Origin of the sequence: Paenibacillus sp. FSL P2-0136, assembly GCF_037975325.1 — a bacterium.
GTDB classification, from domain to species: domain Bacteria; phylum Bacillota; class Bacilli; order Paenibacillales; family Paenibacillaceae; genus Paenibacillus_AQ; species Paenibacillus_AQ silagei.
In genome coordinates, this window is record NZ_CP150244.1 from 1 (window position 1) to 57,671 (window position 57,671).

A 57,671-nucleotide genomic window follows, 5' to 3' on the forward strand; every position below is an offset into this window, starting at 1 on the left:
TTGATAGATAATAACAAAGCCGGGCAGAATATATTGAACTTAAGGAAGGGGCTATCCCTGACCCAAACAGAACTGTCCAGCTTAGTTGGCGTAAGCCATCAGGCGGTTTCTAAGTGGGAACAGGGAGACTGCCTGCCTGATATCGGGGTGTTGCTGAAGCTTGGACAGGTCTTCGGGAAGTCGGTGGAAGAGCTTCTGTTAGGGGATAGTGTTAGCGGCGATTCAGCTTCTGAGAAAAATATAAGCCCTCCCATCGAGCTGCCAGATGAGGTCTGGACGCAAGCCTTGAATCATATCCAAGGCCGCATCTCACCACCCAGCTTCAACACCTGGTTCAAGGGCACGAAGGGGAAACAGCTGGGGGAGACTTACTGCGTCTACAGTCCGAGCCGTTTTGCTTCAGAATGGTTATATCACCGTTATTCCATTTTGATTGTACCGATTCTCGAAGATATTACAGGCACATCCAGCCTTAAGGTCGAGTTCTGCTCTATGGGAGCATGGGACACCAACCGTAAGGGTTAGGTTTCTATCCGGTAGGTTTTGCCGAGCTGATGACCCAGACCAAAATAATGGCGGAAATTGAAGAGGAGTGGACTCCATTTCAGAGGATCGAAATGATTGTCATCCATAATAATTAGGTGCAAGGAATGAAGCTACCACTCCATAAAATTCTCTTCAATCAGCGCAGCAAACGATTCTGCGATCACCTCGTAATCCCCGTTATCATGGTCGATGAGCAGCACGCGGCCCTTGGGGTCAAGCAGGATTGGGTTGCCCGAGCCGTCCATGGAAAAGACTACACTTCGTGCAAGCAGCCCGCTCATAGGGGTATCCTTGTAATCCTCGCGGAAGGACAACGTTAACTCGATCACACTCTCCCGTCCGATGGAGGAACCGTTGCTGAAGGCGTGTACGGATAGTCCGGCATAAGCGCCGCCAAAGCTTCGGATGAATTGAACATAATCCTGATCCAGCGACAGACCCAGTTGCTTCTCTGCCTCAGCGATTTGTTCCTCTGTTGCCGGTGTACCGAGCAGATTCTGATTCCCCTCTTTGGTTAAAAAAAGCTGCAAACGTTCCATTAGCGCATCATTCATAGCTATTCCTCCACTTCTAAGAGTATCTATTAATCATAACAAGAGCGGGACTTAGGTCAATAGTGCTCTTTGAATGATCTGAATGTGTTGCTGCGAAGGCATATGAGCCGGATATAAAAAAAGCTGTCCCATACGCAGTAAGTCTGCGAAAGGGGCAGCTTTTTAAATACTTTCAACCCTATTTAGTTATCGCTGCGCCCATTCACTCAGCCAAACGAAGTTTCGACACTCTGCGCGACAATCTCCCTGAGCTCGGCCTTCTGTGCGTTGAACTGCTGCGGGGTGATGCTGCCGCTGGCGAGTCTGGCTTCGAGCTGCTGGGTCAGCTGCTTGACCTGCAGGTTGATGACCTGGGTCACGTTGCCGCCATGCTCTTCTGCGATGTTACGCAGGGACTTGCCTTCATATAAGGCGTCGTACAGCTCTTCGTCAGAGGTCGGGTTCAGGTTCAGGGCATCCAGCAGCTCATCGGTATCGGCCACATCAGAGGTGGACCATTTGGCGACAGGAAGGGTATGTAAAGCCGGCTTACCCCAAGCCGTTCCTCCGAACGACATAGCTACGATCATTGTTCCTACAATCATTACACGCTTAATATTCATATGTTTTATATTCATGTGTATAATCCTCTTTTCGTGGTTGGTTATATCGGTCAAGGTTCATCATTTACGGCGGCTAGTGAACTTCAGCTAAGTACAGTTTACCCAATAATACTGAAATGAAGCTTAAGTCTTCTTAAAGATAACCTAAACTTTGCTTGGCTCTGCCGGTTCCTTGCTCCGGCTTCTTCATCTGCGTTATTCTTGAAGGGCAGTAACAGATCAGAACAAGCGTGAGCGGAAGGATGAACCGTCTATGAAAAAAATACTGGTCGTCGATGACGAACCGGCCATTGTAAGTGCGATTGCCTACGCGCTGCGGCGTGAAGGCTATGAGGTCGATACTGCCGGTGACGGGGAGGAAGCGCTGAGCAAGGCGAATACCTTCCGTCCGAATGTGCTGGTGCTGGATGTAATGATGCCGAAGCTGAGCGGTTATGATGTCTGCCGCAAGCTGGAGGACAGGGATGATATTGGAATCATCCTGCTGACTGTCAAGAATGATATTGTTGATAAAATTGTCGGTCTGGAGCTGGGTGCAGACGATTATATGACCAAGCCCTTCGAGATCCGCGAGCTGCTGGCCCGGGTGAAGGCGCTGCTGCGCCGGCTGGAGAAGAATACGGCTGAGGTTCGCAGTGAGCTGATCGAATACGGCCTCTTGCAGGTTCACCCGGACCGGCGCAGCGCCGAGCTTGGCGGGGAGCCGCTGGAGCTGACCCCGAAGGAATTCGATCTGCTGCATCTGCTGCTCTCGCACCCGCAGCGGGTGTATATGCGCGAGGAGCTGCTGGAGCAGGTCTGGGACATGGACTATGCCGGGGGAACGCGCACCGTGGATATTCATATCCAGCGGCTGCGCAAAAAGCTGGGCGAGCCCTACCAGAATATCCTGCAAACCGTCTACGGTGTAGGCTATAAGGCAGTGCCTGCGGGGAGCTACTCATGAGAATCAGCATCAAGCTGAAGTTCAGCCTGTTCCTGGCGGCGCTGCTGATTCTGGCCGTCGGCGTGCTGAGCTACTTCGTCCTGCGCGGCGTGGAGCGCAATGAGCTGAGCCAGACGGAGCACAATCTGGCCCAGCACGTCAACACGGTCAATCTGCGCGTAAAGCAGACATACTATACCGGTGCGCGCCTTACGCCGCAGGTCTTCATGCAGCAGCGCGGCAAGGCGCTGGCTGCCGAGCTGGCCGGATTCACCGGCCTGGAGGTGACCCTGTACGACAGCCAGGGCCAGCAGGCGGGCACCTCGGCGCAAGGCGGGCCTGGGCCTGGGCCGGGTCCGGGCAAGCCGGATCTCAGCACAGCGCTGAAATACGCGCTGAATAACAAGGTCGCCTACCAGAGTGAAGGCGACAAGCTGTTCTACCTGGCCCCGCTGCAGGGGCCGGAGGGCCAGATGGGCGTGGTGCAGCTGCAATACTCCCTGGAGGGAGCCCGCAGCTTCCAGCAGACGCTGCTGAATCTGTTCCTGACGACAGGCGGCGTGGTTCTGGTGTTCAGTTTCATCCTCGGGTATCTGTATTTCAACCGTGCGGCTGCCTCCATCGGGCGGCTGAAGAAGGCGGCGGAGGATATCCGCGGTGCCAACTATATCACGGCTCCGCCGGTGCGGCGTAAGGATGAGCTGGGGGAGCTGGCCGAGGGCATCTACTTCATGAGCCGGGAGATCGAGCACAGCATTGCCGCCAAGGATGAAGAACGGCGTAAGCTGGAGCTGGCGGTGGAGAAGCTTCAGGCGCTGGAGCAGCAGCAGAAGCAGTACATCGGGAACATCAGCCATGAATTCAAGACGCCGCTGACCTCGATTAAGGCGTATGTTGATCTGCTGAATATGTATGACGATGACCCCAAGCTGCTGCATGATGCCAAGCTGAGTATCGCCAAGGAAACAGAGCGGCTGTACGAGATGGTGGAGAAGGTGCTGCAATTAACGGCGCTGGAGAAGTATGATTTTGAATCCCAGGCAGAGCTGCTGGAGGTTGAGAGTACGCTGCGCGATATCTGCGGACGGATGAAAGGCAAGGCGGAGCGCTACGGCCTCACAGTCACGCTTGACGCCCAGCCCGCGCATATCTGGATCGATAGAGAAAGCTTCATGCATATCTTCATCAATCTGCTGGACAATGCGATCAAATATAATGTCCCGCAGGGGAGTGTTCATCTGTACAGTGAGGTCAGGGATCAGCGGGTATGGATCACCGTGCAGGATTCCGGCATCGGCATTCCGGAGGCGTCGCGGGAGAAGATCTTCGAAGCGTTCTATACGGTCAATCGTGACCGTTCCAGAGCCTCGGGCGGCACAGGGCTTGGTCTCTCGCTGGTCCGTAATCTGGTGGAGAAGCAGGGAGGAACCATTGCCTTGTTGGAAGGCTCAGGCGAAGGGGCGGCGTTTGAGCTGTCTTTTCCGCTGGTGACCTGAAGGGATAAAGTTTACAAGTTGGAGATATTTGCGATGCGGTTTGGAAATAAGCGTCCGGTATGCTGAAGAGGCTACATGAGCGATGAGCTGGAGGGAAGCCTGAATGAATCATAAGAGCCATAGAGCCAGGGGCAAGATCTGGAGCATTCTGCTCTGCGGAGCTGTTCTGCTAACGGTTACTGCCTGTAGTACTGAGAGCACAGATACACGTGAGGTTGTAGAGAAGGCAGGCCGCAAAATTACAGTCCTCGATAATATCAGCGAACCGGTCTATACAAAGCTGAAGCTTGCGGGCATACAGAAGGTGGAGGGGGTGCGGGGGACGGATTTTGCCGGTGAGGATGTAATGGTAGTGACCAAGGAGAACCGCAGTCTTCCCTCACAGATTATTGAAGGACAGGAACGGTATCCGCTGAATCTCTATCTGCATACCATGTCCACAGGTGAGGAAGCACCGCTTCAGACGGGAGAGCTGAATTACGGCGCGCCGCAGTTGTCTCCGGACAAGATGCATGTTTTCTACAAGGAGCTGTATGACCCCACAGGATTCGGTTATATTATGGATCTGTCCGGGGGTGCACCGGTGAAGGTAAGCGATGCAGAGTTTCGGGTGGAGGAAGGAAAGTGGGCGGATGACGCGCATGTGATTTTTCCTGATATGGAAGGCAATATTCTAAGTGCAGATCTAACCGGCAAGCAGGAGACGATCGTGAAGACGGGCATCCCGTATGTGCATGAGGTGGTTCAGACCGGCAGCCGGATTCTCTATGTTACAGGTGAAGACAGCCAGCTTAGCGCCTATGACATAGCGACGAAGCAGACCAAGGTGCTGCGAAAGAATGTGATCTGGGCGGTTCCTTCTCCGGACGGAAGTCAGATGGCGATTGTCGAGCGTATCGGACGCGGAGAGATGACTCTGAAGCTCTGTGACAGCGAAGGCAATGAGCAGTCTAAGCTAGCTTCAGGGCAGCAGATCTTCGGCACCAGCTGGTCGCCGGACGGCAAGCTGCTGGCTTATGCAGTCACGGCGGCCGGTTCAACGGATGACCAGCAGGACCTGTTCATTACCGAGGTGGAGACCGGAGAGCAGACGCCTGTGCTGAATGATTTTCATCTGGCTGATCCTCTCCACTGGAGTCCGTCCGGTAAGAAGCTGCTGGCTACAGCTACGGTGCTGGAGGATAATATCTATCAGTTTCTGACCTACGTGGTCAGCCTGTCGTAACAATTTTGTAATTCTTACTTGACAGGTTGGTTTAAGGGGGTATATGATAACAGCAATACTTCACCGCTAATTAAATGAACAGTGAAATAATCGCTGTGAACATCATACCTGAGATTTGAGCTGATTGGACCACCAAAGGCTCCCGTTACAGTTCCCGAAGAGGGAATGGACCGGGGGCCTATTTGCGTCCCGTGGAGGAGAGAGAGGGCATGGAGGATAGACAGTGGGAGCAACTGGAGCAGGCGGATCATCTGTTCCGTAAGCTGGTACGCAGGTTCGTCAAGGAACGCGACCGGGTAAGCGTGGAAGGGGTGGCCTTGCCGGGAATGCTGATTCTGCACAAAATCATCCGCGACGGAGAGCAGCGGCTCGGCGATCTGGCGGAGCAGCTTGATTTCACCTCAGGCGCCATAACGGCGCTGAGTGACAAGCTGGAGGCGGGCGGATATACGGTACGCAGGCGTAAGGAGGATGACCGTCGGACCGTGCTGCTGGATATTACCGCCAGTGGCCGGGAGATGGTGAAGCGTAACGGCAACATCGGTGCCAGGTGTATTACGCTTCTGTTCGAGGGCTTTACGGAGGAAGAGCTGGAGCAGCAGAGCCGTTTCTATGAGCGGATGATCGGGAATCTGGAAGGGTTCTCGGAGACGCTGCTGGAGCTGGCCCAGCAGAATGCTGCCAATCCCGTTCCCGCAGAGCCTGAACAGAAGCCGCGAGCAGTTACGAAGAGCAATTATCTCAGCTACTGAGGAATGAAGAGGATACTAACCTAATGATGAGGAGAGATGAGCATGGGACATTCCACAATATTTCCAACAGGGGCAACCATATATAACCCGGCCAAGGCATGGAGCGGCTACACGGTATTTCAGGCGGGCGATGAGGGCGTAGTGCTGATCGACATGAGCGGCAAGGAGGTACATCTATGGCAAGGGCTAATCGGTTTTCCGGCCAAAATCCTTCCCGGTGGCTATGTCCTGGGCAGCACCGGCAGAAGAGATCCCAAATTCGGCATTCAGGATAATGTCGATCTGGTGCAGGTGGATTGGGAAGGCAATGTGGTCTGGAGATACAACAGCTATGAGCTGATCGAGGACCCTGGGGCCGAGCCGCTCTGGTATGCCCGCCAGCACCATGATTACCAGCGGGAAGGCAATCCTGCCGGATACTATGCTCCCGGGCTTGAACCTTCGGTTAACAGCGGGACAACGCTCATCCTGGCGCATAAAAATCTGCATAACTCCGAGATTTCCGACAAAGAGCTGCTGGATGACACGATTATTGAAGTGGACTGGGAAGGTAATGTCCTCTGGGAGTGGGCGGCCAGCGATCATTTCGCGGAGCTGGGATTCGACCAGGCGGCGCGCAATGTCCTGTTCCGCGACCCCAACACCCGCTCCTTCGGCGATCTGGGCGGCGGCGTAGGCGACTGGCTGCATATTAACTCTGCGTCCTATGTGGGGCCGAACCGGTTCTATGATCAGGGAGACGAGCGCTTCCACCCGGACAATATTATCTGGGATGCCCGTGAGGCGAATATCATCGCGATCACGGATAAGCGCAGCGGGGCCATTGTCTGGCGCTTGGGCCCGGATTATTCCCTGCCCGAAGTGAAGCATATCGGCTGGATTATCGGCCAGCATCACGCCCACATCATTCCGAAGGGGCTGCCGGGGGAAGGCAATCTGCTTGTATTCGATAACGGCGGTTGGGGCGGCTACGGTCTGCCGAATCCGGCATCGCCCTTCGGGCAGAAGAATGCGCTACGCGATCACTCGCGTGTGCTGGAGATTAACCCGGTGACGCTTGCGATCGAGTGGCAGTATACTTCGGCGGAGGCGGGATTCTCCATTCCGACGGATTCCTATAAGTTCTACAGCCCGTATATCAGCTCGGCGCAGCGGCTTGCGAACGGCAACACGCTGATTACCGAAGGCTCCAATGGACGGCTGTTCGAGGTCACGGCAGCGCATGAGCTGGTCTGGGAGTATATCTCCCCATACACCGACCGCCGCAATACGAATATGGTCTACCGTTCTTACCGGGTACCCTATGCCTGGGTGCCGCAGCTTACGAAGCCGCAGGAGCTTGCGATTGAGCCGCTCGATGTGTCCAGCTTCCGGGTGCCGGGAGCCGCGCCGAAGGGATCAGATTCGGTCGTGCAGGTAGCGACGACGCTGCCTTTTACAGAGGGAGCTGCCTGTGTAGCCACTACGGATGAAGGCAGCGTCCGGCGGGCCAAGTAGAGACTCAGGCAGGCTTCAGAAATTCATAGACGAAGAGGTGCGTTCTTGTGACAAAATCAAGGTACAGCTTAAGCCTTCTGCTCTTATCCTTATTTCTGGTACTGGTACTCTCCGGCTGCAGCTCCAAGGGAGATGCGGCAGCCTCTGCGGGAGAGGGCAGCGGAACACCGGAGACCCTGAAGATCAGGATTGCTGATATCAACACGAATCCGACCTTCCGGGTAGCCCTTAAGCAAGGCATTTTCAAAAGCCACGGCATCGATGCGGAGATCATCAACTTCGGGACGCCGGCGGAGGGAGTGAATGCGCTGTTCATCAAGCAGGTGGATGTGGCCTTCGGCGCGGATTTTCCGGTGCTGAACGCCGTTGCCAAGGGCGACTATTCGATCATCGCTTCCGCCGGTCAGGCCACGGATCAGGCAGCGGCAGTATGGAAGCTGTACGCTAGAGACGACATTCAGTCTGCCGCTGATTTGAAGGGCAAGAATCTGAGCTTCCTGCGCGGGACGTTCCTGCCGTATCTGTGGGATGAATACCTGAAGGAGCAGGGCATCGCGCTCAGCGATGTGAAGCTTACAGGACAGGGGGCCTTCGACGAAGCCTTCATTGCCCTGAAGCAGGGGGATGTCGATGCCGCCTGGTTCAGCGGTTCAGCGCTGACCGATAAGCTGGCTGCGCTTGAGGGCGTGCATGAGCTGACCGATATGTCGAAGACGCCGGTGCGGCTGGGGATGGGAATCGTAGCCGAGAATGCTTTTGTAGAGGAGCATGCTGAAGGCATTGGGGCTTTCCTGGCAGCGGTGGATGAAGCTTCGGCGTATGTGCAGGAGCATCCGGAGGAAGTGGCGGAGCTGATGTTCAAGGAAGTGAAGCAGCCGAAGGAAGCAACGCTGAAGGACCTGCCGGCGAATCCGTGGAAGGTGGGCTTCACCCAGGCTGCGTATGACAGCCTCGCCGGACAGAAGAAATATATGGTGGATACAGGGATTATCACGCAGGACTTTGACCTTGGCAGCAAGTTTAAGCTGGAGCCGCTGAAGCAGGCGCTGCCGGATAAAGTGACCTATCCGAAATAAATAAAACCACAGGAGGTGCCCCATGTCTTTATCTGCTAAACCAGCGGCAAGGCAGCATGCTATTCATATTGAGCAGCTGCGTAAGAGCTACAGTGAACCGGCAGCCGGAGATGTCCACTACATTATTAAGGATGTAGATTTGGTGATCAAGGGCGGAGAATTCTTCGTGCTGCTTGGCCCAAGCGGCTGCGGCAAATCCACGCTGCTGAATATGATCGCGGGGTTCGTCTCCAAATCGGGCGGACATTTGCGTGTAGACAACATTGAGGTGGATAAGCCGGGCCGGGACCGGGCGGTGGTATTCCAGCAGGCAGATTCGTCCCTGTTCCCCTGGCTGACGGTGCGGGAGAATGTAGAGTTCGGACTGCGGATGAAGAAGGTGGCCAAGGCAGAGCGCCAGAGCTTATCTAGCCGGTATATCAAGCTTGTCGGGCTGGACGGTCATGAGGACAAATTCCCGAAGGCGCTGTCGGGGGGGATGAAGCAGCGGGTACAGCTGGCCCGGGTGCTGGCGAATGATCCGGCGATTCTGCTGATGGATGAGCCGTTCGGCGCGCTGGATGCCATGACCCGGCGGACGATGCAGAAGGAACTGGTGCAGATCTGGCAGGAGACGCATAAGACGGTGATCTTCGTGACCCATGATATTCAGGAAGCGCTGCTGCTGGGGGAGCGCATCGGCATTATGTCGGTAGGGCCCTCCTCCAATATCACAGACATCTACGACAATACGCTGCCCTTCCCGCGGGATGTGGCTTCACCTGAATTCTACGCGCTGTACAGCCGGATTCAGAGCCATTTTGAAGAATAGGACGGGAGGTGACACCTGATGAGATGGGTGGAAAAGAAATGGGTATCCATATCCCTGCTGTGGCTTGCCGTACTCTTCCTCTGGCAGCTTGGCGCCTGGGTGTATGGTCCCGATGTCATTCCCGGGCCGTGGGCCACGGCACGCGGCGGGCGGGAGCTGGTGGAGGACGGGACGCTGGTGCAATATATCGGGGTCAGCTTGTACCGTGTGCTGATTGGCTGGGTGCTCGGCAGTCTGCTGGCTATTCCGGCAGGACTGATCACCGGCAAAGTGAATGCTATACGCCTGTTTGCCGAGCCGTTCCTGAATTTCATCCGCTTCATTCCGCCGATTGCCTTCATTACACTCTTCCTGGTCTGGTTCGGCATCGGGGAGCAGTCGAAGATCGCGCTGATTATGTACGCCACCTTCTTCATTGTGGTGCTGAATACCCTGACCGGAGTCATGTCGGTGGAGGAGGATAAGATCCGCTCCGCACGCAGCATGGGGGCCAGTGAGTGGCAGATTCTGCTGCATGTCATTGTGCCTTCGACGATTCCTTATATTTTCACCGGTGTGCGTCTGGCGATGGGCACCTCCTATATGGCGATTATCGGCGCCGAGATGATTGCCTCGAACGAAGGGGTAGGGTATCTGATCTGGAACTCGCGGTTGTTCTTCCGTACGGACTGGATCTTCGTGGGGCTGATTAGCCTCGGCTTCATGGGCTTCTTCACAGACCGGGTCTTCGGCTGGTTCGGCCGGAAGGTGCTCTACCGCTACGGTGTGGTCAGCGTGGCTGCGCACAGAAGATAAAGGAATGGCTCGGATCGGTTAGAAGCAACGGCATTCGTGGTATAATGGGGGAAGCTGCAAGCAAGCAGGATGAACAGGAAGGAGCAGTACCCCCAATGGAAGTAACCGCACAGGAAGTAGCGGAGTGGATGGTGAAGGAGATTAAGTTCACAGGAACTTTATACCAGACCGCTGCGATTGAATATGTGAAGGCGAATTTCGGTGAGGAATTTGTATTCGTGAATGAGAATGGCAATGCCTCGTTATCCAAGGAAGTGAAGAAGGCCTTCCGCAAGCTGCATGGCGGCCGGATCGCCTGGGACCGCGACGGATTCCTCTGGGCCTGGACCTGAGGCTGAACGAGTAGAGGATAACCATAAGAACATAACAAAGGGAGCATTGCTGTAATAGCAGTGCTCCCTTTTGTTATATTCCTGCCCTTAATACAACATTTTCCTCATTACATTGGCCCAAATCCAAGATTGTTGTAAAGAAGGCAGTATTTTCACTTGTTCATCCGGTTTAGCAGGGCGAATCCTGCAATTTCTACAACAATTCAACAAAAACACAGCTATAGAGGAATCAAAATTGTATAACGTACAACATTTGTGCCTACCGTGCTACTAGTACAGTGTCAGATTTAAAAGGGTGAGTAGGAGCGATAAGGTATGAAGAACTTAAAGAGTGAAGTCATTGGACCAGATGTATGCGAAAAAGAGAACACATTGTGCTGGCGCCAAGGTAATCCGCCCAAATGTATACGAAAAACGGAACACAATCGCAGCATCAGATTTAATAGGGTGGATAAGCTTGCGAAACTCCATCCCAAAATCTAACGGACCGGAGAGGCCTTATCCCCACGAGAACGCCACCTTTTGCAGCGTAACGGACTTAGGCGACCTTATCGCCTCTCTACGAGACGTTTCGGAGCTGAATTGCAGGGGATAAGCTCCATGGGGTCCGTTACCCGCCCAAGTGACGACTTTCTTACTTAATAAGAGCGCCTCAGTCCGTTACGCTAAGCCAAACGTCCCTGAAGAACAACCCCCGCTTGGAAAAGATGATATTTTGAAGGGGAATTGCATCTGTTCCACCTTTTTAAATCTGACGATCTACTAGGAAGCTCTCCATCATAGTAAGAAGTCTTCATTCTGCGGGTGTCATCCCCTATACATATTCCAGCATGCCCTTGTCCTTGAGCAGATCCACAATGTCTTTGACGGACTGCGCCTTGTCCTTAGGGCAGATCATGAGGGCATCCCCCGTGTCGGCGATGATGAAGCCGTCTACGCCGATGGTGGTGATCAGACGCCCGTTGCCATAGATAATGGAATTGCGGGTGTCGATGCCGACATGATTGGCCTTGATAATGTTGCCTTCATCATCAGGCGGGAAGATGGCGCCGAGTGCATCCCAGCTGCCGATATCATTCCAGCCGAACTGGCCGGATAGCACCACTACCTCATCAGAGCGTTCAAGTATGCCATAGTCAATGGAGATATTCTGCAGCAGCGGATAGATCCGGTTAATCGTCTCCTGCTCCTGTTCTGTACCGAGCGCTTCACTGATCGGCAGCATCGTATTATATAGCCGCGGCAAATAACGCTTGAAGTTATCGATAATGACCGAAGTTTTCCAGATGAAGATTCCGCTGTTCCAGAGATAATTGCCTGAGGCCAGATACCCCTGTGCCTTCTTGAAATCCGGCTTCTCCACGAATTCAGCTACATCGTATACGGCAACCGGCTTGACTGCGATCGGCTCCTGGTCATAAGCGATGTAGCCGTAGCCGGTGGAGGGGAAGGTCGGCTTAATCCCGATCGTGACAATGGCGTCACTCTCCATCGCGACGGTGCAGGCTTCGTCCAGCGTAAGCCGGAACTGCGGCTCATCGGTAATGTAGTGATCGGAAGGCAGGACGACCATTAGGGAATCCCCTTCACTCATCTGCTGGATGGAGAAGGCGGCGAACAGGATGCTTGCTGAAGTATTCCGGGCCACAGGCTCGATCAGAATATTGCTTTTCTGAACACTACTGTGCATAATGCTCTCCAGCAGGACCGCCTGGGTGCGGTTCGTTACAATAACGGTATTCTCCTGCGGGATGATGCCCTTGAAGCGTTCGATCGTATCGTTCAGCATAATATCGTTGCCGCTGATGTTCAGCAGCTGCTTGGGGATTTCCTGTCTGGACAACGGCCAGAAGCGGGTGCCGCCACCGCCTGCAAGTATGGTTGCGTATTTATCCATGATGAGTCACCAGATGGGCAATCGAGAAGGATATAATGCTCTCCGATCCCTGATTGAGGTTCAGCCCTGAGCTGTGAATGCCGTCGTAGCAAGCCCCGGACTGGGGGTCAATCAGGGAGATCTGCAAGGAATTATTCCCTGTATACCAGGCGTAGCACAGGTCAGCCCGCTGCAGATAAGCCGGGTCCTTCAGCACAACGGCCGCTTCCTCGCAGGCCAGCAGCATTTCGCAGGCTTCGATGGGCTGTTCATCATATAACGCAGGGCTGCCGCCGCGCAGCAGCCAGCCGTGGCTGCCAATGGGCTTGTAATAGCCTTCCGGCGCGAAGGTCCGGGAGATCAGGAAATCGAGGCTTTCCTTAGCCGTGATTCTCAGCGCCGGATTGCCGGAAATCTTGTAAGCCTTAAGCAGCGCCCAGGGCAGCATCGAGTTACCATACGTAAGACTGTCTTCATACCAGTTCCAGCCTTCGCCCTTGGTGAGATTGTATTGGTCATTCAGCCGGACGGCAACAGATTCAATAAGTTCTGTGATGAAGGCTTCAGGCAGGAAGGCGCGTTCTTCTTCTGTACTTGGTATATGCGGATAAGGGAAGGAGTAGGTAAGTGCTCCTGGAGTCCCGGGTAAATAGCTGAGTCCGATCACGGCATAGGCCAGAGCCCGGGGTGACCGCAGGCCTGCGATATGCGGCAGCGCCTGGTTGATTAAATAACGGCAGGTATTCAGCAGATTATCAGGCAATATGGAGGAGTAGGAGAGTACGAAGCCCAACGCCCAGAGGGTACGCCCCTGGCAATCCTCAGAGCCCCGTTCTTCCAGGAAGGAACGGTTATAGTCCATGAAGTTCCGGAAGTTGCCTTCTTCAGTCTGTGCATGGTGGACGAAAGAGAGGTACGTATGGATCAGGTCGAGGGAGGCGTTGTCCTGATTTTTTTTGTACATCAGAACGGCTGCAATTAGAGCCCGCGCATTATCATCGGTAGTGTAGCCTTTGGCACGGTCGGGAACTCCGAATTTCGTATGCTGAAAAATCCCCGTATCATCGGTAATCCGGCGCATATAGTCCGGCTTGAACTGTAACACCGCTGGCGCCTGCATCAGATCACACTCCGGTCAGCCGGTGTGGCAAGGCCTATAATGTCCTGGAAGATGGCGGCATAGGTCTTCGCAACCTCACTCCACATCATTGTACTGCCGAGTTCCTGTGTACGCTGTTCCATATCCCGGACTTTGGCCGGACTGTCCAGCAGCTCCAGAATACAGGCCTCCAGGGAAGCCGAATCGCGGAATTCTGCCAGCAGTCCTCTGCCTCCCGCCAGCATCTCTTCGGCATAGCGGTAAGGGGTGGAGATAATCACTCTGCCATAGCCGACTCCATAAGCGAGTGTTCCGCTGACGGCCTGTTCCTTGCCCAGATAAGGAGTCATATATATATCCGACATCACCAGGGACTCAATGACCTCTTCCTGGGTCAGCAGCTTGTCGACGAACAGCACATTATTGACCAGGTCTAATTCATGCACCAGATCGGTCAGCTTTTGCCGGTAGACTTCACCGGTCTCCTGCTTAACGACCGGATGCGTCTTGCCCCAGATGATATAGAGCGCGTCAGGATGCTGCTTCACTACGCCGCTCATAGCCTCAATCGCATATTCAATGCCCTTGCCGGGACTCAGGAAGCCGAAGGTCGAGAGGATTTTGCGTTCCCCGAACTTGTATTGAAGCTTCAGCTCTGCACGGGTGGAGGTCTGGACAAAAGGAACGCCGTGATGAATGAATGCTATTTTGGCGGCGTTAATATGATAGACAGAGATTAGATCCTCTACTGTGGATTGGGCCATGGTCACCACCTTGACGCTTCCTTCGGCGAGCCGGGTGATAATCTCATGCTGCTTGGGGGTAGGCTTGGTTAAGACAGTATGGAAGATAACCACGTAAGGGATCTGAAGCTCTTCTGTGAACTGCAGCAGATATTCGCCGCTCTCTCCGCCGTAGATGCCGAATTCATGCTGAATGACTAGCAGATCGGTATCTGACTGGTTGATGTCCCTGGCTGATTCTATATAATCAGATAGCTGATGTTGGTTGATTTCCCGCATGACCTGATCCGTGTAACGGTAGTTCCCGTTGTTATTCATGGCGATGATGCGCGGTTTGTTGAAGCCCTGAAGCTTCGTGAATTCATCCAGCAGATCCTGGGTGAAGGTAGCAATTCCGCATTCTCTAGGCAGGCTGGTGGACAGGAAAACAATATTTTTATTGCGGTTGCTGTGGTTCATAATAGAAAGCCTCCCTATTGATTATCGAACTTTTGGGGACAAAAAAAGAAAATAAAGAGGACTTTATTTTCCGGGGATGAGTGGTATAAAGTTTTGTTTCTGCAAATTATTTCCTGACCAAACTATAACATGACCATTTAATCTTGTCAATTTATTGACTCCCTTGAAATCACCGGATATAGTGATGTAGGAGGTGTATGGATGCCAGTCATACGCAGTAAATTGAGTGAGGTTATGGATAAGCATGACCCGAAATTATCGATTCGCAAGCTAGCGAAGGACATTAATTACCATTTCGATTCCGTTCGGCGGATGTACAAAGACGAGATGGTGCAGTATCCCCGGGATCTGCTGCTGAAGCTGTGTACGTATTTCAATATTCAGCCTGGGGAATTGATCCGGATGGAACCGGATGAGAACGATTGGGCAATAGATAAGGCAAATGAATATGAGGAGGAAGGCAATGACAAGGAGCCCGGCGAAGACAGCAACCTGTAATGAACTGCTGGATACCTTTTATGCCAATCTCCGTACCGTGCACGTGGAGAAGCTGGTCTTCTCCGGCGTGGGCGGACGCGATGTATACAATATAACAGCCCCGTTCCTGCATGACGGGGAGGAAGTAATCTTGGGAAGAGTTGAGGAACGGGATAGCGAGTTCTCTCAAGTCTTCTTTTTTACATCCGGCGCAGATGGGGTATGGGTTCCCCGTGCGCATACCCATACCTATAATCTGCAGGACCCCTGCGTAACCCGCGTTAAGGGAGAATTGATTGTCGGCGGAGTTGAGGTGATTACGGCTGGGGATAATCCGCCCAAGATAGTCTCCTGGGTCACCCAGTTTTACCGGGGATACCGGATCGACTCGCTTCATCACTTCGCCTCCGGTCCGGAGCTGATGAAGGATATCCGGCTGATTGAGCTTCAGGATGGCAGAATCGGTGTACTGACCAGACCGCAGGGAGAGCGGGGCGGCAGAGGACAAATTGGCTTCACCATTATTGATTCACTGGAGGAGCTGCATGAACAGACCTTACTGGAGGCGGAGATTCTGCAGCATCAATTCGTGCCGGAAGAGTGGGGCGGAGCCAATGAAGCCCATCTGCTGCGCAATGGCCATATAGGTGTGCTGGGGCATATTGCCTGCTTCGACCGTCTGGGGAAGAAGCATTACTACTCTATGGTCTTCTCGCTTAATCCGGACACTTTGGAGACTACCCCGGTTAAAATCATCGCAGCCAGAAGCGATTTCCCGATCGGTCCGGGCAAACGTCCTGATCTGCAGGATGTCATCTTCAGCGGCGGACTGGTACGCGGAGCGGACGGCCGGGCGGTATTGTCTGTAGGCGTCAGCGATGCGGAAGCCTATAGAATCGAGATCCCTGATCCTTTTGCCGAATATGAAGTCTGATTGCCGCAGGTTTGACTAGATTCTATGGTCATGTTACACTTGAGGTGACAAGAATTTATGGTCGAAGAGAGCGGGAACCAAGCAATGAGTAAATTTATTCAACTAAGCAATCGTACGTCTGACACGAAGTCCAACCTGAATGTGGCAAGAAAGCAGGGCCGCATCCCGGCTGTACTGTACGGAATTGGTAAAGATACTCTTAGTCTTGAAGTGAACGAGAAGGAACTGCTGGAAGTGCTGAGAACGAATCCGCGGGCGATCCTGCAAGGGAAATTGACCGACGGTACAACCGTTCCGGTAGTGGTTCAGAACATCCAGAAGCAATCCATGTCCGGTAAAGTGCTGCATATTGATTTCCAGCATGTGAACATGAGCATCAGCATGGACAGCAAGGTGACCATTCATTTTGCAGGCGAAGCTGTTGGCGTCAAAGAAGGCGGCGTACTGCAGGTGGAAATCTATGAAGTAGAAGTCCGCTGTATGCCGGGCGATCTGCCTACTTCCATGGAAGTGGATATCAGCGGCCTTGCCATCGGCGACCAATTGCTGGTGTCGGATCTCATTTTCCAGGATGGCATTGAAGTGCTAACCGATCCAAGTACGGTCATGATTCAAATCAAGACTGTACATGAAGAAGTTGAAGAACCGGTAGTAGTTACTCCGGCTTAAATACAGTATGACGCATAGCCCTTCGGGCAGAACGTCTTGGAAGCTCATGATATATCATGATTCCGCTACGTCTGCCCGAAGGGGCTTTTTGTTGTTGTGGGGGACAGGAAGGAAGTCAGGGGGAGGTTATTTCAGCGCCCCTTCTGTCAGGCCGGCAACGATATAGCGGTGGAAGAAGAGGTATACGACAATCATTGGGAGCGTAATAATCGAGAGTGCTGAGAACAGCAGCTTATAGTCGGTCATATACCGGCTGGAGAAGGCCAGCAGACCAACCGGTATCGTCTTCAGTGCATCATTCTGGATGTACAGCATGGCCAGCAGCAGCTCATTCCATGCATTCAGCGCTGAGAAGATCCCGACGGTGGCCATGTTCGGAATAAGCAGCGGAAGGATAATCCTGCTGTACATTCTCCAGTTGCCGCAGCCGTCTATCCGGGCAGCCTCCAGCAGCTCTTTCGGTATAGAATCCAAGTATGCCTTGAGCAGGAATATGGCCAGCGGAAGGCCGGTTCCAATGTAAGGGAGGATTAAGCCCATATAGGAATCCTTCAAATTCAGCTGCTCAAAAATATAGCTCTGGGCAATGAAAAAGGATTGCAGCGGCATAAACAGTCCGAATACGAACATCAGCATCAGGAAGCTGCTGCCGCGGAAGCGGAGCTTGCTGAAGGCGAAGGCTGCGAGGCTCGCGAAGAGCAGAATGCCCGCAACGGTGGCCGAGGTTACAATTACACTGTTGCCGGCGTAGGTGCTCATATTGCCGACGGTCCAGGCTTTGGACCAGTTCTGGAGATTGATCTGTTCCGGCAGTGCGAATGGAGCGGAGAAGATCTCCCGGTTCTCACGGAAGGAGGAGAGAATAAGCCAGAGAATCGGGTAGAAATAGAAGCAGGAAATGAAGATCATGAACAGATAATACAGAATATGCGAGAACGCTCTGCGGCTGGCCGCTTCCCCGCCGCTGTAAGCGTCTTTCTTGAGATCCAGGGCTGTGGTCGTCAAGCGGTACACCTCACTTTCGTATAATGTACATGTATCGGGGTCCCCGCAAAGTACCTGAGTCATCACCCGAAGCCTCTTTCAGAGGACTGCGAAGCCGTGTCTTTCTAATACTCCAGTACACTGGAGTCTTTCTTATTCAGTCTGCCGGCCACAAGCCCGATCACTGCGATCACAATTGTCATGATGACGGCAAGTGCGGAGCCGTAGCCGATGCTCATATGGGTAAAGACTACTTTGACCAGGTAGGTCGTAACGATTTCGGTTGAATTATACGGTCCGCCGTTGGTCATTACATAGAACAGATCGAAGGACTGGAAGCCGGTAAGTACACACAGCATGATGCCTGTCTCCACCAGATTACGGATCATGGGCACCTTGATTTTGAAGAAGATCTGTCCTTCCCCTGCGCCGTCCAGATAGGCCGATTCATAGACTTCTCTAGAGATGCGCTGGATTCCTGAATAAAAGATGGTCATATAGAAGCCTGCGTAGACCCAGCCGGATACGATGCAGATGGCATAAAGCGCGGTATCGGGGTTGCCCAGCCAGACACGGGTCCAGCTCTCCAGGCCGATCTTCTCCAGCAGGATATTGATGAGACCAAAGTCGGAATTATAGACGAATTTCCATAAGTAGGAGACGACTATCATCGGCAGCATGACGGGCACGAAGAAGGCGAGCCGGAAGAGTCCGCTTCCCTTGCGGCCCATCGTGATCAAGCCTGCGAGCCCGAGTCCGGCAATGACTTCAACAAAGACAGTGGCGACAATATAGATAAGCGTGTGTCCGTAGGAGTTTATGTAGACACGGTCCTGAAAAGCCCGGATGTAGTTGTCGAAGCCGGTGAATTTCATAGTGCCGATCCCGTTCCAATCGTAGAAGCTGAATACGAAGGTCATAAGGACGGGGACAAGTACAACAAAGCCAAAGAGCAGGAGGGCTGGAGATATGAACAGGTAGGGAGAGAACTTATTGCTTCGGCCGGACATGGGTCCACCTCCAATTCAAGATATAAGGGGGGATGCGTAATCTTCGATTTCCGGATGAAGCCGCCTTATGGACGTACTCATCGTTACTTTAGAGGGGCGATAGTTGTCTCCAGCTCAGCCAGAGCCTCTTCAGGTGATTTAGCGCCGCCGATAACTTCAGAGGTGGCCATATTGATCGCGTTGGCAACTTCGATGGAATAGCCGGTATCGGGCGGCGACACAAGCGCTGGAGCATTTTCCATCAGATCGTTCAATTCCAGCGAGAGCGGAAGCATGGTCTCCTTGTCGATCCCGTCTTTGGTAATCGGAACAGCTCCGGCATCGGACAGCTTCTTGGAGGATTCGGGGGAGCTGTAGAGCTTCATGAATTCAATGGCCTCGTCGATCAGCTTGGAGTTTTTATTGACCACCATTCCGTTCAACACGCCGATTACACTCTCCTGATTGCCCTTGCCGTCCGGTATGGCCGGAGTATTGAAGTAGCCAAGCTCAAGTTCCGGCGTCTCTTCGACTGCGGTCGGAGCGAGCCAGCTGCCGATCGGGTGCATGGCACCGCTGCCGTTCAGGAACAGCATGTCCGCCTCACTGTCGCTTGCGGCAGTTACATTCTCGTTAATATAGCCTTTATCCCAGAGTTCCCGTACGTAACCGTAGGCTTTGACGAAATCAGGCGAATTGAACGGCTGCTTCAGCTGCATAGCCTCACTGTAGGCGTCTTCGCCCACAACCCGTGAAATAATATGGGCGACCCAGTTGCCTGCCGTCCACAGATCGGAGTTGCCGATCACGAGCGGGGTGATGCCTGCCTGCTTGATGGTCTCGCATAACTTAAGGAATTCCTCCCAGGTAGCTGGCGGCTGAAGACCCAGATCATTGAATACCGCTTTATTGTAAAAGATTACGTTCGTCACATCGCCCGCAGTTGGAATCATATACGTCTTGCCGTCGATCACCATACCATTGAAGGTACCCTCCGCGAACATATCCTTCAGTCCTGAGCTTTGGAGCTGCTCTGTAATATCCGCCGCATAACCGTCCGCTACTCTTGTCTGCAGGCGCTGCCCCGCCCATTCAAAGTACAGGTCAGGAGCGTTCTTGCCGCTTAGCAGATTTGGCAATCCGATCGTCTGATAGGTGTCATCGTCCTGATAGCTGAATTCCACTTTAATCCCCTGATGCTGCGCTTCAAACTCCTTGCCGATCGTTTCCCAGACCTTGATTAATCCTTCGCCGGGCGAACCCATAGCAATACGGAGTGTTTCCGGTTTGGCACCGGAGCCTCCGTTATTGGCCGGGCTGTTATTAGAAGCTGCAGAAGAGCAGCCCGTTAAGGCGGTAACCAGCATCGTTGAGATCAGTGCAATCATCCGTTTGTTCATTTGTTAATCGCTCCTTTGATTGGTATTGGCAAATAAGTTGACGCGACTACGCTCTTTATCCTTAGTCCCTACTCTCCCCTACGCGTTCACACTCCTAAATGTAATGTTATATGACTCATCTGAGTGAGGTGTTTCTGATTTTTGTGTGTGATTGATTGAGCAATGAAAATTTGTAGTAACAATATTGCTTTCATTATTCATGATAGCAAGAAGCCTGTCAATTGTTTTTTCATGCAAAAAGACATATAAAAATCATTTTATCCAGAAAGTAAGCAGTAAGTATTTTTGACCAATGGATTATTGTAAGCGCAAACAACATTGATTTTACATGGAAAATTACGATGCTATGGGAGTTTGTGGAAAATGGAGGAAGAATATCTCTCTAATTAATAAATGTATTGACAATTTGTTATGATTAAAAATAGAATGTGGGTAAATGTTACTACAATAACATTAATGATATGACATGGAGGTGACATGAAAAAATCTGCCAATTTGAAAAGATAACCTGAAAAGGATGTCACCCCTGGAGATTATGCAGCACATGCTTCCGAAGCAGTTGTGTACGAAGTTATCAACTGAAGTACCGCTTAACAAAACCTTGAGGAGGAGTGCATATGAAGTTCAAATGGAAGCAGACGCTTGGAGTATTCGCCGTAGTGTCATCCGTGGCGTTTACGGGCATGCCCGCAGCATCTGCAGAAGTAGCGGAGAGGATTCCTGCATGGGCCGCAGAGGAAATAGCCTCGTGGAAAGAGATGGGGCTGCTCAAAGGCAATCAGGAAGGTCTCGTTCTGCCGAATGAAGGAATCAGAAAAACAGAATTCGTCGCCCTGATTAACCGGATCTTTCATTTCAGTGAGGAGAGCGGCCAGAGCTTTACTGACGTCCCTAAGACGGCATGGTACGCCTCTGACATCAGTAAAGCGGTTGCTGCCGGTGCTCTTATTGGTAACGGCGAAGGCAGGATCAATCCACTGGAGGTCCTGACCCGTGAGCAGGCGGCGCTGATTCTCAGCAGAGTATTTAATGTTGCAGCCTCCGGGAATACCTTCGTTCCGTTTACCGATGATGCTCAACTTGCCGGCTGGTCCAAGGAAGCGGTCTATGCTATGAAGGAAGCTGGTTATGTGGCGGGCACACCGCAAGGCGCGTTCCAGCCCAAGAAGGCACTGACGCGGGCCGAGGCCGTGAAGATGATGAATAACACCATGGGCCTCTTGGTTGCCGACGGAGGAGATCATTCGGGAACCTCCGGCAGCAACCTGATTGTTAACACAGCTGGAGGCACGCTATCGGATCTGAACTTCTCAGGGAATGTATATATTACTCCCGGCGTTGGCGAAGGTAATCTGAGTTTCATCAATGCTAAGATTGGAGGCACCGTTTACATAAACGGCGGCGGTGTGAACAGCATCACCTTAACGGACAGTCATGTGGGCAGAATTGTAATCAGCAAGCCCGCTTCTCCGGTAAGGGTTCTGCTGAAGGGGAAGACGATAGCCGGGAAGATTGATGTAACTTCTGCTGCCCGGATTGTCAATGAATCGGATCAGACGGTAAGTACCGTTAACCTGCTTACGCGGGCTTTCGATGCTGTCTCTGTATCAGGGGATGTTAATGAATTGAATGTAGCTGCACCGGCAAGCTTCACGCTGGAGGGCGGCCAGATTGGAAGCTTCAACGTCTCGTCCAAAGCAGGCGGCTCAGCGATTAAGCTGAATAAAGGCGGGGTTGTCAAGAAAATGACCTTGAACAGCGCAGCAACTATAACCGGTGAAGGAATAATCGCAGAAGCGGTGGTCAATGGAGAAGGCGTTTCTTTTTCTGTCAAGCCGGACAAGCTGACAGTCAATGCTGCGGAGGTAACGATAGGCGGACAAGACTATGATGCTTCAGGACATCTGATCACTTCAGCGGCCGGCCATTCGGGAGGAACCGGTTCAAGCGGCGGCACGGGAAGCCCGGCCCCTACTCAGGCTCCAACCTCAAGCCCGGGTACAGGGAGTCCAACGCCAACTCCGACACCAACAACGAAACCAACACCAACGCCAACCCCGACACCAGTGCCGACACCGACACCAACAACGAAACCGACACCAACACCAACAACGAAACCAACACCAATACCGACACCAACAACGAAACCGACGCCGACACCGACACCAACACCAACACCAACAACGAAACCTACCCCAACCCCAACACCTGAGCCCAAAGGTCCGGAGCTGTATACCTATGCCGAAGCCTTAAGCTCCTTCAGCTCCACAGGAGCGGAAGGATTGGCCAAGCAATACCTGACCTTCCTTCAGGACCCTTCATACACGCCTTCGATAGCGAACAAGGATGTGACCATGCCGAACCTTGTGAATGCAATAACCTTTGTAAATTATGAATTTAATATCAAACCTTCCATATTCGCTTCGATGCGGGGGATTAACACCTCTGTATTGGACAAAACCCGGACTTATTTGTGGATCGGAACAGACAGCGGAGTCACCAAAATCAATCTCGTCACGAATGAAATGACCAGTTATTCCGCACAAGGCAAGCAATTGTACGATGACAAGGTGCTTCTGCTTTTACCGGATGAAAGTACGGGTGTACTGGTTATTACACAAACCGGCGTATCGCATATCTACCAATAAGGAAAGGGGAGCTTATCATGTACATGATGAAAAGAAATGGCGTGAAGATCACGGGTGCACTGCTTGCCTTAACGCTGTTCGTACTGCCGGCAGCGCCCGTGCTTGCGGAGAAGCTGCCGGGTGCGGGCTACTCTCCTGTTCAGCTGGAGGCTGTGCAGACCAAGGAAATGACCTATTACAAAGCCGGATCTGCCTCCATCCCGGGCACCCTTGAATGGGTCACCGGTACTGCTGCGCTCAAATTCCTGCCGCTCTCGGTAACCGGTGATGTAACCAGTGTAGTTCTGGACGGGGGGGTCTACTGGATTGGAACGGAGACCGGCCTGCAGCGGGTTGACTTCGGCGCAAGCGACACTAAGGATATCGTTCAGTATATGGCCGGACCGAGGTATTTGTACGGCGGCGACGATCATGTGACAGGGCTTGCCAGCGACGGGAAGGGCGGCATCTGGGTCCGGACGGCAAGCGGTGTGACCCATATCGCCATGCCGGAGAAGACGCTGCACGACAAATCGTTTATCTATGAGGATCTTGTGGAGTCGATTCTTGACCGGCGCGGTATGGTTCATGGCGCAGGCTTTACATTTACGGAGACGGACAGCACGCTGGATGCGGTCAATTACAACTCTAAGACCGGAGTATTCACCTCCACACCTACCACCAGTGACAATGACGGTCTATGGACAGCGATGTATGCAATGGGAGAAATATTCCGCTATAAAGCACTGCAGGAGCAGTACGGAGCCAGCCCGGCTTCCGGGGAGCAGGCGGAAATTGCTGATGCAAGAGCGGCGGCGCTTAGAGCGACCAAGGCCGTTCTGCTGCTCGATTATGTCTCCGGACGCGGAAACGGATTTCCGGCACGCTCCTATATGCTGACCAGCGAAGCGAGTGCGGCTACAGTGGGCAATTCAGTGTACGGCTACCAATCTCAGAACGGCTTCTGGTTCCAGAACTTTGTCGGGCCGGACATGACTAACCCGAATGGAATCATTCCAAGCATGCAGCGTAACGACGGGGTGGAGCCTATCGGCTATTCCATGGTGAGGGTAACCAAAGACGCAGAGAACAAAAAAGGCTCCACGCTGTTCCCGAGCGGAGGTACGGATGTGCTCAATTACAATGGGCTTGGGCTCAGTCAAGCCGCCATTGACGAGCTGAACCTGACGCGTCCTGAAGGCCAGAAGCTGGGGATTGATATCAAGACACGGGTTGGAACTACCGTAACCGGCGCAGTATATCAGGTGCTGCCTGTCATTACGGCCGCCACTAACAACAATGACGCGAAGGAAGATAAGACAACGGGCATCAATAATAAGCCGCTGTTTCAGCTGACAGCTCCCGTCTATGAGCAGATTCCGGAATTCTTTAATGATTTGTTCCCGGATAGCGCAATTGTGGACGGCCATATCGACATGAACCAGATTGTGTATAAGGCAGATACTTCTGCAGATGAAGTGGATGGCCATTATGCCATGTTCTATACAGCTTATAAATATCTGGTTGGTGACAGCACCGATCCTGAACTTCTTGAGCTGAAATCCCTCATTGAAGAAACCACGCACCGCATGACAGAGCTGATTTTGAAGGACGACCATTATTATATTGAGGATGCCACCGGCAAATCAACACAGTGGTCCAGATGGTTCGCCAAATACTTCAACGACAGCCTTGGCGTTATGGAGCAGCAGGTACAGTGGCAGTCCAAGATCGGCGTTGACGAAAAAGGGGATGATGCGCTGTCCTACGGTTACGAAGACGGCCCGCTTAACGCACTGCAGGTCATGGCTGCGCTGAAATCAGCAAGCTATATTGTCGCAGCGAGCTATCCGGCTGATTCGGCCAAGTATGAGCTGGCGTATGAGCAGGCTTTTGCAGGCAGCTACAGTAAGGAAGAGCCGTATATCAACGGTAAAGGCTATATGGCCATGGCACAGGACTATATTGAGCGCAGACTGGTGCGTCAGGCTACCAATGCTTACAGCGAGAACGACAACCAGCCGGTAACTATGGATAATGCAGGCGATGGCACGAACACCAATGCGACGCTTCATAATGACTGGACCCAATATATCAATTACTCGGATGAAGAGCTGGGCTGGTTCCCGGTATTCATACTTGTTACGCTTGAGCAGGATGCAGGCAGACATGCGCAGATTGTAGCAGCCTATGATCAATGGTACTCCAATGAGGTGCGGGAGGAGAATCCGTTTTACACCTTCCTCTACCAGCTTGCGCATCCGGACAAAACTGATGTCGATCTGCAGTCGGCGGTCCGCTTCCTGTACCGTTTCCCTGAATTCCAGATTGAATTCCCGGTGCAGTGGGACCGTCAGGATGTGCTGTATATTGAACCGGGTGACCGCGATGATTATAAACAGACGAACTACGCACTGGCTCCGGATGAGCGCCGCATCATTAAGCATAACTCGAATCCGTTTGAAAATGACAGCCAGACTACCGGGGCCAATCCGGGGTATAACTACCATTCAGGCAGCATTGAGGCGGGTTCGGTATTCACACTGCCCTACTGGCTGGGGCGCTATTTTGAGATCATCAAGGAGTAACAGGGCTTACTGAACTGAAGGTAACGGAGCCGGAGCGCCCCATCCAGGGGTGCTCCGTATGCTCTCTGCGCTGACGGTCGCCCGGCCTTCCTTCATCCAAACTGTCTCTCGATAGTATAGCTGGGGAAATCACCCCGGAATACGCCGAAGCTGTATTCCAGAGGGGAACCGTCGGCCAAATACGTAAAAGTTCTCACTTGCAGGCAGGGGGAGCCTTCTTTGACACCAAGCAGCCTGCTGGCTGTTTTGTCCGCGAGTACAGGCTTCAGCTGCTCCACAGAGCGGTGGGCCTTCAGGTTATACTCTGACTCAAGGAAGGAGAAGAGCGATCCATCCTTATATTCATTAATGAGCCCCGGGGCGAGATCCCAGGCAATATAAGTAGTCTCATACAAGAGTGGTTCATTATCGGCATAGCGGAGCCGCAATAGCTGGTTTACCGGTGCTTTCAACGGAATATTGAGGAATTCATTGAGCGGGATTTCCGCAGGTGTCACTTTGGCTTCAATAATTGTACTGGTCGGCTCTTTGCCGCTCATCAGCACATCTTCAGTGAAGCTTCGTTTCTGGTTAAGCTGGAGCTCCTTACGTTTGACAAAGGTGCCCTTACCCTGGTGCCGCTCAAGAATATCCTGAACCTCCAGTTCGCTGAGCGCGAGGCGGATGGTAGTCCGGCTGGCGGAGAACATCTCGCATAACGCGGCTTCGGTGGGAAGCTTCTCTCCGACAGCATAGAAGCCGGATTGGATCTGTTTGAGCAGTTGTTCTTTAATATTGAAATATAATGTATTATTTGTTCTCTTTGTCATTACAAGTTTCCTCCGATGCCAATTTGTTATATTATATCACGGAAAAAGAGCAGGAGAAACCATATGGAAATGACGGGATTTTGAATCCATAATGTGTGCACCCTTTGCCGGGTATAGAGATTCACAAATCATTTGAGCGATTAGAAAATCCAATGAGGAGAAAAAAGGTTAAAAAAGGACATGTATTTGTAGGAACAATAAATAGAATTGTTATTATAAACATCTAACCGGGGCAATAATAGAGCATTTCAAGAGAGACGGAGGAAATCACAAATGAAGAAGAAACACTTGAAAATCGCAGTCATCGGAGGAGGTTCCTCCTATACGCCGGAGCTTGTTGAAGGGCTGATCCGGTATCATGATGAATTTCCGGTTGCTGAGCTGTATCTGGCAGATATCGAGGCAGGGGCGGACAAGCTGAGAATCATAGGGGAGCTGGCGCAGCGTATGATTGATGCAAGCGGCAAGCCTATCAGGCTGTATACGACACTGGACCGGCGCGAAGCGATTCGCGGTGCGGATTTTGTCGCTACGCAGATCCGTGTCGGCATGCTGGATGCACGCTCCAGAGATGAGAAGATCCCGCTGGCCCACCATTTAATCGGCCAGGAGACGACGGGCGCGGGCGGGTTCGCCAAGGCGCTTCGCACCATTCCGGTCATTCTGGACATTTGCCGGGATATCGAGGAGCTGGCTCCGGGTGCGTTCATGATTAACTTCACCAACCCGGCCGGTATCATTACGGAAGCCGTCTCGAAGCATTCCCGGGTCAAGTCTGTGGGGCTATGCAATCTTCCGATAAGCACGAAGATGCAGATCGCTGAGCTGTACGGGGTTCCGCAATCGGAAATGTTCATTGAGATTGTCGGGATCAATCACCTCAACTGGACGACCCGGGTGCTGATTGAAGGGGAGGACATGACGGAGGACTTTCTCAATAAGCTGTCGGGAGCCAAGGGGCCTTCGATGGCCAACATCCCCGATCTGGAGTGGGATTCGGAGTTCATTCAGTCCGTAGGTGCACTTCCCTGCCCGTATCACCGTTACTACTATATGAAGGAAGAGATGTACCGGGAGATCTCTGAGCATTATCAGGAGAGCGGCAAGACACGTGCCGATGATGTGAAGGAAGTAGAAGCCGAGCTGTTCGAGATCTATAAGCAGCCTGAAGTGAACAGTAAGCCGGCTCAATTGGAGAAACGCGGCGGTGCCTACTATTCGGAAGCGGCGGTTCAATTGATGAAGTCTATCTATAATGATACCGGCGATATTCAGACCGTCAATGTGCGTAATCAGGGGGTTATTCCGGATCTTCCGGGTGATGTCTCCATTGAGATCAACTGTGTCATCAAATCCGATGGGCCGCATGCGCTTGCACCAAGCCAGCCCCTTCCCCCGCAGATCCGAGGTCTGCTGCAGGTAGTGAAGGCTTACGAGGAGTTGACCATAGATGCTGCAGTAAGAGGAGATTATGCCTCTGCACTGCAGGCCCTGACGATCCATCCGCTGGTGGGCGACGAGCGGATCGCCAAGGAAGTACTGGCCGACATTCTGGAGCAGAATGCCGAGTACCTGCCCCAATTCCAGGTGCGGGCAAGATAAACCCGGGAATAACGGCATCAGCCCCTTTCTGCAGCGCCGATTAGCTGCTGAAAGGGGCTGATGTTATGCATGGCAGCCGTGCGTCCTGTTATACCGGGACCTCCCGGGTGCTTGGTTCCATCGGGGAGCTGCAGAGCGGACACGGCTTCGAGGTCAGGTGATCCTCTGCGCCGCCCGCCTTCTTGCGGGTCCAGCCCGGACAGGCTTTGCCGGTGCACTGCCAGACCGGAACAGTATGTGTTCTCACTGCGGCTGAACCGTGTGTGCCGCTGCGGGTTACATGCGTTCTGCCCGGGCTGCTGGCTCCGGCGGCTGGAGCCGGTGCCAGTGGGCGGGCCGCCGAACGGAAGGCCGCGAGCATGAAGCGCGAGACCTCCGCTTTCTTGCCCCGATGCCTTGCAGGCGAGCTGATGAACAGCTCCTCCCTGGCCCGGGTAACGGCCACATAGGCGAGCCGGCGCTCCTCCTCCAATGCGGCAATGCCCGCTTCGGCTGCGGCTTTTGCAGCAGCCGCGCTGATCACCTTGACCGAGGCCTTCGCTGGCTTGCGGTCCTTCGCACGGTCCTCCTCCAGAGCGGAGCTATGCGGCAGAATTCCCTCTGATGCTCCGATCAGGAAGACTACGGGGAACTCCAGTCCCTTGGATTTGTGGATGGTCATCAGCGCCACCCGGTTGCCTTGCTCCTTCAGCCCCGGCTGCCGGTTCTGCTCGTTACGCTCCGTTACGTTGTCGATGAATTCGAGGAACAGCGGAATTGTAGCGAAGCGCTCCGCCGAGGACTCCAGCTCATCCAGCATTTCCTTCAGCGTCTCCCGGTGCAGCGTAGCCTGATGGCGCTCGCTGCCTTCGATGAAATAATCATAGAATACAGTGCGGATCTGGCGGATCGCCTGCACGGGCGTCAGATCGCGCAGGCCGCGGATCAGGTCCAGCCGTTCGCGCAGCTTGACGCCCTTGAAATCCTCCATGCCCGGCATGGAGAGCAGATGAATCAACGGGCCCTGCTTCGCCTGTACCGCCTCCATGCGCCGGATATGCTCCATTCCCTTATCCCGGTTCATGTAGAGTGTCGGCAGAATATTCTCCATGGCAGCGAAGTCGCGGCGGTTCACCGACAGGCGCAGGTGATCCAGCACCGGAGAGATCAGCCAATGCTCATAGAGCAGCTGGCCTTCCCCATAATCTATATAAGGAATATCGTGCAGCAGCAGCAGCTCCAGGACCGCCCGGTTACTGCTTGTCGCGCGGTATAACAGGGCAAAATCACGGAATTCCCGGGTCCCGCTCTGAGTCTCACGCTCAATATGCTCCACAATCTGCACAGCCTCGTCATCTGCTGTCTGCGGACGCAGGTAACGGGGCGGCAGGCCGCTGCTGCGGGCGGCCTGAAGCGTCTTGGCGCGGCGCCGCGAATTATGGCGGATAATGCCGTTGCCCAGCCCGATGATCGCCGGACCGGACCGGTAGTTGATATCCAGTGTGATCACCTTGGCCTGCGGATACAGCTTCTCGAACTCCAGGATGAACTCGCTGCGGGCTCCGTTGAAGGAATAGATTGTCTGGTCATCGTCGCCGACCACCATCAGATTATCCTGCGGAGCAGCCACCATCTTCACCAGCTCATATTGCAGCGCATTCGTATCCTGGAACTCATCGACCATCACATATTGATACTGCTGCTGTAGCTCCCTCAGCAGCGCAGGCTGTTCGCGGAGCATCTGGTAGGCGAGCAGCAGCACATCGTCGAAGTCGATTTTGAAATGATCGGTCTTCCACTGCTCATACTGAGCCAGGATAGCCTTCATCTCCTTCTCTGCCTCGGTAGTCTCCGGCAGCTGTACGGGCAAGCCCATATTCATCTTCCAGGCGGAGAGCAGACTGAGCAGATTCTCAGGAGGATAGGCATCCTTCGGCAGTCCCAGCTCGCGCATAATCTGCTTCAGCAGAATATGCTGGCGGCGGGTCTCGCTGAAAATATCCTGCCGCAGTCCCTGCCGCCGCAGGAAATAAAGAAAGAACGAGTGGAACGTACGCGCCTGCAGGCGAGCAGCATCCCCCTCGTTCACCCCGGGCAGCAGGGCGATCCGCTCGCGCATCTCTGCAGCTGCCTTGCTGGAGAAGGTCAGCAGCAGCAGGCGTCCGGGGGCGATGCCGCGCACAGACAGCAAATACCCGGCTCTGCAGATCAGCACCGAGGTTTTGCCGGAGCCGGCTCCAGCCAGTGTCAGCAGCGGCCCGAGATGATGGCGTACCGCCGAGACCTGCGGCGGATTAAGCAGAATGCCGCCTGCCTCCAGCCGCCTGAAATAAGCGGCATCGCTGTCCCCCGGCTGTACCGTCTCCCGGCTTGTCCGGGCTGAGGCTACCTTCGCCTGGGGGATATTCTCACCGCTGGCTCCCAGCGGGATATTATGAAATAAGAGCTTGTTCATTATGTTCACCTTCGTTTGTTTCTGAATGCGTAATCAGTCATGCGGTTTTGGCCAGTATACACTATATCATTCCGCACTCTATTCTGCACGAGGCTATCTCCCGGATGCATTCAGCTTGGCCAGAAAAGAATTCACCTTGCGCTCGTACAGCCGGGGCTGGTCCTCCTTGATCTCCTCCAGCAGGAAGGCCAGGCACTGCCGGATTCTTGGCGGCATACGGACGGCGATCTCGGCGTAATCCTTGCGGTAGCGGTCGTCCTGGAGAATTCTTTGATTCAGCACAATCGCCCAGTTGCGGGCGTGCTCCAGCATCTCCGGCAGCGACTCCAGCAGCTGGGTCAGATACATCTCCATCTGGACACTCTCCACAAAATGAACAAGGCTGAACATCACCTCTTCCTGCTCCGTATCATCGTCGAATACTTTGAAGATCTGGTGAATGACGGCATCCTCTGTATCACCGGCCAGACCCTCCAGTGCCTGATCGAACTGCTCGCATTCCAGCTCGGTGCGCAGCAGCCGGTTCTCATATAACCGGGCAATCCCGGGGTATAGGTGGTTCATAGAGTAATTCCTCCCAGCAGAAAATAACGCCATTTATCATAAAGTCCACTTTTTGACAGATAATACTAATATATTGAACAAAGGACTAGCTGATTATAACAGATAGACAAATAGAAGTGAGGTATGGAGGGATATCATGTTTATTCCGGTGCTTATGGAATTAACCAATGCCGAACGGTTGACGCTCATTCTATATTTGGCAGTCAACCTGGGCGCCATCTCATTATTATGCTTTCGGCGCTCGGGAACCGACCGCCGCTAGCGGAAACAGCCTTCATTTGAAGGCTGTTTTGCTGTTCAGAAGATGCCGCAGTCCCGCCGCAACACCGTTCTCCGTATGGCTCAACGTAATGAAGTCGGCGGTCTGCTTCAGCACGGGGGCGGCATTCTCCATGGCAATCTTGTACCCCGCCATCTCGAACATAGGCAGATCATTGTAGCTGTCGCCCATCACCGCCACTTGCTCCGCAGGAATCCCGTAATGGGCTGCGAGCATGCTAACACCGGTGCCCTTATTCGCTTCCTTATGGTTGATCTCGATATTGTTGACATGCGATGCGGTAATAATCAGCCCGGGAATGGCAGCGAACCGCACAGAGGCTTCCTTCAGCAGCTCACGGTTCAGCGAGAAGACCAGGGTCTTATAGATCAGATTCTCTTCCTTGCTCCAGACGTCCTCCATCTTCTCCACGTAGGTTACCGCTGCCTGCTGGAACTGCTGGTCTACCATCGCCTGAAGCAGCCAAGCTAATTCCTCGGGAACCTCAGTATCTTTATGAGTAGCCAGCTTCTCCAGTTGTACCCGCTTGTCGAGCTCTACATATACGTTATCCTCAGTGTATACCTCGTAATACAATTCAGGGATTTCATTCATCCAGCGCAGTGCGGGGATAATATCCTCTTTATTCAGCGGAGTGCTTGCCGCCACCGTCCGGTCAGCCAGCGTGATCACAGCACCGTTAAGACTCACCACAGGGCACTCCAGATCAGCCAGCCGCAGCTGCCGTTCAGCATCCATGTAGGAACGGCCCGTAGCGATAATCACGATATGCCCCAGGCGCTGTGCTTGAAGAATAGCCTCTTTGTTCTCGTTGCTGATTTCACCCTCCGCATTGAGCAGTGTTCCGTCCATATCCAGTGCAATAAGCATGTGATTGATCTCCTGTTCTATCTATTTATTGTAATTTCCCCTTCAAGGGCGCGCAGGCTTTGTCTGAAATATAAGAAATTATATGTTTCACACGATAAATTATCCTTCTATTTCTCGCTGAAACGGTACCGTCCCTTAAAAGGACGGCAAAGCCGTTTCCACTTATATTTTATCATTATTTACTCGGAAATTTAAAATTAAAGTGTTCATCTATAGTATTACAGAACAGCTTCGCTGCTGCATGCAGCATGACGGATTTTCAGAAAAGAGTGCTCCCGTGGTACAATGTAAGGCAGACCTGTAACCTGACAGCCTGGTTCGTCTTCTGCATGTGCAAGGGACGATGACCGGGATGCAAGCGGCATGGGGTCGCTATGTAAGGGGGAAAAGATACTGATGAAATCCAGAAATTTAGCTACGATCTCTCTGGCTATTATGGCCTGCGGCTTTCTGTTCACCTTGTTTCTGCCGGAGAATCTGGCAGTTATTCTGCTGAGAGGCGGCTTCGAGGCAGGTCTGGTCGGAGGAATCGCCGACTGGTTTGCTGTGACGGCGCTGTTTCGTCACCCGCTGGGCCTTAGAATTCCGCATACCTCGCTGCTGCTGAAGAACCGGGATAAGCTGATCCAGTCCCTGATCTCTGCAATGGAGAATGAGCTGTTGAACAAGGAGAGCATTGAGAATAAGCTGCGCACATTCAATATAGTCTCGCTTGTAGCTGGCGTACTGACCCGGTTCTTCTCCAGAAAGAAAGCGCGGCAGGAAGTGCTGGAGCAGCTGAAGGGCTTCGTGCTGCGGCTTCCGGTAGAGCAGGCTGTTCCGTATATTCAATCGGCAGCAGCAAGCTATCTGCGTGAAGCTAAGCTCGGAGTCGCCGCAGACACTATTGCCACCAGCCTGATGAATGAGGGCAAGGATATTGCAGCCCTTGATTTTGCGCTGGAGGGGATCTCCGCCTGGAGCGGACGCCCGGAGACGCGGGCCATGCTGGGCAAGATCGCCAGTGAGAAGCTGGCCGAGGTTAAGCTTGGCGGACTGAAGGGAATGGCCTTCCAGGCCTTCGTCGGGTTCGTGGATGCTGATATGCTAGGGGAAATGCTCCAGGGTATGGTACAGTCTACGATCCGTGACTTTAAGGAAGAGGACAGCCCTTACCGGGAGGAGGTCATCCGGGAGATCCGGGTGGCTCTGTTCCAGCTGCTGAGCGATGAAGAACGGATTGCCTCACTGAAGAATTGGGCGCTGAATGAGCTTCAAGGGGAAGCCGCTGCCGCATTTGTACTACAGCAGCTGCAAGGGCTGCGCGGCAAGGCGGTTACGCTGCTGGAAGAGGACCGGGGCCGGGGCGGGCGCAGGCTGTTCTCGCTGTATGCCGCGCTGGTCCGGCGGGTTAGCCAGGAGAAGGAATGGATTCAGACATCAGAGGACCGGATTCGCGGTACACTGATCTCCTTCGTGGAAGCTAATCATTACCGGATCGGGCAACTGGTCAAGGAGAACCTCGATCAGATGGACGATGCCGCTCTGGTGAATATGCTGGAGGAGAAGGTCGGCAAGGATCTGCAGTGGATTCGTGTCAACGGTGCCGTCTGCGGCTTTGTGGTCGGGCTGGGACTTACCGTGATCCAGCTGATCTGATCATCGCAAGACCAGGAATTCATAAAGGCAGCAAGGCAGTCCCCGGTCGTCCGTGAAGACGGAGAGCGGGGGGATGCTTTGCTGCCTCTTTCATGGAAATATAAGAATGTATAGGTTTCACGCTATACATTATCCTTCTATTTCACGCCGAAACGGTACCGTCCTGTAAAAGGACGGCAAAGCCGTTTCCACTTGTATGCGTCAATATAGCAGGGCTAAGATTTTCTTTCTCTATAGCTGGTTCTTGCCGTTGCTGATGGTGAAGACCTCCTGTACAGGCAGGACAAAGATTTTGCCGTCGCCGAAGGAGCCATGCTCACCGGATCTGGCCGTACGCATAATAATGCTGATGACGTCATCCTTGTCTTCATCCTGAATGACGATCATCAGCAGCTTCTTGGAGATTTGATTGTAATGGTTGGTTCCGACCTGAATGCCCTTTTGCTTGCCGCGCCCGAGCAGATCCATCTTGCTGATGGAGGGGAAGCCGGCCAGCAGCAATTCGGCCATCACTTCATCCGCTTTCTCAGGTCTTACGATAGCTTTGATCATTAACATAACGATGCACCCTTTCTACAGCGAATAATAGGTTGTAGGGGGTTGCCAATATCTTGGTGGCTTACTGTATAGTGCATTTGTTTAATGGCAACGCTTACACGTGTAGTATATTATTAACTCCGGCTGCATCCTGCGAGAAGGATCACAAAATCCGTATTACACATTGTCGTATCCTGACTGGACTTACAGTTCGGCGCTGTCCGTCCGCCAGGAAAGTATTTCAAGGTAAAGTGTTGTGCCCCTTATTTAACCGGAGGAGCCTTCTAGAAGGATGCTTCCTCTGGTTAACGTGAAGGAACCAGCTTCAGATAAATGTTCTCCAGCAGCTCTGCGGTATGCTGCCACTCATACATCTGCAGCGCATCGCTTCTTCCCTGCAGTCCGATCCTTGCGGCAAGGTCCGGATTGCGGCCGATCTGCAGCATACGGCTGGCAAAAGCAGCAGGGTTCCTGTACTGCTTAACCAGATAGCCGTTACGGCCCGAATCGATAATCTCCCGGATTCCACCGTTGCTGGAGGCGATCACCGGCAGCCCCGAGGCCATCGCCTCCACATTCACCAGCCCGAAGGCTTCATGCTGCTGGGAGGGGCAGATGAAGCAGTCGGCAGCCTGATACATACTGTGGATATCCTCATGGGGAATATTGCCAAGAAATGACACCTGTACGCCCAGCCGCCGGGCAAGGGCTCTCAGCTGCCGGAGATACGGCGGCTTCCCCTTGCCTGCGATCAGCAGCCGTGCGGGCATATGCCGATTCAGGCGGTGCATGGCCCGGAGCAGCACAGGCACTCCCTTGCGCGGAATGACCCGGCCTACGAACAGGACCGTGAAGCCGGGGCCAAGGCCATGCAGCGTGCGCAGGCGCGCCTTCTCCTGCGCAGATGCAGGAGTGAAGCGCGACAGGTCTGCTCCCAGAGGAACCACGCGAAGCTTGCTGCGGATGCGGGGGAACCTCCGGATAAGCCGCTGCTCCAGGGAGCTGCTGTTGGCCGTGACGGCATCGGCCAGGGCCAGGCAACGGGCGATGCCGGGCTCCTGCGGCACGAATGTGAGAGAGTGAAGGAATATCATCACCGGAGTGACGGGGTACTGCCGCTTCACAGCCGCCGCCAGCCGCGGCCGGTTGTCGATCTGAATAAGATCGAACGGCTCTGAGGCTTCCAGGAATGTAAGAACGGAGCTGCGGTACCGGGAAGGGGTGCCTGAGGGCAGCCGGATGAACTGAACCTGTTCGAGCTCATCCGTGTCAGGAAGCCCGGCGGCTCTGCGGCTCACAATGGTTACCTTGTGTCTCTTGGCCAGCCTGCGCGCGATATTCCAGATGCAAATCTCCACAGAGCCGTCCCCGGGAACCGTGAACTGCTCCGGTGCAATCATGCAGATGTGCATTGTGGCTGCTCCTCCCGCTGCATAGTAGTTAGGGTTCTTAACCTAACATATGCGTTCAGGCGTGCAGAAGACACAGGAGCAAGCAGGGAGCGGCCATCTGCGGTCTAGCTGCCTGTCTGTCTAAGAGTAGCTGCAATGACTCCGGCAATCGTCTGCTCATACTCCAGGATCTTCAGCTTCCCCGCCGTGATCTGCTTGTACCCGGCGACCATAGAAGATAAGGATTGTCCGGCCAGAGCCGGATTCTGCTTGCGGATAGCCGCTTTGAAGTCACTCCAATCTGCCGTTAGCCGCTTGTTTAGGGCAGAGACTGCGCTTTTCTGTGATTTGATTAAGCTTTGCGGTCTGTCAATGCCCGCCAGGGTCTTACGGGCAGCGGCCATCCGGCGGGTACGGGTATCCTTGGCGGCCTTGAGCAGCGCTTCCTTGTCGCGGATCTCCTGGCGGGCAATCTGGACCAGCAGCTTCATGGCTTCCGACTGGGCCTTCAGGACGGAGTTCAGCGTCTTGTCCTTCAGTCCCTTGAGCAGGGAGATCCGCTTGTTCAGCGCGCTGTATTGATCGAACAGCGGCTGATAACGCTGCTTGGCACTGCTGACGGCAGCGCTCAGCTTGGTGATGGAGGCCTGGTCCATATTCTTGATGGACTCCCGGACTGCATTCAACGCCTCTGTATTCTGATCATGGAGCGTCCTGATCTGCACCTCCCGGCTGTCATACCCGGCAGACAGGGTGGTCAGCTCTGTGAACTGGCTCTTCATCCGGGCACGGGCAGTGCTGTCCGCCTTAGCAGCAGTCAGGTCAAAGGAAGCCTGAACCGATGAGGTAATCACCGTCGCCGCTGCCGAAGCTGGACCGGCCGGGAAGCTTAGGGCTAGGGCAATCAAGAGGGACAGCAGCAGACAACTTGGCTTATACAGATTGTTCATTAACATTCCTCCGCTTGTCTTCATGTCCCGGAACACAAAGAAAGCACCCGCAGTAAAGGCCAACAGGCCTCTATTACGGGTGCTTCCGGCGTAATGAGTCACGAAGATAGTTTTTTTTATTATAGATATATTATCTTAATTTTGTCAATATTATCAATTTTAACTTATGCGAACCAAGGGGAGGACCTTCATTTCATTCCGTGACGGTCTTATCGTATACTGTGAAGGAAGAACGTCAAGTGAAGTGAAGCACAACAGAGGGTCAGCAGAAGAGCCAGCCCCAAGATGAAGGAGGCCTTAGGTGATGGATAACCTGGCTAGGAATAACAGCATTCTCGATCAAGCCTTCCAGTTATCTCCGGTGGGAATGGCTGTATTGTCTCCGGAAGGAGGCAGATGGATGAAGATTAATCCTGCTTTTTGCAATATGCTGGGCTGCACTGAGCCTGAATTTCTCTCAGGGACTCTATCGGGGGCCGGCCGGGACCTGCAGGAAGAATTCTCTATTCAGCAAATCGGGACAGAGCTTGCACAGCGGCAGGGACAGCCTCTTCAGGTGGAGCAGCGGTTCTCCGGCATTGACGGGCAGCCGTTCTGGCTCGCCCTGACCTTCATTCCGGCCCAAGAGGAGCCTTCCGGCCGGACCGTTATTGTATATGCACAGGATGTAACAGACCGCAAAATTGCTGACCAGCTGACCGTAGACAGCCGCGATCTGTACAATTTATTCATAAAAGACGATCAGAGCATGATCTCCTTCTCCCTGCCCGACGGGACGATAACCTTCATATCGCCGTCCTCCTATTCCCAGATCGGATACCATCCTGAGGAGATTGTCGGCAGGAACCGCGCCGAATTCTATCACCTGGAGGATGTTGAAGCAATCAACAGCTCCGGCAGCCTGCTGAAGAACAATATCTCCAGTCGCCGCCTGCGCCATAAGGAGGGCCATTATCTATGGTTCGAGACATCCTTCCATGTGGTCCGCGGCGATAAGGGTGAAATCACACGGATTATGGGGATTGGCCGTAACGTCACCCGGCGCAAGCACAGCGAGGAGGCCCTTGCGTCCGCGCAGCGGGTGGCGCGAATAGGCTCATGGGGCTGGGATCTGGTGAAGGGCAGAATCACGTTCTCCGACGAACTGCGGCGTATTCTGCAATATAGTGTGGAGACAGGCCAAGTGAATCAGGAGGCCTTCCTGGCACTGGTCCATCCGGAAGATGTCCGGATTCTACAGGAGGCCGTAGAACGGGCTATGGGACTAGGGGAGCCGGGGAATACGGCTTACCGGATGATTTTGCCGGATGGGGAGGTCCTGATGGTGCATGTCCAGTGGGATGTCATCCTGGGACCGGAGGGCCAGCCAGCCCAGCTGTTCGGCATGATGCAGGATATTACGGAGCGTATGCATATGGAGGAGCAGCTGCGGGAGAGTGAACGGAATTTCCGGCTGATGTCGGAGAACTCCCTCGACCTGATCTCGCGCCATGCGATTAAGGACAGTATCTTCCTGTATTGCTCACCGGCCAGCCGTTCGCTGCTCGGTTATGAGCCTGAGGAGATGATCGGCACCAGTGCCTACGATTACCTGCATCCTGATGATCTGGAGATGATTCTGAATCAGATGGCGGAGAGCGTGGATTCGGGATTGATTCCGCCGGCCTCCTACCGCTACCGCCACAAGAACGGTACCTATGTCTGGTTTGAAACGAACAGCCGGTATATTTTTGACGCGCAAGGCCAGAAGACAGAGATTATTGCCGTAGGCCGTGACATTACTGAACGCAAGCAATTCGAATCGAAGCTGCAGGAGAGTGAGCAACGCTACAAATCCCTGTTCGAGTATAATCCTGCAGCGGTATATTCCATGAATCTGCAGGGGGATTATCTGACGGCGAATGCCAATCTGGAGAAGCTGAGCGGCTACTCGCTGGAGGAGCTGCTGGGGAATTATTTTGGACCGCTGGTGGCTGAGAAGGATATCCAGAAGACGCTGCATCATTTCACCCTGGCCAGCCAAGGGGAGCCGCAGAGCTATGATCTGACGCTGATCCACAAAGACGGGCATCCGGTGGAGATCAATACAATTAATATTCCAATAGTTGTGGATCATCAGGTGGTTGGGGTATATGGGATCTCCCGCGACATTACGGATCATATCAGGTACACGGAGCAGATTGAGAAGCTGAGCAATGATTATACCCTGATTCTCAATGCCGTGTCCGAAGGAATATTTGGTCTGGACAACGAGGGACGGGTCACCTTTATTAATCCTGCGGGGGCGCATATGCTGGGCTTCGAATGTGATGAGATTACCGGGCATCCTTACCTGGACCCCATCCAGCAGACCGCGCTTGACGGCAACCATTACCGGCCGGAGGAGTCTCCGCTGATGCGGGCAGTCCGGGCAGGAGAAGCTCATCAGAGCCTGGATGCGGTACTGTGGCGCAAAGACGGCTCCAGCTTCCTGGCTGAGTACCAGGTAACCCCACTGTTCGACAAGGGTGAGCGCAAGGGAGCGGTTGTTGTCTTCCGTGACACTACCGGGGAGAAGGAGATTATCAGAGCCAAGGAGCTGGCGGAGAAGGCGGACCAGGCCAAATCGGAATTTCTCGCCATCATGAGCCATGAGCTGCGTACACCGATGAACGGAATTATGGGCATGACCGATCTGCTAAGTGAGACGGAATTGACGGAAGAACAGCGGGGGTATGCCCAGATTATCAGCGAGAGCAGTGCATCCCTGCTATATATTCTTAATGAAATTCTGGATTTCAGCAAAATCGAAGCTGGTAAAATGACGCTTACCCACGAGCCGGTAAGTCTGGTGGAATTACTCGACAATATCACGGAGCTGTTCATGCCGAAGGCCCGTGAAAAGAATATTGAGCTGTCCTGCCGCATGGCTGCGGATGTGCCGGAGCTGATCATGGGAGATGCGGCCCGGCTGCGCCAGGTGCTGGTGAATCTCGTCAGCAATGCCGTGAAATTCACCGAGACGGGACAGGTCTCCATTCTGCTCAGCAGAGAATATAGCAGGGAGCGCAAGAAGCTGACGCTCAAATTCAGCGTGGCCGATACAGGGATAGGAATCCCTTCTGAGAAGCAGCCGTTGTTGTTCCAGTCCTTCTCGCAGCTGCACCCGTCCATTAACCGCAAGTATGGGGGAACCGGACTGGGGCTGGCCATCTGCAAAAAGCTGGTGGAGCTGATGGGCGGTGCCATCACTGTGGATAGCGTAGTCGGGGAAGGATCGAATTTCTATTTCATCCTGCCTGTAGATATGGAGCTGGAGCCGGAAGGCGGCTGGGAGGATACGGTGATTGTCTCTGATCCGGCGCCGGTCTCTGAACATAGTAGCATCCCGGAAGAAGGCGAATCCGCTGCTGAATTCGGGCCTCTACGTATCTTGGTGGCGGAGGATCATCCGGTGAATCAGAAGCTGCTGGTGACTATGCTGGACAAAAGAGGCTATGCCGCCGATCTGGTCGATCATGGCGAAGCGGCGGTGCAGGCAGTGCTCCGTGAGCAGTATGATCTGGTATTCATGGATGTACAGATGCCGGGGATGAGCGGGCTTACGGCAACGGCCAGAATCCGCGAGCAGGCGCCTGCCCCGCATCAGCCGTATATTGCAGCTGTGACAGCGTATGCCAGAAAAGAGGACCGGGAGCGCTGCTATGCGGCTGGCATGGATGACTTTGTCAGCAAGCCGTTCCTGGCTGCCGATATTGACCGGGTGCTGGAGCGTTGCAGCCATAGGGTATCCCTATGAGCCGGAGGCTTTCTGGTGAGCGGTTGAAGGCGAAGGCGTATACACAGTGGGAGACAGGCGTAGCCTCGCCTTCCTCAGCCTGCGGGCCGGCGACCATGGCGGCCCTCCTGGAATATTGGCATTCGCAAATGGGCCGGACGTTTATTCCGGGTATCCGTCATTTTGATTCCATGGCCGCGCATATCAATTACATCTACACCCATCATGGCGGGACGCCCTGGGGCATGAGCGCACGCAGCTTTGTCAGAGGCCTCCGGGCGTACATCGGCGCAGCCCTGCCGCCTTTAAGTCACCGCTCCGACCTGATTAAGATATCCGTGTTCAATGATATCGGGCGCTACCGGGCCGAGATTGATGCCGGGCGTCCGGTCGCGCTCAAATTCGACAAGTGGTTCAGCTTCCGCTGGCGCGGAAGATATGCGTATGACTATCATTGGGTGCTGGGAATCGGTTATGAGGCTGAGGAGGACGGCTCCTGTAAGCTGATTGTCCATGACAACGGGGTGCAACATCCTGGCGGCGGTTATACGCCGGGCAGAGAACGGCAGATCTCCTATTCCGCGAATAAAAGAATACTTACGATGGTGTCGCTCAACCTGCCGGAATCGCCGGATGTGCCGTGACAGACGGGCAACTCCTATTCTGGAAGGAAGCCACCTTTAGCAAGTAAAGAACTCCTTGGAGTAAAGAGGCAGGCATTCAGTTCGTAGCGAACCATATCAGAGATAAATGTATTCTATGCAACTAAAAACACTGAAACGGGTAGAATCCCTCTTCTAATTGTAGTCTGTACAACTAAATTTGCCCGAATGGGCGAAAATCCAGGTATAGAGGGATTTTAATTGCAGGAAATACAACTAAACGTTGATTAAGCGGCACATAGGGCGATTTAGTTGTACAAATTACAATTAAGCCTACCCCTTGCAACCTAATTTTGGCCCAGTAAAGCCTCAACAAGCAATTAGTTAAAATAATTTCTCATGCATTTAAATCTGATGAGCTACAGTCTGCTTCAAGATCATAGCCGGGCCGGGGCAGGATATTTCCTGTGTCCCGGACTTTTTGAAATATAGAATTTATATGTTGCACAGGATAACTTAACCTTCTATTTCTCGCTGAAACGTTACCGTCCTTTAAAAGGACGGAAAAGCCGTTTCCACTTACAGAGTGTGATTCAAACGTTTGCACAAAGTTGGCGGTTAGGATAAAATTTCAAATAGAGAAAAGAGGAATTGTATAAATCCCAGGAACCCTGCCGTATATTTAGTTAAGGGTAAAGGAGGCGGTATCCCTTGTCAGTACAGAAGGAAATGAAGGAACCGATTGATTACGGGGACCCGGCGGCTACCAGCGGAATCTCCGTCTTCGACCGGAATTTCGATGAGCTGTTCAGCTATGACGGAGAGGATCTTGGCCTAACCTATTCGGCGTCCGGCTCCGCGTTCTGTCTGTGGGCCCCGACGGCCCAGGAAGCGGAGCTGGTGCTGTATCCATCCTGGAAGGATCCTGCGCAGCGGCAGATACCCATGGTGCGAGACGTCCGGGGAACCTGGAGACTCAGCGTTCCGGGCGATCTGGATGGGATGTTCTACACCTACAGGGTGCGTATCGGGGAGCTATGGAATGAAGCGGTGGACCCGTACGCCCGCGCGATCGGCGTGAACGGGGACAGAGGGGCTATACTGGATCTGCGCAAGACCGATCCCGCGCGCTGGACGCAGGATAAGCCGCCGCTGGAGGACCCGGTGGATGCGGTGATCTATGAGCTTCACCTGCGTGACTTATCGGTTCATCCTGCCAGCGGGATTAAGCATACAGGGCAATACCTCGGCCTTGCAGAAGCCGGAACCCGGGGTCCTGAGGGCATTGCCACCGGTCTTGATCACATTGCCAGTCTGGGTGTTACCCATGTGCAGCTGCTGCCTATCTATGATTATGCGACAGAGAGCGTAGATGAGACCCGCCTGGAGGAGCCGCATTATAATTGGGGATATGACCCCAAGAATTACAATGCTCCTGAAGGCTCTTATGCATCAGATCCGTATGTTCCGGGCCTGCGCATCCGGGAGCTGAAGACAATGATTCAGGCGCTGCATGACCGCGGCCTGCGTGTCATTATGGATGTGGTCTACAACCATGTCTATGACGGCTTCCGGGTGAACTTCACCAAGCTGGTTCCCGGCTATTATCTGCGGTATAAGCAGGACGGGCGGTTGTCGAACGGCTCAGGCTGCGGGAATGATACTGCTTCCGAGCGGAGGATGATGTCCCGCTTCATCGTTGAGTCCGTGCTGTACTGGGCCAGGGAATACCATATCGACGGCTTCCGCTTCGATCTGATGGGTCTTCATGATGTAGGGACTATGAACGAGATCCGCCGTCGTCTGGATGATCTGGACCCTTCGATTATAACGATAGGCGAAGGCTGGGTGATGGACACGGAGCTGGCCGAGGACCTTCGGGCCAACCAGTGCCAGGCCAATCAGATGCCGGGCATTGGCCACTTCAATGACGGCTTCCGCGATGCAGTGAAGGGTAATATATTCCTGCATGACCAGAAGGGCTTCATCAACGGTGGGTTCGGCTTCGAACGCAATGTGAAGGCAGGCATTGCCGGAGCGATCTACTACGGGCCCGGCCTCGGGCAATACGCCCAGGAGCCGCAGCAGTGTGTGAACTTCGTGGAGTGCCACGACAATCATACACTGTGGGATAAGCTGGTCTTGTCTACGGCAGGAGTGGAAGACGGGCAGCGCCGCGCTATGCACCATCTGGCCTCGGCTATGGTGCTGACGAGTCAGGGGATACCTTTCATTCATGCCGGTCAGGAGTTCCTGCGGACCAAGGACGGTGTGGAGAACAGCTATAAATCGCCAGTGGAAGTGAACTGGCTGGACTGGGAACGCTGCGCGGAACATGCCGGATCTGTAGCATACATGAAGCAGCTGATCGCGCTGCGCGCCGCTCATCCCGCCTTCCGGCTGCGTACCGCAGAGGAAATCCGCGACCATCTGGTGTTCGAAGAGGCACCGGCGCATGCGGTGGCCTTCACGCTCCGCGATCATGCCGGAGGAGATTCGGCGGAGTATCTGTACGTTCTGTACAATGCCAATCCCGAAGGTGCAACCCTGATGCTGCCCGAACTGGGCGAATGGGACATTGTATTCGGCGAAGCGCATATTGGACGGCTGGAGAGCGGTGCTTTAACCACTGCAGGAATAGGAATGATCGTACTTGCTGTGAACTAAATCATAGGTACCGGGATTGTAGGTATCGCACAAAAGCAGGCTGCCGGGGCAGTCTGCTTTTTGCTGTGGCGGAAATATGCTTAGTGTAGGCGAAAAACCGAATACAATGTGCTGGGGTCGGGGGCTGTATTAAGCCCAAACACTCACCTTTTGTTAAACATTAGAGCCGAAATGACAGTGAGCAGCCAAACCAGTAAACAGAGGAGGGCAAGTATCGGGAACAAGCTAATCTCAAACATAGAACGGCCAAGACTGGTCTGAACCGCTATTACCAAAATGGCAATCAGCCAAGCTATACAACCTGTATGCAGGAGTAGACGCTGTTTGCCGGACCCTAGACTCGAATGTTCCAGCAGCCAGGCGGGTAACAGCAGGGTTTGGAGCGAATGGAGGCCAATTCCATGTAGTACAATATAATTGCCTCCAGCTCCGATAAAACGTCCTTGTAAGCTCATCATGATCAGTCCGGCCAGATTAGCTATAAATACCGCCAGCAAGGCATAACGGATACCGTTGATTAGTACAGGGCGCGATAAGGGAGCCTTCATTTTCAGAAATTGGACAGCCAGCAGGATACCCCCGATGACAAAAGAAAGAGATACGACGCCAAATAAAGCTCCCCCAAGGGTATCCACTAGGCCGCCGGCTTTAGAGAAACGGGGATTGAAGCCCCGGAAATTCTGCAGGGTTTCAATTACATAGCTGTATGAAGCGGCAGCAATAAAAAGCCGGCGAATGACTTTTCTCATGCGAGCGGTAAAGCCTGCAAAGGGCAAGGCCGCAGCAATGGATAACAGAAAAATTCCTAAGGCTGCTGCAAACGAGAATACATTTTCTATATTACCCTCCGGTAGAACAACTGCTCCTTGAAAGAACATATAGATAGCAGCACATCCCGCAATAATGAACCCAGCTATTCCAAGCACAACGAGCCCTTTTTCACGCTTAAAAATAGATACGGCAGATGTCATCAACTCGTTGAACATAGTATGCAAGATTAGCTCACTCCTTTATTTATTTATTGATTAATAAATACTCATTAAAATAATTGCAAGCAGTAACAGATAAGATCTATCCGTTTGCTGCTTGCATTTACTTCATTCTTCATTCTTTAGTCATCAGTATGGATTGTTTTATTTCTGACAGATCAAGTACCTCGGATAACGTGACTAGCAGCCCTATGCTCATAAAACGGATTGCATTTCCTTCCGAATCAGGTACCCCGGCTTTCTGGAATTTGGCAGTCACTTCGTCAAAAATAGTCGTATAGAGCTTAGCAGAATGTTGTTTAATCCCCGCTTCAGATATGGTGTAAGCCTGCATGACCATCAGTACTTCGGAACGGTGTGTCTCCATTAATTTGAAAAAACTGGCGCCCATCGCGCCAACCAGCTGATCAGCAGGTGCCTCGACTTCCATAAAAGTGTTATGAATCCGATCATATGCACGTTTTAACACAGCTATATATAAGTCTTCTTTGTTGTCAAAAAAATGAAAGATGTAGGGCTGCGTAACTCCCGCGGCTTTAGCTACCATAGCAGTGGTTGTCCTGTAGTAGTCATATTCTGCAAATAAGGTCAAGGCACTTTCCATAATTTTTTGCTTCTTATCTTCCTTTGCTGCCATTGTGATCATTTCCAATCGTTTATTTATCGAGCGATAAATGAATCATATAAAAGAAACATTTGTCTGTCAATCCTGCTGTTCTTGCTAACAGCTCGATGCACGGTTAACGCCCATAAACCCGCTTTAAAAAAAAATTCTCCATTCATCATAAACACTACTTCATCTGTCGTAGTAATTGTGCTACACTGAATTTAATTACTACGACAGATGAAGTATAGGAGGCAGGCAATTGATCAGCAGTGATGTGATTAGGGGATACAACGACACGATGATCCTCTACATGCTTCTGGACGGGGAGTCTTACGGCTATGAGATTTCCAAGAACATACGGAAGCTATCGGAAGAGAAATACATTATGAAGGAAACCACTCTCTATTCGGCATTCACCCGGCTGGAGAAGAACGGTTATATTGATTCCTTTTACCTGGATGAGACGTTTGGCAAAAGACGCACCTACTACCGCATCACTCCGCAGGGTCTTGCCTACTACCGGGCCAAATGCGAGGAATGGCAGATCACGCAGGAAGTTATCAACAAATTCATAAAGGAGCTGTGAGGAACTTGGAAACCATCATTGGATACTTGAACAATATGTTCGCATCTCTGCCCAGAACGGAACAGATGGCGATGCTGAAGCAGGAGCTGCTTGGCAACATGGAGGAGAAATACTATGAACTGAAGCATGAAGGGAAGTCGGAGAACGAGGCGGTGGGCATCGTCATTTCCGAATTCGGCAACATTGATGAACTGGTCAGTGAGCTGGGGCTTGGAGAGGTTCGTAAGGAGGAAGGACTAGGGCTGCCCATGCTGGATGAGCTTGCTGTAGAGGGATTTATCGCTGCCAAAAAAAGATCCGGCTTGCTCGTAGGTTGGGGCGTTGGGCTAATTATGCTGGGTGCTGCTCTGCTTATCCTGATCTCAGGTCTGGGGGAGAACGGGTTCATGGGAAATGTATTCTCTGAAGATGCTATGAGCATGATCGGGCTGATCCCCCTGTTACTGCTGCTCGGTCCGGCTATCGCATTATTTATCTACAGCGGTACGAAGATGGAGAAATACAAATACATGGAGTCGGGTTTCAGTCTGCCGTATCCGCTGGAGGCGTATATTGAGCAGAGACAGTCCGCTTTTGCCGCCACCTATACGCTGTCGCTTATCATGGGTGTTTGTTTATGCGTATTGTCGCCGATTGCCATCTTTGTATCTTCCGCGTTTGGAGATGAATACAGTTCCTACGGGGTAGCCGTTCTATTGATTATAGTGGCTGTAGCCGTTTTCCTCTTCGTGTATTACGGGAATATCCGGGGGGCTTATCAGAGACTGCTGAAGACCGGCGATTTCAGTGAGGAGAAGCAGGAGGAGAAGAAGGAGGAGGACCGGATTGTCGGTGCGGTTGCCGCTATTATCTGGCCGCTGGTTACCTGTGTTTTTCTGGTCAGCGGTTTCGTGTTCGACCAGTGGGAGATCAACTGGATCGTCTTCCCGTTAACGGGCATTCTGTTCGGGGTGTTCAGCTCGGTCTACAATATGTTCAAGAAAAAAGATGCTGCCTGAGTCTGCTGTACATTATTTGCCACACAACGTTAATAAAAAAGGTGACATTGCTCATGTTCCCTCCCTGCGGATAGATGATAATATGAAGGCATTTATTCCCCTTATTATAACCGTGCAAGAGCCTGTACCGGGGTGATTTGAAGCCCCGTTATAGCCTCTCGCTTCGCTGCTTTACAGTGACAGAATAACGGACGGTGACAGAAGAGTGTGTTTCTTTTTGGAGCCGGGTGTGGGCATGAATGCCGTCTATTACCTTTCGGCGGCCAATCAGAGAGACTCGGAGGATGACAGGGATGGGTAAAACAACCGGATTTATAGAATATCAGCGGCGGACGCCTGCTGAATGCGAGCCGCTGGAGCGGATTAAGAACTGGAATGAATTCTCGGTTCCGATGGAGGAAGAACAGCTGCGTGAGCAGGGTGCCCGCTGTATGGATTGCGGAACACCGTTTTGCCATGTCGGGCGGATGTTGTCAGGGATGGCCAGCGGCTGTCCGCTGCATAATTTGATTCCAGAGTGGAATGACATGGTGTACCGCGGGAACTGGCAGGTCGCGCTGAAGCGCCTGCATAAAACGAATAACTTCCCGGAATTCACGGGACGCGTCTGCCCTGCGCCATGTGAAGGCGCTTGTACGGTAGGGAAGAACGGCGATTCGGTAACGATTAAATCAATCGAGAAAGCGATTGTAGATAGAGGGTTTGCTGAAGGCTGGATCGTTCCTGAGCCGCCGCTTACCCGTACAGGCAAGAAGGTCGCCGTTGTCGGCTCCGGCCCTGCCGGGCTGGCCTGCGCCGCCCAGCTGAATAAGGCGGGACACAGTGTAACGGTCTATGAGCGGGCTGACCGGATCGGCGGTCTGCTGACCTATGGCATTCCGAACATGAAGCTGGATAAAAAGAAGGTGCAACGCCGGGTGGATCTGCTGGCAGCGGAAGGCGTTACCTTCGTCACCCGGACTGAGATTGGCAGAGATATTGCAGCAGCTCAGTTACAGGAGGAGCATGATGCGGTCGTCCTCTGCGGCGGCTCTACCAAGGCGCGTGACCTGCCGCTAGAGGGCCGGGAGCTGCGTGGTATCCATCAGGCGATGGAGTTCCTGACACTGAACACCAAGAGCCTGCTGGATTCCGGACTGGAGGACGGAGAGTATCTGTCAGCGGCGGGCAAGGATGTGGTCGTTATCGGTGGCGGAGATACGGGGACAGACTGTGTAGCCACTTCGATCCGCCACGGCTGCCGCAGCGTGATCCAGCTGGAGATTATGCCGCAGTCGCCATTAACCCGCCAGCCGGGCAATCCTTGGCCGGAATGGCCGAAGGTGCTGAAGGTGGACTACGGACAGCAGGAGGCAGCTTCTCTATATGAAGAAGATTCGCGCCGCTATCTGGTGAATACCAAGCGCTTCGTCGGCGATGCAAGCGGACATGTACAGGAGCTGCACACGGTGCGTATTGAATGGAAGCGCACGGAGGACGGACGGATGGCCCCTGTAGAAGTGCCGGGCAGCGAGGAAGTCATTCAAGCGCAGCTGGTGCTGCTGGCTCTGGGCTTCACTGGACCGGAGGAGACAGTGCTGGGAGAGCTTGGCGTGGAGCGCGATGAGCGTTCCAACGTTAAGGCAGAGTTCGGCGCGCAGGCAACGAATGTGGAGGGAGTCTTCACCGCCGGTGATATGCGGCGCGGCCAGAGTCTGGTGGTCTGGGCGATTAACGAGGGCCGCCAGGCCGCCCGCGAGGTAGACCGCTTCCTGATGGGCTCGTCCAATCTGCCTTGAGGCTGGACGGAGTAAGGGGAGAGAGTTTGAGTTTGGCGCTCGCTCCATTATGAGACGTCCTGTTAAGGAACGCTGATAAGGCGTGTTCTGCCAAGCGATGTCTTCCAAGAGACGCCCTCCCGGGCGTCTTGCTTTGCGTTCACCCGCCCCGGCTGATCATCTATAATAGGATGCAGGTGTGGCGTTCAGCGTTCGCATCTGATGTTGCACATAATGCAATTTCTACCTGGCAATATGCGGGCTTTACGCGGTATTGTTGCACAGAATGCAGGATTCAGCCTGCTATTTCGCCCGGAGGAGAAGGAATACTGCCTTTTATACAACAATTGTGGATTGGGACTGGAGTGCTGAGCGGAATGTTGCATTTTGGGCAGGATTTTGGCTGAGAGTCTTAGCTGGAGTGGCACAAGGCGTTATAGTAGAAGTTAGTGTATAAGCAGCAGTAAGATTAGAGGTAGCAGTCAGGGCGGAAGCAGCAGTCAGGCATTAAACTATACCAATAAACTATACCAACAGAAAGGAAGCAATCACATGAAGCTGATGTTTATTTCCGATATTCACGGATCCCTGTACTGGCTGGAGCAGGCGCTGGCGAAGGCGGAGGAGGAGGAGCCGCACACGCTGGTCATTCTGGGGGATTTCCTGTATCACGGACCTAGGAATCCGCTGCCGGAGGGGTACAACCCGCAGGGGGTCGCCGATAAGCTGAATGCCTACAGCCAATCGGGCAAATCGCTGGCGGCGGTAAGAGGTAACTGTGACGCCGAGGTGGATCAGATGCTGCTGCACTTCCCGATGATGGGCGATTATGTGCTAATTCTGCACGAGGGCCGCAAGATCTACGCGACGCACGGTCACGGATTCAGCATCGACCACTTACCGGCGCTGTCCCCGCAGGATGTGTTCATTCAGGGGCATACGCATCTGCCGGTGGCAGGGGTGAAGGACGGCATTACCCTGCTCAACCCCGGATCGATCGCGCTGCCCAAGGAGAACAACCCGAACTCCTACGGCGTTCTGGAGAATGGGGAATTTCTTATTAAGGACTTCAGCGGCAATATCATCAAGCAGATCAGGCTGTAATAACTCAGCTTCCACAATAATCCCTCTGGATATTTCCAGAGGGATTATTGCTGCGCAGCAATTGAGCCCACCGGCATATTAATGTATGATGGGTGAGGAGCTTGCGGGCAGATCCCCGGCTTCAAAAACTAAACAGCAGAGGTAACTAAATGATGCATCCACGTGATTTACACTATACAATGCCGGCTGAATGGGCCAAGCATGAACGGACCTTTATTTCCTGGCCGGTGAAGGACTCTATGGTACACCCTGATAATCATGAAGCGGTTAGTAGGGGCTATGCTGAGATTATCCGGGCGATTGCCGAATTCGAGCCGGTGACGGTTATCGTCAATCCGGATGAGCTGGATACGGTAGAGAAGCTGGCGCTTGGGGACAATGTAACGCTGCTCCCCATCCGGCACAACGATGCCTGGCTGCGAGACAACGGACCGACCTTCCTCACGGGTCCTGACGGGAAGCTGGCCGGGGTCAACTGGAAATTCAATGCCTGGGGCGGCAAATACTCGCCTTGGGATCTCGATGATGAGGTAGCTCCCCAGATTCTGAAGCACCTGGAGATCAGCGCGTTCGATGCTCCGCTGGTGATGGAGGGCGGCTCCATTCATACGGATGGCGAGGGCACCCTGCTGACCACGGAGGAATGTCTGCTCCATACGAACCGTAATCCTGAGCTGAACCGGGAAGAAATTGCTGATTATGTCAAGCAATATACCGGGACGGAGTCCATCATCTGGCTGAAGCGCGGCCTCAGCGGGGATGAGACGGACGGGCATGTCGATAACATCGCCTGCTTCGCGGCACCGGGTAAGGTGATTATTCAGGTCTGCGAGGACCCGCAGGATGAGAACTATGCGATTACGCAGGAGAATCTGCGCATCCTGGAGCAGGCCGTCGATGCCAAAGGCCGGAAGCTGGAGATTATCCGCATTCAGCAGCCGCCCCGCGTGGACTTCGAGGGCAGCCGCCTGACACTGAGTTATCTGAACTTTTATTTTGTGAACGGCGGTATTATCCTGCCCGTCTTCGGCGGTACAGCGGCTGAGACGGACAAGCTGGCCGAGGAGAAGCTGGCCGGGCTGTTCACGGACCGCAGAATCCGCACGGTGAACGGAATGGCCGTGATCGGCGAAGGCGGAAACGTGCATTGCACCACCCAGCAGATGCCTGCGGTGGCCGGAGCTTAACGAAAAGCGAAAAGAAGCGGAGGGGAAATTTGGAACTGTAGGAGCGTTAGCGATCGCCTGAAAGCTTTCCGTAGGAAAGCTCGCTTCGGAAGCATCAGCTGTCACCGGATTTCAACCGCGAAGAGCGGATTAAATCAAGAAATCTGGTGACAACAGCGGCCGGAAGTCCAAATGTTCACCGCAGCGACGGCCAAGCTTTGAGTTCTAAGTGTTATAAGTTCATACAAGGAGGAACAACCATGAGACAAGTAAAAGTAGCCGCGACGCAAATGAGCTGTTCCGGCGACATTGATGAGAATATCCGCAAGGCGGAGACTCTGGTTAGAGAGGCGGCAGCCCAAGGCGCGCAGATTATTCTGCTGCAGGAGCTGTTCGAGACACCGTATTTCTGCCAGAAGGAGAAGTCGGATTACTATGCCTATGCTACGGAGCTTGAGCAGAACAAGGCTGTGAACCACTTCAAGGCCATCGCCAAGGAGCTTGCGGTGGTGCTGCCGATCAGCTTTTATGAGAAGAAGAATTATGCGCGGTACAACTCGCTGGCGGTCATTGATGCAGACGGAACCGTGATGGGCAAATACCGCAAGAGCCATATTCCTGACGGTCCAGGCTATGAAGAGAAGTTCTACTTCAACCCGGGCGATACCGGCTTCAAGGTGTGGAATACCCGCTATGCCAAAATCGGAGTCGGCGTATGCTGGGACCAATGGTACCCGGAAGCTGCCCGGGTGATGAGCCTGATGGGTGCGGAGATTCTGTTCTATCCTACAGCCATCGGCTCGGAGCCGCAGGACGGGTCAATCGATTCCAAGGATCACTGGCAGACCTGCATGCTGGGTCATGCGGCCGCTAACCTGATTCCTGTCGTGGCCTCCAACCGGATCGGCAAGGAGACTGACGAGGATTCCAGCATTGATTTCTACGGATCGTCGTTCATCGCTGGTCCGCAGGGCAACAAGATTGTCGAAGCCGGACGGGATGAGCAGACCGTGCTGGTCAGCGAATTCGACCTGGATGCGCTTGAGATAGGCCGGATTGAATGGGGGATCTTCCGTGACCGCCGTCCGGAGCTGTACCGGATGATTGCTTCCTATGACGGCGATCTGACCTTCTAACTTATGCGCTAATATGTATAGACCACTTATTAAGCAGCCAGAATGCTGCCGGAGCTCTCTCCGGGGCATTTCGGCTGCTTTTTTGCATGAGATGTTACAATATATCGATAATAATGTCATATTACATTACACAATGGGATAAAGTTAATTGTCATCACTACTTTAATCTGATAAAATCTCCTTAAGTTATTTTACAAATAAGTAGGGGGATTGGAGAATGGGAATCCGAAAAAAATGGGCGATGTCAGGTATGGTGGCACTCCTGGTCTTGGCAATGGCGGGTTGTAGCTCTGGTAATGATGCGAAAGGCGGCAGTGCGGACGGGAAAAGCCTCAAAATCGCTACCGATGCCAGCTATGCACCAATGGAGTATATGGATACCGATACGATCAAGGGCTTTGACATTGATTTCATTAAGGCCGTGATGGCGGAGGCCGGGATTGATTACACGGTCACCAACACAGGCTGGGATACCATGCTGACCAGTGTGAAGCAGGGCACTGAATATCAGGCGGGTGTATCCTCGGTATCAATTACAGATGAGCGCAAGGAAACCTATGACTACTCTATCCCTTATTTCGAATCTACGAACATGATCATGGTGAAGGAAGGCAGCGATATCAAATCCGCCCTGGACCTGAAGGGGAAGAAGGTTGCGGTTCAGGCAGCCACGACAGCCGATGAGCTGATGAGCGGCATTATGGGCGTCGACAACGGTAACCTGAAGCGGTTCGACAGCAATGCGGTAGCGCTGATGGAGCTGAACGGCGGCGGGGCGGATGCGGTGGTTGCGGATATCGCCATCGTGAACGAATACATCAAGAACAATCCGAAGGAGAAGCTGACCGGCATTATCGACAAGGAGAATTTCGGCTCCGAGTACTACGGCATCCTGTATCCGAAGGGCAGTGAATGGAAGGCGAAGCTGGACCCGGCGATCAAGAAGGTCATCGAGAACGGCAAATATGCGGAGATCTACAAGGAATGGTTCGGCGAAGAGCCGGACACGGCGGCGCTTATGAACGCGAAGTAGCATAGGGGCCAGCAACAATTAAGCATGCGTAATGATTGCTATTGCGCGTGCTTCTTTTTTTGAGCAAGCCACAAGCAGAAGAGAAGGGAAGAATTCTATGGATTTCAGATTCGACATCATCATTCATTATTTACCGGTTCTGCTAAAAGGGACCTTGTTCACCATCGGCGTATCGCTGGTCTCCATTCTGTGCGGCTCCCTGCTGGGGCTGATTATCGGCTTCGGTAAAATGGCGCCCAAATGGTATTTCCGCTGGCCGTTCCACGCCTATATCAACATCTTCCGGGGTACGCCGCTCTATGTGCAGATTCTGATCGTCCACTTCGGGCTGATCCCGTTGTTCTACGGCAAAACCTATGCGCTGATGAGCGCATTCGTGGCGCTGTCGCTCAATTCCGCTGCCTATTCTGCGGAGATCTTCCGCGCCGGTATCCAGTCCATCGACCCCGGTCAGCGGGAAGCAGCCCTGTCTCTCGGAATGACCCGGCAGCAGGCGATGCGCTTCATTATTCTGCCTCAGGCCATCAAACGGATGGTTCCCGCCTTCGGGAATGAATTCATTGTGCTTGTTAAGGATTCCTCGCTGCTGGCGCTGATTGCCGCCCCTGAGATTATGTACTGGAGCAATACCATGAAAGGCCAATACCTGCGGATCTGGGAGCCGTATCTGACCGCTGCACTGATCTACTTCATTCTTACTTATTCGCTCAGCAAGCTGCTTAATTATATCGAACGGAAGGTGTAGCCCCTATGGAACCGGTTATTTCAGTCAAGCATCTGCACAAATCATTCGGTGCCCATCAGGTACTGACGGATATCAGTGTCGACATTCACAGCCGGGAGGTTGTGGTTGTCATCGGGCCTTCGGGCTCAGGCAAATCGACCTTTCTGCGCTGCCTTAATCTGCTGGAGCAGCCGCAAGCGGGCAATATTATGATTGAAGGCACTTCCTTGATGGCCAAGAGCACAAGGATTAACGATATCCGTACCGAGGTGGGGATGGTCTTTCAGCAGTTTAATCTGTTTCCGCATCGTAAGGTGATCGAGAACATCATGCTGGCCCCGATGAAGGTGCGGAAATGGACGGCGGATCAAGCAAGGCAGAAGGCGCTGGAGCTGCTGCAGAAGGTAGGGCTTAGCGAGAAGGCGGAGATGTATCCTTCCTCGCTCTCCGGCGGTCAGGCCCAGCGGGTGGCGATTGCCCGGGCACTGGCGATGGAGCCGAAGATCATGCTGTTCGACGAGCCGACCTCGGCCCTGGACCCCGAGATGGTGGGCGAGGTGCTGGCCGTCATGAAGGAGCTGGCCCGTGAGGGGATGACTATGGTTGTGGTGACTCATGAGATGGGCTTCGCCCGTGAAGTCGGGGACCGGGTGCTTTTTATGGAGCAAGGGGCCATAGTGGAGCAGGGTGCACCGGAGCAACTGTTCGGCAGCCCGTCGCATGAGCGTACACGGGAGTTTCTGTCCAAGGTGCTGTAAGAATCGCCCAAAGTAGAATATTGTTATTTAATCGGTTATATTAGAAGAGTAAGAAATAGGCAATAAGTCCAAGCGTGAATAGCTGCCCAGGGTGGCGGGGAGGAGGCTCGGCGATATCTTTTTTTAAAGTATAAGGATGACAGCGGTTCTGCATAATGATTTATCCTTATATTTCCGGCAGAAAAGGATAGGGTGCTTAATAAGACGGCATAGGCTTTCTGCTGGTCATAATTCCATAATGATAGAAGGAGAATACGATGAGCACATTCAAAAATTGGCTGAATACCACCAAGAGCGGACTGACGGATCAAGTGAAAAAATTTAAAAATAAAGACTTTATGAATGCGGTAGTAGCTGGCTGCGCGCTGGTCGCTGCTGCTGACGGCAAGATTGAGGAAGCTGAGAAGAACAAGATGGCGGGATATATGAATCTCAGCAATGAACTCAAGGTATTTGACATGAGGGACGTCATTGCCCAGTTCAATTACTATGTAAGCAACTTCGAATTCTCGCCGGAGATCGGTAAGCAGGAAGCGCTGAAGGCTATCGGTAAGTTTAACGGCAAACCGGAGGTTGGACGGTTAATCGTGGGCGTATGCTCGGCGATTGGTGCAGCCGACGGTGACTTCGACGAGCATGAGAAGGCAGTTGTGCGGAATATCTGCAGCGTACTGGGACTTAGCCCAAGCGAATTCAGCCTGTAAGTACAGGCTGGATTTCATTTGCTAATTACTGAAACTTTAGGCGATGGACCGCCGTATCACTGATGTAACACCCGCAAGCACACTTCTATTTGGAAACGGAGGTACTTCAAGTTGGCTGGAATTAATCTGGTAAAAGGTCAGAAGATCGATTTAACCAAAGGCAATGCCGGACTGTCTAACGTAATCGTAGGACTGGGCTGGGACCCTGCCGAACCGGCAAGGGGATTCTTTGGGGTTAAAAAACAGGCGAATGTTGACTGCGATGCTTCAGCGCTGCTGCTGAATGAGAACGGCAAGCTGACGAACAAGCTGAACCTTGTCTGCTTTCACAACAAACAGAATGCGAATAACTCTGTAGTCCACTCGGGGGATAATCTGACGGGTGAGGGCGACGGGGACGACGAACAGATCATGGTGAATCTGAAGCAGATTCCTGCCGATGTCCATAAGGTCCTTGTTGTGGTTAACATCTACGATGCGGTGAACCGCAAGCAGGATTTCGGAATGATCAAATCTGCGTATATCCGCATTATTAATGCGGCAGGGAATGCAGAATTGGTTAAGTTTAATCTGACAGACAATTATACAGGCTTCACGGCACTAATCTGCGGCGAGCTGTATCGTCATGGCGAAGAGTGGAAGTTCGCAGCCGTCGGTGAAGCGGCCCACGCCGCGCATATCAATCAGCTGGCAGAACGCTATATCTAAATCCAATTTGAGAAAAGAGGGCTCTATTCATGGCTATTAACTTATCCAAGGGACAAAAAATTGATTTAACCAAAACAAATCCAGGCTTGTCCAAAATCACAGTCGGCCTCGGATGGGATACGAATAAATATGATGGCGGTAAGGACTTTGACCTTGACGTTTCCGTGTTCCTGACGAATGCGAACGGTAAAGTCGATAAAGAAACCAACTTCATCTTCTTCAACAACAAGCAGAACGAGAACGCTTCTGTTGTTCACACCGGCGATAACCGTACCGGGGAAGGCGACGGAGACGATGAGCAGGTTCAAGTCGATTTGCTTAATGTTCCTGCAGATGTGGACAAGATTGCCTTCACCATTACCATCTATGAAGCAGAATCCAGAAGCCAGAACTTCGGACAAGTCTCCCGTTCTTATGTACGTATCGTCAACGATGCGAACAGTGAGGAACTGATCCGCTTTGACCTGGGTGAAGATTTCTCCGTTGAAACAGGCGTAGTTGTAGGCGAATTGTACCGTAACGGCGCAGAATGGAAATTCAACGCGATTGGCAGCGGCTACAAGGACGGTCTCTCCGGCTTGACCCGTGATTACGGTCTGCAATAAGGCTCTGACATTACGGGAATTAAATCTGTAAGGAAAGAGGGTTTTTGACAGTGACGATCAGTCTTTCCAAAGGACAGCGGATTGATCTTACCAAGACCAATCCGGGTCTGACCAAAGTAGTTGTAGGACTGGGCTGGGATACAAACAAGTACAGCGGCGGCAAGGATTTCGACCTCGATGCATCAGCATTCCTGCTGCATGAGGACGGCAAAGCCAAAAGCGAAAATGACTTTGTATTCTATAACAACCCGAGCGGCGGTACAGGCTCTGTAACCCATACAGGGGACAATCGCACAGGTGAAGGCGACGGGGATGATGAGCAGATCGTCGTAGACTTCAGTCTGGTGCCTGCCAATATTCAGCGGATCGGGATCACGGTCACGATCTATGATTATGAGGCCCGGGCGCAGAACTTCGGACAAGTCTCCAACGCTTTCGTCCGTGTAGTTGATGCATCCAGTGACCGTGAGATTCTGCGGTTCGATCTGGGCGAGGATTTCTCCACCGAGACGGCTGTGGTCTTCTGTGAATTCTACCGCCAGGGGGCGGATTGGAAATTCCAGGCGATTGGCAGCGGCTTCGCTGGCGGACTAAGCGCATTATGCAAGAACTACGGGCTGGACGCGCAATAAGAGCTTCAAAGGCGGGATCATCATCGATCCTGCCCTTTTTATACACAAAATCTGATAAGTTGCGCTCTTATCCATGTATAAAGGTGGCGTAAGAATGAATACAGAAGTAGTCAAAGGACAGAAAGCAGATCTGACCAAAGGGAACCCGGGGCTCCGCAGCATTACGGTTGAGATCGGGTGGAAAGCTCCGTCTTCCATGGATATTGATGCTTCCGCATTCCTGCTTGGAGCTGGCGGTAAAGTGAGCAGTGATGACGATCTGATCTTTTACAATAACCCGTCTACTCCCTTTATCACCTATAAAGATGTACCGGGTACAGCTTCGGGCGGACTGAAGCAGTTCGAGGTCTCGCTGGAGCGGATTCCGGCAAACATAGTGAAGATTGCCTTCACGCTTACTCTGTATGACGGAGAAAACCGCAAGCAGATGTTCGGACAAATGAGTGAAGCGGAGTGCCGGATCGTGAATCAGGCGACAGGTGCGCAGCTTCTGCGGTGTAACCTTGGAAATCAGTTCTCTGTGGAAACGGCTGTTGTAGTTGGAGAATTATATAGACATGGTGAAGAATGGAAATACAGTGCGATTGTTGCTGGCTTCTCAGGCGGG

51 protein-coding genes and 1 pseudogene (1 of these 52 running past the window's edge) are annotated in these 57,671 nt (G+C 53.0%); 34 read left to right on the top strand and 18 right to left on the bottom strand.

Annotated elements, in window-relative coordinates; genetic code table 11:
* The gene (locus tag NYE26_RS00005; protein WP_339253042.1) at positions 1-525 is read left to right on the top strand and encodes a helix-turn-helix domain-containing protein; all 525 of its coding nucleotides are present in this window, start codon (positions 1-3) and stop codon (positions 523-525) included.
* Here NYE26_RS00005 and NYE26_RS00010 read toward each other — a convergent pair.
* The 3 genes and pseudogenes from NYE26_RS00010 to NYE26_RS00020 all read right to left on the bottom strand — a co-directional run.
* Positions 522-638, bottom strand: a pseudogene (locus NYE26_RS00010) (flavin reductase family protein); the annotation flags it as partial. The gene NYE26_RS00005 and the pseudogene NYE26_RS00010 overlap by 4 nt on opposite strands.
* Before the next feature lie 18 nt (positions 639-656).
* Positions 657-1,100 carry an SMI1/KNR4 family protein gene (locus tag NYE26_RS00015; protein ID WP_339253044.1) on the bottom strand — a complete coding sequence of 148 codons (444 nt, stop codon included), beginning with the start codon at positions 1,098-1,100 and terminating at the stop codon, positions 657-659.
* 206 nt (positions 1,101-1,306) lie between these two features.
* Positions 1,307-1,717 carry a hypothetical protein gene (locus NYE26_RS00020; RefSeq protein ID WP_339253046.1) on the bottom strand — a complete coding sequence of 137 codons (411 nt, stop codon included), beginning with the start codon at positions 1,715-1,717 and terminating at the stop codon, positions 1,307-1,309.
* A 238-nt stretch (positions 1,718-1,955) separates the two neighbouring features.
* On the opposite strand from NYE26_RS00020, the gene NYE26_RS00025 reads away from it, so the two are divergent.
* From NYE26_RS00025 to NYE26_RS00065, 9 genes are all read left to right on the top strand, one after another.
* Positions 1,956-2,648: a response regulator transcription factor gene (locus tag NYE26_RS00025; RefSeq protein ID WP_036723597.1), complete on the top strand. Its 693-nt coding sequence runs from the start codon at positions 1,956-1,958 to the stop codon at positions 2,646-2,648.
* Complete coding sequence (locus NYE26_RS00030) at positions 2,645-4,123, top strand: HAMP domain-containing sensor histidine kinase (RefSeq protein WP_339253048.1); 1,479 nt, start codon at positions 2,645-2,647, stop codon at positions 4,121-4,123. The genes NYE26_RS00025 and NYE26_RS00030 overlap by 4 nt, the downstream gene beginning before the upstream one ends.
* A 103-nt stretch (positions 4,124-4,226) precedes the next feature.
* Complete coding sequence (locus NYE26_RS00035) at positions 4,227-5,348, top strand: hypothetical protein (protein WP_339253050.1); 1,122 nt, start codon at positions 4,227-4,229, stop codon at positions 5,346-5,348.
* A gap of 209 nt (positions 5,349-5,557) precedes the next feature.
* Complete coding sequence (locus NYE26_RS00040; RefSeq protein WP_209876242.1) at positions 5,558-6,100, top strand: MarR family transcriptional regulator; 543 nt, start codon at positions 5,558-5,560, stop codon at positions 6,098-6,100.
* A gap of 42 nt (positions 6,101-6,142) precedes the next feature.
* A complete protein-coding gene (locus tag NYE26_RS00045; RefSeq protein ID WP_339253054.1) occupies positions 6,143-7,597 on the top strand; it encodes an aryl-sulfate sulfotransferase in 1,455 nt (484 codons plus the stop codon).
* A gap of 47 nt (positions 7,598-7,644) precedes the next feature.
* Positions 7,645-8,673 carry an ABC transporter substrate-binding protein gene (locus NYE26_RS00050; protein ID WP_339253056.1) on the top strand — a complete coding sequence of 343 codons (1,029 nt, stop codon included), beginning with the start codon at positions 7,645-7,647 and terminating at the stop codon, positions 8,671-8,673.
* A 22-nt stretch (positions 8,674-8,695) separates the two neighbouring features.
* On the top strand, positions 8,696-9,484 hold the full coding sequence (locus NYE26_RS00055) for an ABC transporter ATP-binding protein (protein ID WP_339253058.1): 789 nt from the start codon (positions 8,696-8,698) through the stop codon (positions 9,482-9,484).
* A gap of 18 nt (positions 9,485-9,502) precedes the next feature.
* Complete coding sequence (locus NYE26_RS00060; protein WP_339253060.1) at positions 9,503-10,279, top strand: ABC transporter permease; 777 nt, start codon at positions 9,503-9,505, stop codon at positions 10,277-10,279.
* Between the two features lie 95 nt (positions 10,280-10,374).
* Complete coding sequence (locus NYE26_RS00065) at positions 10,375-10,611, top strand: hypothetical protein (RefSeq protein WP_036723590.1); 237 nt, start codon at positions 10,375-10,377, stop codon at positions 10,609-10,611.
* Between the two features lie 814 nt (positions 10,612-11,425).
* On the opposite strand, the gene NYE26_RS00070 is transcribed toward NYE26_RS00065, so the two are convergent.
* Genes NYE26_RS00070 through NYE26_RS00080 form a run of 3 tightly spaced genes read right to left on the bottom strand, consistent with a single transcriptional unit; the run spans position 11,426 to position 14,788 of the window.
* Positions 11,426-12,508 (bottom strand): mannose-1-phosphate guanylyltransferase, encoded by a 1,083-nt coding sequence (locus NYE26_RS00070; RefSeq protein ID WP_339253063.1) that lies wholly within the window; start codon positions 12,506-12,508, stop codon positions 11,426-11,428.
* A complete protein-coding gene (locus tag NYE26_RS00075) occupies positions 12,501-13,607 on the bottom strand; it encodes a glycosyl transferase (RefSeq protein ID WP_051477883.1) in 1,107 nt (368 codons plus the stop codon). The genes NYE26_RS00070 and NYE26_RS00075 overlap by 8 nt, the downstream gene beginning before the upstream one ends.
* Complete coding sequence (locus tag NYE26_RS00080; protein ID WP_036723587.1) at positions 13,607-14,788, bottom strand: glycosyltransferase family 4 protein; 1,182 nt, start codon at positions 14,786-14,788, stop codon at positions 13,607-13,609. The genes NYE26_RS00075 and NYE26_RS00080 overlap by 1 nt, the downstream gene beginning before the upstream one ends.
* Positions 14,789-14,989: 201 nt before the next feature.
* Here NYE26_RS00080 and NYE26_RS00085 point away from each other — a divergent pair, with 201 nt between their 5' ends.
* The 3 genes from NYE26_RS00085 to NYE26_RS00095 all read left to right on the top strand — a co-directional run bounded on the left by NYE26_RS00085 (position 14,990) and on the right by NYE26_RS00095 (position 16,868).
* Complete coding sequence (locus NYE26_RS00085; RefSeq protein WP_339253067.1) at positions 14,990-15,286, top strand: helix-turn-helix transcriptional regulator; 297 nt, start codon at positions 14,990-14,992, stop codon at positions 15,284-15,286.
* A complete protein-coding gene (locus NYE26_RS00090; protein ID WP_036723585.1) occupies positions 15,252-16,199 on the top strand; it encodes a DUF1861 family protein in 948 nt (315 codons plus the stop codon). The genes NYE26_RS00085 and NYE26_RS00090 overlap by 35 nt, the downstream gene beginning before the upstream one ends.
* Positions 16,200-16,283: 84 nt before the next feature.
* The gene (locus NYE26_RS00095; RefSeq protein ID WP_339253070.1) at positions 16,284-16,868 is read left to right on the top strand and encodes a 50S ribosomal protein L25; all 585 of its coding nucleotides are present in this window, start codon (positions 16,284-16,286) and stop codon (positions 16,866-16,868) included.
* A gap of 126 nt (positions 16,869-16,994) precedes the next feature.
* Here the strand turns inward: NYE26_RS00095 and NYE26_RS00100 are convergent, their stop codons facing one another.
* From NYE26_RS00100 to NYE26_RS00110, 3 genes are all read right to left on the bottom strand, one after another.
* The gene (locus NYE26_RS00100) at positions 16,995-17,936 is read right to left on the bottom strand and encodes a carbohydrate ABC transporter permease (protein ID WP_081751059.1); all 942 of its coding nucleotides are present in this window, start codon (positions 17,934-17,936) and stop codon (positions 16,995-16,997) included.
* A gap of 41 nt (positions 17,937-17,977) precedes the next feature.
* Positions 17,978-18,862 (bottom strand): sugar ABC transporter permease, encoded by an 885-nt coding sequence (locus NYE26_RS00105; protein ID WP_339253073.1) that lies wholly within the window; start codon positions 18,860-18,862, stop codon positions 17,978-17,980.
* Between the two features lie 83 nt (positions 18,863-18,945).
* Positions 18,946-20,241, bottom strand: coding sequence for an extracellular solute-binding protein (locus NYE26_RS00110; RefSeq protein WP_339253075.1), 1,296 nt, complete (start codon positions 20,239-20,241; stop codon positions 18,946-18,948).
* Positions 20,242-20,858: 617 nt separating this feature from the next.
* Here NYE26_RS00110 and NYE26_RS00115 point away from each other — a divergent pair.
* Both NYE26_RS00115 and NYE26_RS00120 read left to right on the top strand, forming a co-directional pair.
* Complete coding sequence (locus NYE26_RS00115) at positions 20,859-22,889, top strand: S-layer homology domain-containing protein (RefSeq protein ID WP_339253077.1); 2,031 nt, start codon at positions 20,859-20,861, stop codon at positions 22,887-22,889.
* Between the two features lie 23 nt (positions 22,890-22,912).
* Positions 22,913-25,456 carry a hypothetical protein gene (locus tag NYE26_RS00120; RefSeq protein WP_339253079.1) on the top strand — a complete coding sequence of 848 codons (2,544 nt, stop codon included), beginning with the start codon at positions 22,913-22,915 and terminating at the stop codon, positions 25,454-25,456.
* A 92-nt stretch (positions 25,457-25,548) separates the two neighbouring features.
* On the opposite strand, the gene NYE26_RS00125 is transcribed toward NYE26_RS00120, so the two are convergent.
* Positions 25,549-26,265, bottom strand: a complete 717-nt coding sequence (locus NYE26_RS00125; RefSeq protein ID WP_036723582.1) for a GntR family transcriptional regulator — start codon at positions 26,263-26,265, stop codon at positions 25,549-25,551.
* A gap of 273 nt (positions 26,266-26,538) precedes the next feature.
* Here NYE26_RS00125 and NYE26_RS00130 point away from each other — a divergent pair, with 273 nt between their 5' ends.
* Positions 26,539-27,867, top strand: a complete 1,329-nt coding sequence (locus NYE26_RS00130) for a 6-phospho-beta-glucosidase (RefSeq protein WP_339253081.1) — start codon at positions 26,539-26,541, stop codon at positions 27,865-27,867.
* An 88-nt stretch (positions 27,868-27,955) separates the two neighbouring features.
* Here the strand turns inward: NYE26_RS00130 and NYE26_RS00135 are convergent, their stop codons facing one another.
* The 3 genes from NYE26_RS00135 to NYE26_RS00145 all read right to left on the bottom strand — a co-directional run bounded on the left by NYE26_RS00135 (position 27,956) and on the right by NYE26_RS00145 (position 32,015).
* A complete protein-coding gene (locus NYE26_RS00135) occupies positions 27,956-30,301 on the bottom strand; it encodes a UvrD-helicase domain-containing protein (protein WP_339253083.1) in 2,346 nt (781 codons plus the stop codon).
* A gap of 93 nt (positions 30,302-30,394) precedes the next feature.
* Complete coding sequence (locus tag NYE26_RS00140; RefSeq protein ID WP_036723578.1) at positions 30,395-30,865, bottom strand: Imm30 family immunity protein; 471 nt, start codon at positions 30,863-30,865, stop codon at positions 30,395-30,397.
* Positions 30,866-31,139: 274 nt separating this feature from the next.
* On the bottom strand, positions 31,140-32,015 hold the full coding sequence (locus tag NYE26_RS00145; RefSeq protein WP_339253085.1) for a Cof-type HAD-IIB family hydrolase: 876 nt from the start codon (positions 32,013-32,015) through the stop codon (positions 31,140-31,142).
* A 396-nt stretch (positions 32,016-32,411) separates the two neighbouring features.
* Between NYE26_RS00145 and NYE26_RS00150 the strand changes: the two genes are divergently transcribed.
* Positions 32,412-33,653, top strand: a complete 1,242-nt coding sequence (locus NYE26_RS00150; protein ID WP_339253087.1) for a DUF445 domain-containing protein — start codon at positions 32,412-32,414, stop codon at positions 33,651-33,653.
* Between the two features lie 231 nt (positions 33,654-33,884).
* Here the strand turns inward: NYE26_RS00150 and NYE26_RS00155 are convergent, their stop codons facing one another.
* The 3 genes from NYE26_RS00155 to NYE26_RS00165 all read right to left on the bottom strand — a co-directional run bounded on the left by NYE26_RS00155 (position 33,885) and on the right by NYE26_RS00165 (position 36,531).
* The gene (locus NYE26_RS00155) at positions 33,885-34,211 is read right to left on the bottom strand and encodes a P-II family nitrogen regulator (RefSeq protein WP_036723574.1); all 327 of its coding nucleotides are present in this window, start codon (positions 34,209-34,211) and stop codon (positions 33,885-33,887) included.
* Positions 34,212-34,495: 284 nt separating this feature from the next.
* Positions 34,496-35,602: a glycosyltransferase family 4 protein gene (locus tag NYE26_RS00160; protein ID WP_339253089.1), complete on the bottom strand. Its 1,107-nt coding sequence runs from the start codon at positions 35,600-35,602 to the stop codon at positions 34,496-34,498.
* Positions 35,603-35,706: 104 nt separating this feature from the next.
* Positions 35,707-36,531 carry a hypothetical protein gene (locus NYE26_RS00165; protein ID WP_339253091.1) on the bottom strand — a complete coding sequence of 275 codons (825 nt, stop codon included), beginning with the start codon at positions 36,529-36,531 and terminating at the stop codon, positions 35,707-35,709.
* Between the two features lie 304 nt (positions 36,532-36,835).
* Between NYE26_RS00165 and NYE26_RS00170 the strand changes: the two genes are divergently transcribed.
* The 3 genes from NYE26_RS00170 (at position 36,836) to pulA (ending at position 43,557) form a co-directional block, all read left to right on the top strand.
* The gene (locus tag NYE26_RS00170) at positions 36,836-40,309 is read left to right on the top strand and encodes a PAS domain S-box protein (protein WP_339253093.1); all 3,474 of its coding nucleotides are present in this window, start codon (positions 36,836-36,838) and stop codon (positions 40,307-40,309) included.
* Positions 40,306-40,932, top strand: coding sequence for a C39 family peptidase (locus tag NYE26_RS00175; RefSeq protein WP_339253095.1), 627 nt, complete (start codon positions 40,306-40,308; stop codon positions 40,930-40,932). The genes NYE26_RS00170 and NYE26_RS00175 overlap by 4 nt, the downstream gene beginning before the upstream one ends.
* Positions 40,933-41,601: 669 nt before the next feature.
* Positions 41,602-43,557 (top strand): type I pullulanase, encoded by a 1,956-nt coding sequence (gene pulA / locus NYE26_RS00180; protein ID WP_339253096.1) that lies wholly within the window; start codon positions 41,602-41,604, stop codon positions 43,555-43,557.
* 143 nt (positions 43,558-43,700) lie between these two features.
* Here the strand turns inward: pulA and NYE26_RS00185 are convergent, their stop codons facing one another.
* Positions 43,701-44,543 carry a hypothetical protein gene (locus tag NYE26_RS00185; RefSeq protein WP_339257695.1) on the bottom strand — a complete coding sequence of 281 codons (843 nt, stop codon included), beginning with the start codon at positions 44,541-44,543 and terminating at the stop codon, positions 43,701-43,703.
* Between the two features lie 118 nt (positions 44,544-44,661).
* Positions 44,662-45,183, bottom strand: a complete 522-nt coding sequence (locus tag NYE26_RS00190) for a TetR/AcrR family transcriptional regulator (RefSeq protein WP_036723570.1) — start codon at positions 45,181-45,183, stop codon at positions 44,662-44,664.
* A 229-nt stretch (positions 45,184-45,412) separates the two neighbouring features.
* Here NYE26_RS00190 and NYE26_RS00195 point away from each other — a divergent pair, with 229 nt between their 5' ends.
* The 14 genes from NYE26_RS00195 to NYE26_RS00260 all read left to right on the top strand — a co-directional run.
* On the top strand, positions 45,413-45,739 hold the full coding sequence (locus NYE26_RS00195; RefSeq protein ID WP_036723569.1) for a PadR family transcriptional regulator: 327 nt from the start codon (positions 45,413-45,415) through the stop codon (positions 45,737-45,739).
* A 5-nt stretch (positions 45,740-45,744) separates the two neighbouring features.
* Positions 45,745-46,737 (top strand): permease prefix domain 1-containing protein, encoded by a 993-nt coding sequence (locus tag NYE26_RS00200; RefSeq protein WP_339253097.1) that lies wholly within the window; start codon positions 45,745-45,747, stop codon positions 46,735-46,737.
* A gap of 293 nt (positions 46,738-47,030) precedes the next feature.
* A complete protein-coding gene (locus tag NYE26_RS00205) occupies positions 47,031-48,515 on the top strand; it encodes a glutamate synthase subunit beta (protein ID WP_339253099.1) in 1,485 nt (494 codons plus the stop codon).
* Between the two features lie 531 nt (positions 48,516-49,046).
* Positions 49,047-49,598, top strand: coding sequence for a phosphodiesterase (yfcE, locus tag NYE26_RS00210; RefSeq protein WP_339253100.1), 552 nt, complete (start codon positions 49,047-49,049; stop codon positions 49,596-49,598).
* Positions 49,599-49,750: 152 nt separating this feature from the next.
* Positions 49,751-50,785 carry an agmatine deiminase family protein gene (locus tag NYE26_RS00215; protein WP_339257697.1) on the top strand — a complete coding sequence of 345 codons (1,035 nt, stop codon included), beginning with the start codon at positions 49,751-49,753 and terminating at the stop codon, positions 50,783-50,785.
* Positions 50,786-51,024: 239 nt separating this feature from the next.
* Positions 51,025-51,900: an N-carbamoylputrescine amidase gene (aguB, locus tag NYE26_RS00220; RefSeq protein ID WP_339253101.1), complete on the top strand. Its 876-nt coding sequence runs from the start codon at positions 51,025-51,027 to the stop codon at positions 51,898-51,900.
* A gap of 274 nt (positions 51,901-52,174) precedes the next feature.
* A complete protein-coding gene (locus NYE26_RS00225) occupies positions 52,175-52,933 on the top strand; it encodes a transporter substrate-binding domain-containing protein (protein ID WP_235191809.1) in 759 nt (252 codons plus the stop codon).
* A 97-nt stretch (positions 52,934-53,030) separates the two neighbouring features.
* Entirely contained in the window at positions 53,031-53,678 is a 648-nt protein-coding gene (locus NYE26_RS00230; RefSeq protein WP_339253102.1) for an amino acid ABC transporter permease, read from the top strand.
* Between the two features lie 5 nt (positions 53,679-53,683).
* Complete coding sequence (locus tag NYE26_RS00235) at positions 53,684-54,415, top strand: amino acid ABC transporter ATP-binding protein (protein WP_339253104.1); 732 nt, start codon at positions 53,684-53,686, stop codon at positions 54,413-54,415.
* Between the two features lie 257 nt (positions 54,416-54,672).
* Positions 54,673-55,119, top strand: a complete 447-nt coding sequence (locus NYE26_RS00240) for a tellurite resistance TerB family protein (protein ID WP_036723555.1) — start codon at positions 54,673-54,675, stop codon at positions 55,117-55,119.
* Between the two features lie 111 nt (positions 55,120-55,230).
* The gene (locus tag NYE26_RS00245; protein WP_036723553.1) at positions 55,231-55,827 is read left to right on the top strand and encodes a TerD family protein; all 597 of its coding nucleotides are present in this window, start codon (positions 55,231-55,233) and stop codon (positions 55,825-55,827) included.
* A 29-nt stretch (positions 55,828-55,856) separates the two neighbouring features.
* Positions 55,857-56,432, top strand: a complete 576-nt coding sequence (locus NYE26_RS00250) for a TerD family protein (protein ID WP_209876311.1) — start codon at positions 55,857-55,859, stop codon at positions 56,430-56,432.
* Positions 56,433-56,482: 50 nt separating this feature from the next.
* A complete protein-coding gene (locus tag NYE26_RS00255; RefSeq protein WP_036723550.1) occupies positions 56,483-57,064 on the top strand; it encodes a TerD family protein in 582 nt (193 codons plus the stop codon).
* A gap of 94 nt (positions 57,065-57,158) precedes the next feature.
* On the top strand, positions 57,159-57,671 hold the beginning of the coding sequence (locus NYE26_RS00260; RefSeq protein WP_339253107.1) for a TerD family protein. It continues 813 nt past the right edge of the window; 513 of the gene's 1,326 nt are visible here — the first part of the coding sequence; it begins with the start codon at positions 57,159-57,161; its stop codon lies off the right edge, out of view.

What these genes read in the sequence shown, in the direction of transcription:
- NYE26_RS00150 (WP_339253087.1), top strand. Translation starts at nt 32,412, where the DNA reads ATGAAATCCAGAAATTTAGCTACGATCTCTCTGGCTATTATGGCCTGC.
- NYE26_RS00060 (WP_339253060.1), top strand. Translation starts at nt 9,503, where the DNA reads ATGAGATGGGTGGAAAAGAAATGGGTATCCATATCCCTGCTGTGGCTT.
- NYE26_RS00085 (WP_339253067.1), top strand. Translation starts at nt 14,990, where the DNA reads ATGCCAGTCATACGCAGTAAATTGAGTGAGGTTATGGATAAGCATGAC.
- NYE26_RS00110 (WP_339253075.1), bottom strand. Translation starts at nt 20,241, where the DNA reads ATGAACAAACGGATGATTGCACTGATCTCAACGATGCTGGTTACCGCC.
- NYE26_RS00095 (WP_339253070.1), top strand. Translation starts at nt 16,284, where the DNA reads ATGAGTAAATTTATTCAACTAAGCAATCGTACGTCTGACACGAAGTCC.
- NYE26_RS00080 (WP_036723587.1), bottom strand. Translation starts at nt 14,788, where the DNA reads ATGAACCACAGCAACCGCAATAAAAATATTGTTTTCCTGTCCACCAGC.
- NYE26_RS00100 (WP_081751059.1), bottom strand. Translation starts at nt 17,936, where the DNA reads ATGACTCAGGTACTTTGCGGGGACCCCGATACATGTACATTATACGAA.
- aguB (WP_339253101.1), top strand. Translation starts at nt 51,025, where the DNA reads ATGAGACAAGTAAAAGTAGCCGCGACGCAAATGAGCTGTTCCGGCGAC.
- yfcE (WP_339253100.1), top strand. Translation starts at nt 49,047, where the DNA reads ATGAAGCTGATGTTTATTTCCGATATTCACGGATCCCTGTACTGGCTG.
- NYE26_RS00105 (WP_339253073.1), bottom strand. Translation starts at nt 18,862, where the DNA reads ATGTCCGGCCGAAGCAATAAGTTCTCTCCCTACCTGTTCATATCTCCA.
- NYE26_RS00160 (WP_339253089.1), bottom strand. Translation starts at nt 35,602, where the DNA reads ATGCACATCTGCATGATTGCACCGGAGCAGTTCACGGTTCCCGGGGAC.
- NYE26_RS00025 (WP_036723597.1), top strand. Translation starts at nt 1,956, where the DNA reads ATGAAAAAAATACTGGTCGTCGATGACGAACCGGCCATTGTAAGTGCG.
- NYE26_RS00045 (WP_339253054.1), top strand. Translation starts at nt 6,143, where the DNA reads ATGGGACATTCCACAATATTTCCAACAGGGGCAACCATATATAACCCG.
- NYE26_RS00130 (WP_339253081.1), top strand. Translation starts at nt 26,539, where the DNA reads ATGAAGAAGAAACACTTGAAAATCGCAGTCATCGGAGGAGGTTCCTCC.
- NYE26_RS00035 (WP_339253050.1), top strand. Translation starts at nt 4,227, where the DNA reads ATGAATCATAAGAGCCATAGAGCCAGGGGCAAGATCTGGAGCATTCTG.
- NYE26_RS00250 (WP_209876311.1), top strand. Translation starts at nt 55,857, where the DNA reads ATGGCTATTAACTTATCCAAGGGACAAAAAATTGATTTAACCAAAACA.
- NYE26_RS00240 (WP_036723555.1), top strand. Translation starts at nt 54,673, where the DNA reads ATGAGCACATTCAAAAATTGGCTGAATACCACCAAGAGCGGACTGACG.
- NYE26_RS00225 (WP_235191809.1), top strand. Translation starts at nt 52,175, where the DNA reads ATGGCGGGTTGTAGCTCTGGTAATGATGCGAAAGGCGGCAGTGCGGAC.
- NYE26_RS00165 (WP_339253091.1), bottom strand. Translation starts at nt 36,531, where the DNA reads ATGAACAATCTGTATAAGCCAAGTTGTCTGCTGCTGTCCCTCTTGATT.
- NYE26_RS00175 (WP_339253095.1), top strand. Translation starts at nt 40,306, where the DNA reads ATGAGCCGGAGGCTTTCTGGTGAGCGGTTGAAGGCGAAGGCGTATACA.
- NYE26_RS00145 (WP_339253085.1), bottom strand. Translation starts at nt 32,015, where the DNA reads ATGCTTATTGCACTGGATATGGACGGAACACTGCTCAATGCGGAGGGT.
- NYE26_RS00090 (WP_036723585.1), top strand. Translation starts at nt 15,252, where the DNA reads ATGACAAGGAGCCCGGCGAAGACAGCAACCTGTAATGAACTGCTGGAT.
- NYE26_RS00040 (WP_209876242.1), top strand. Translation starts at nt 5,558, where the DNA reads ATGGAGGATAGACAGTGGGAGCAACTGGAGCAGGCGGATCATCTGTTC.
- NYE26_RS00185 (WP_339257695.1), bottom strand. Translation starts at nt 44,543, where the DNA reads ATGTTCAACGAGTTGATGACATCTGCCGTATCTATTTTTAAGCGTGAA.
- NYE26_RS00030 (WP_339253048.1), top strand. Translation starts at nt 2,645, where the DNA reads ATGAGAATCAGCATCAAGCTGAAGTTCAGCCTGTTCCTGGCGGCGCTG.
- NYE26_RS00235 (WP_339253104.1), top strand. Translation starts at nt 53,684, where the DNA reads ATGGAACCGGTTATTTCAGTCAAGCATCTGCACAAATCATTCGGTGCC.
- NYE26_RS00075 (WP_051477883.1), bottom strand. Translation starts at nt 13,607, where the DNA reads ATGCAGGCGCCAGCGGTGTTACAGTTCAAGCCGGACTATATGCGCCGG.
- NYE26_RS00020 (WP_339253046.1), bottom strand. Translation starts at nt 1,717, where the DNA reads ATGAATATAAAACATATGAATATTAAGCGTGTAATGATTGTAGGAACA.
- NYE26_RS00070 (WP_339253063.1), bottom strand. Translation starts at nt 12,508, where the DNA reads ATGGATAAATACGCAACCATACTTGCAGGCGGTGGCGGCACCCGCTTC.
- NYE26_RS00205 (WP_339253099.1), top strand. Translation starts at nt 47,031, where the DNA reads ATGGGTAAAACAACCGGATTTATAGAATATCAGCGGCGGACGCCTGCT.
- NYE26_RS00155 (WP_036723574.1), bottom strand. Translation starts at nt 34,211, where the DNA reads ATGTTAATGATCAAAGCTATCGTAAGACCTGAGAAAGCGGATGAAGTG.
- NYE26_RS00120 (WP_339253079.1), top strand. Translation starts at nt 22,913, where the DNA reads ATGATGAAAAGAAATGGCGTGAAGATCACGGGTGCACTGCTTGCCTTA.
- NYE26_RS00015 (WP_339253044.1), bottom strand. Translation starts at nt 1,100, where the DNA reads ATGAATGATGCGCTAATGGAACGTTTGCAGCTTTTTTTAACCAAAGAG.
- NYE26_RS00190 (WP_036723570.1), bottom strand. Translation starts at nt 45,183, where the DNA reads ATGGCAGCAAAGGAAGATAAGAAGCAAAAAATTATGGAAAGTGCCTTG.
- NYE26_RS00170 (WP_339253093.1), top strand. Translation starts at nt 36,836, where the DNA reads ATGGATAACCTGGCTAGGAATAACAGCATTCTCGATCAAGCCTTCCAG.
- NYE26_RS00125 (WP_036723582.1), bottom strand. Translation starts at nt 26,265, where the DNA reads ATGACAAAGAGAACAAATAATACATTATATTTCAATATTAAAGAACAA.
- NYE26_RS00140 (WP_036723578.1), bottom strand. Translation starts at nt 30,865, where the DNA reads ATGAACCACCTATACCCCGGGATTGCCCGGTTATATGAGAACCGGCTG.
- NYE26_RS00115 (WP_339253077.1), top strand. Translation starts at nt 20,859, where the DNA reads ATGAAGTTCAAATGGAAGCAGACGCTTGGAGTATTCGCCGTAGTGTCA.
- NYE26_RS00230 (WP_339253102.1), top strand. Translation starts at nt 53,031, where the DNA reads ATGGATTTCAGATTCGACATCATCATTCATTATTTACCGGTTCTGCTA.
- NYE26_RS00215 (WP_339257697.1), top strand. Translation starts at nt 49,751, where the DNA reads ATGCATCCACGTGATTTACACTATACAATGCCGGCTGAATGGGCCAAG.
- NYE26_RS00065 (WP_036723590.1), top strand. Translation starts at nt 10,375, where the DNA reads ATGGAAGTAACCGCACAGGAAGTAGCGGAGTGGATGGTGAAGGAGATT.
- NYE26_RS00135 (WP_339253083.1), bottom strand. Translation starts at nt 30,301, where the DNA reads ATGAACAAGCTCTTATTTCATAATATCCCGCTGGGAGCCAGCGGTGAG.
- NYE26_RS00055 (WP_339253058.1), top strand. Translation starts at nt 8,696, where the DNA reads ATGTCTTTATCTGCTAAACCAGCGGCAAGGCAGCATGCTATTCATATT.